52 protein-coding genes and 1 pseudogene (1 of these 53 running past the window's edge) are annotated in these 57,047 nt (G+C 73.3%); 34 read left to right on the forward strand and 19 right to left on the reverse strand.

From position 1 onward, the window contains the following. Positions 1–139 precede the first annotated feature (139 nt). The 4 genes from CHF16_RS33745 to CHF16_RS33760 form a co-directional block, all read right to left on the reverse strand. Complete coding sequence (locus CHF16_RS33745) at positions 140–1,795, reverse strand: acetolactate synthase large subunit (RefSeq protein ID WP_089330235.1); 1,656 nt, start codon at positions 1,793–1,795, stop codon at positions 140–142. A 149-nt stretch (positions 1,796–1,944) separates the two neighbouring features. Next, on the reverse strand, positions 1,945–2,964 hold the full coding sequence (locus tag CHF16_RS33750) for an LLM class F420-dependent oxidoreductase (protein WP_089330284.1): 1,020 nt from the start codon (positions 2,962–2,964) through the stop codon (positions 1,945–1,947). 166 nt (positions 2,965–3,130) lie between these two features. Continuing rightward, a complete protein-coding gene (locus CHF16_RS33755) occupies positions 3,131–3,331 on the reverse strand; it encodes a DUF397 domain-containing protein (RefSeq protein WP_089330236.1) in 201 nt (66 codons plus the stop codon). Then, on the reverse strand, positions 3,328–4,173 hold the full coding sequence (locus tag CHF16_RS33760; protein WP_089330237.1) for a helix-turn-helix domain-containing protein: 846 nt from the start codon (positions 4,171–4,173) through the stop codon (positions 3,328–3,330). The genes CHF16_RS33755 and CHF16_RS33760 overlap by 4 nt, the downstream gene beginning before the upstream one ends. A gap of 191 nt (positions 4,174–4,364) precedes the next feature. Between CHF16_RS33760 and CHF16_RS33765 the strand changes: the two genes are divergently transcribed. After that, positions 4,365–4,907, forward strand: a complete 543-nt coding sequence (locus CHF16_RS33765; protein ID WP_089330238.1) for an ATP-binding protein — start codon at positions 4,365–4,367, stop codon at positions 4,905–4,907. A gap of 70 nt (positions 4,908–4,977) precedes the next feature. Here the strand turns inward: CHF16_RS33765 and CHF16_RS33770 are convergent, their stop codons facing one another. Continuing rightward, positions 4,978–5,574: a TetR/AcrR family transcriptional regulator gene (locus CHF16_RS33770; protein ID WP_143228220.1), complete on the reverse strand. Its 597-nt coding sequence runs from the start codon at positions 5,572–5,574 to the stop codon at positions 4,978–4,980. A gap of 60 nt (positions 5,575–5,634) precedes the next feature. Here CHF16_RS33770 and CHF16_RS33775 point away from each other — a divergent pair, with 60 nt between their 5' ends. The 17 genes from CHF16_RS33775 (at position 5,635) to CHF16_RS33855 (ending at position 24,341) form a co-directional block, all read left to right on the forward strand. Next, positions 5,635–6,270 carry a GNAT family N-acetyltransferase gene (locus tag CHF16_RS33775; protein WP_089330240.1) on the forward strand — a complete coding sequence of 212 codons (636 nt, stop codon included), beginning with the start codon at positions 5,635–5,637 and terminating at the stop codon, positions 6,268–6,270. Beyond that, on the forward strand, positions 6,267–6,773 hold the full coding sequence (locus CHF16_RS33780; RefSeq protein WP_089330241.1) for a hypothetical protein: 507 nt from the start codon (positions 6,267–6,269) through the stop codon (positions 6,771–6,773). The genes CHF16_RS33775 and CHF16_RS33780 overlap by 4 nt, the downstream gene beginning before the upstream one ends. 119 nt (positions 6,774–6,892) lie before the next feature. Beyond that, complete coding sequence (gene cbiE / locus CHF16_RS33785) at positions 6,893–8,203, forward strand: precorrin-6y C5,15-methyltransferase (decarboxylating) subunit CbiE (protein WP_089330242.1); 1,311 nt, start codon at positions 6,893–6,895, stop codon at positions 8,201–8,203. A 53-nt stretch (positions 8,204–8,256) separates the two neighbouring features. Next, the gene (locus tag CHF16_RS33790) at positions 8,257–8,853 is read left to right on the forward strand and encodes a precorrin-8X methylmutase (protein ID WP_089330243.1); all 597 of its coding nucleotides are present in this window, start codon (positions 8,257–8,259) and stop codon (positions 8,851–8,853) included. Continuing rightward, entirely contained in the window at positions 8,850–9,875 is a 1,026-nt protein-coding gene (cobC, locus tag CHF16_RS33795; protein WP_089330244.1) for an Rv2231c family histidinol phosphate aminotransferase CobC, read from the forward strand. The genes CHF16_RS33790 and cobC overlap by 4 nt, the downstream gene beginning before the upstream one ends. Positions 9,876–9,955: 80 nt before the next feature. Further along, positions 9,956–11,065: a nicotinate-nucleotide--dimethylbenzimidazole phosphoribosyltransferase gene (gene cobT / locus CHF16_RS33800; RefSeq protein ID WP_089330245.1), complete on the forward strand. Its 1,110-nt coding sequence runs from the start codon at positions 9,956–9,958 to the stop codon at positions 11,063–11,065. A gap of 177 nt (positions 11,066–11,242) precedes the next feature. Then, positions 11,243–12,481: a uroporphyrinogen-III C-methyltransferase gene (gene cobA, locus CHF16_RS33805; protein ID WP_245869694.1), complete on the forward strand. Its 1,239-nt coding sequence runs from the start codon at positions 11,243–11,245 to the stop codon at positions 12,479–12,481. Beyond that, positions 12,478–14,439 (forward strand): dynamin family protein, encoded by a 1,962-nt coding sequence (locus CHF16_RS33810; protein ID WP_245869695.1) that lies wholly within the window; start codon positions 12,478–12,480, stop codon positions 14,437–14,439. The genes cobA and CHF16_RS33810 overlap by 4 nt, the downstream gene beginning before the upstream one ends. Further along, positions 14,436–16,148 (forward strand): GTPase family protein, encoded by a 1,713-nt coding sequence (locus CHF16_RS33815; protein ID WP_089330247.1) that lies wholly within the window; start codon positions 14,436–14,438, stop codon positions 16,146–16,148. The genes CHF16_RS33810 and CHF16_RS33815 overlap by 4 nt, the downstream gene beginning before the upstream one ends. Positions 16,149–16,232: 84 nt before the next feature. Then, entirely contained in the window at positions 16,233–16,703 is a 471-nt protein-coding gene (locus CHF16_RS33820; protein ID WP_089330248.1) for a single-stranded DNA-binding protein, read from the forward strand. 323 nt (positions 16,704–17,026) lie between these two features. Then, complete coding sequence (locus CHF16_RS33825; protein WP_089330249.1) at positions 17,027–18,316, forward strand: sensor domain-containing diguanylate cyclase; 1,290 nt, start codon at positions 17,027–17,029, stop codon at positions 18,314–18,316. A gap of 110 nt (positions 18,317–18,426) precedes the next feature. Next, positions 18,427–20,091: an energy-dependent translational throttle protein EttA gene (ettA, locus tag CHF16_RS33830; protein ID WP_089330250.1), complete on the forward strand. Its 1,665-nt coding sequence runs from the start codon at positions 18,427–18,429 to the stop codon at positions 20,089–20,091. A 346-nt stretch (positions 20,092–20,437) separates the two neighbouring features. After that, complete coding sequence (locus CHF16_RS33835; protein ID WP_179271830.1) at positions 20,438–20,974, forward strand: RNA polymerase sigma factor; 537 nt, start codon at positions 20,438–20,440, stop codon at positions 20,972–20,974. Beyond that, the gene (locus CHF16_RS33840; RefSeq protein WP_089330252.1) at positions 20,971–21,609 is read left to right on the forward strand and encodes a hypothetical protein; all 639 of its coding nucleotides are present in this window, start codon (positions 20,971–20,973) and stop codon (positions 21,607–21,609) included. Before CHF16_RS33835 ends, CHF16_RS33840 begins: the two co-directional genes overlap by 4 nt. Positions 21,610–21,705: 96 nt before the next feature. Continuing rightward, positions 21,706–22,137 (forward strand): acyl-CoA thioesterase, encoded by a 432-nt coding sequence (locus CHF16_RS33845; RefSeq protein WP_089330253.1) that lies wholly within the window; start codon positions 21,706–21,708, stop codon positions 22,135–22,137. Further along, the gene (locus tag CHF16_RS33850) at positions 22,134–22,727 is read left to right on the forward strand and encodes a GNAT family N-acetyltransferase (RefSeq protein ID WP_089330254.1); all 594 of its coding nucleotides are present in this window, start codon (positions 22,134–22,136) and stop codon (positions 22,725–22,727) included. Before CHF16_RS33845 ends, CHF16_RS33850 begins: the two co-directional genes overlap by 4 nt. Positions 22,728–22,898: 171 nt before the next feature. Continuing rightward, entirely contained in the window at positions 22,899–24,341 is a 1,443-nt protein-coding gene (locus tag CHF16_RS33855; RefSeq protein ID WP_089330255.1) for a S28 family serine protease, read from the forward strand. 108 nt (positions 24,342–24,449) lie between these two features. On the opposite strand, the gene CHF16_RS33860 is transcribed toward CHF16_RS33855, so the two are convergent. The 4 genes and pseudogenes from CHF16_RS33860 to CHF16_RS33875 form a co-directional block, all read right to left on the reverse strand. Continuing rightward, complete coding sequence (locus CHF16_RS33860) at positions 24,450–26,042, reverse strand: glycoside hydrolase family 13 protein (RefSeq protein ID WP_089330256.1); 1,593 nt, start codon at positions 26,040–26,042, stop codon at positions 24,450–24,452. 38 nt (positions 26,043–26,080) lie between these two features. Continuing rightward, positions 26,081–26,446: pseudogene (locus CHF16_RS33865) on the reverse strand (globin); the annotation flags it as partial. Between the two features lie 61 nt (positions 26,447–26,507). Further along, positions 26,508–27,578: a mechanosensitive ion channel family protein gene (locus CHF16_RS33870; RefSeq protein ID WP_089330258.1), complete on the reverse strand. Its 1,071-nt coding sequence runs from the start codon at positions 27,576–27,578 to the stop codon at positions 26,508–26,510. Positions 27,579–27,806: 228 nt separating this feature from the next. Further along, a complete protein-coding gene (locus CHF16_RS33875) occupies positions 27,807–28,112 on the reverse strand; it encodes a hypothetical protein (protein ID WP_245869696.1) in 306 nt (101 codons plus the stop codon). Between the two features lie 386 nt (positions 28,113–28,498). Here CHF16_RS33875 and CHF16_RS33880 point away from each other — a divergent pair, with 386 nt between their 5' ends. Both CHF16_RS33880 and CHF16_RS33885 read left to right on the forward strand, forming a co-directional pair. Then, positions 28,499–30,133, forward strand: a complete 1,635-nt coding sequence (locus CHF16_RS33880) for an NsdA family TPR-like regulatory protein (RefSeq protein ID WP_245869697.1) — start codon at positions 28,499–28,501, stop codon at positions 30,131–30,133. A gap of 7 nt (positions 30,134–30,140) precedes the next feature. Further along, on the forward strand, positions 30,141–30,731 hold the full coding sequence (locus CHF16_RS33885; RefSeq protein WP_089330259.1) for a GNAT family N-acetyltransferase: 591 nt from the start codon (positions 30,141–30,143) through the stop codon (positions 30,729–30,731). A gap of 78 nt (positions 30,732–30,809) precedes the next feature. Here CHF16_RS33885 and CHF16_RS33890 read toward each other — a convergent pair whose 3' ends face one another. Next, positions 30,810–31,580 carry a class I SAM-dependent methyltransferase gene (locus CHF16_RS33890; RefSeq protein WP_089330260.1) on the reverse strand — a complete coding sequence of 257 codons (771 nt, stop codon included), beginning with the start codon at positions 31,578–31,580 and terminating at the stop codon, positions 30,810–30,812. After that, positions 31,577–33,676 carry a prolyl oligopeptidase family serine peptidase gene (locus CHF16_RS33895; RefSeq protein ID WP_089330261.1) on the reverse strand — a complete coding sequence of 700 codons (2,100 nt, stop codon included), beginning with the start codon at positions 33,674–33,676 and terminating at the stop codon, positions 31,577–31,579. The genes CHF16_RS33890 and CHF16_RS33895 overlap by 4 nt, the downstream gene beginning before the upstream one ends. A gap of 327 nt (positions 33,677–34,003) precedes the next feature. Here CHF16_RS33895 and CHF16_RS33900 point away from each other — a divergent pair, with 327 nt between their 5' ends. Both CHF16_RS33900 and CHF16_RS33905 read left to right on the forward strand, forming a co-directional pair. Then, the gene (locus tag CHF16_RS33900; protein WP_089330262.1) at positions 34,004–34,513 is read left to right on the forward strand and encodes an HNH endonuclease; all 510 of its coding nucleotides are present in this window, start codon (positions 34,004–34,006) and stop codon (positions 34,511–34,513) included. 24 nt (positions 34,514–34,537) lie between these two features. Continuing rightward, a complete protein-coding gene (locus tag CHF16_RS33905) occupies positions 34,538–34,756 on the forward strand; it encodes an FmdB family zinc ribbon protein (protein WP_089330263.1) in 219 nt (72 codons plus the stop codon). On the opposite strand, the gene CHF16_RS33910 is transcribed toward CHF16_RS33905, so the two are convergent. From CHF16_RS33910 to CHF16_RS33920, 3 genes are all read right to left on the reverse strand, one after another. Continuing rightward, a complete protein-coding gene (locus CHF16_RS33910; protein ID WP_089330264.1) occupies positions 34,753–35,130 on the reverse strand; it encodes a DUF1330 domain-containing protein in 378 nt (125 codons plus the stop codon). The two genes, CHF16_RS33905 and CHF16_RS33910, sit on opposite strands and share 4 nt — an antisense overlap. Positions 35,131–35,242: 112 nt before the next feature. Beyond that, positions 35,243–37,108, reverse strand: a complete 1,866-nt coding sequence (ilvD, locus tag CHF16_RS33915; RefSeq protein WP_089330265.1) for a dihydroxy-acid dehydratase — start codon at positions 37,106–37,108, stop codon at positions 35,243–35,245. Between the two features lie 323 nt (positions 37,109–37,431). Then, on the reverse strand, positions 37,432–38,286 hold the full coding sequence (locus CHF16_RS33920) for a nuclease-related domain-containing protein (protein ID WP_089330266.1): 855 nt from the start codon (positions 38,284–38,286) through the stop codon (positions 37,432–37,434). A gap of 225 nt (positions 38,287–38,511) precedes the next feature. Between CHF16_RS33920 and CHF16_RS33925 the strand changes: the two genes are divergently transcribed. Together CHF16_RS33925 and malQ are read left to right on the forward strand one after the other, a co-directional pair. Beyond that, positions 38,512–39,936: an amidase gene (locus CHF16_RS33925; RefSeq protein WP_179271831.1), complete on the forward strand. Its 1,425-nt coding sequence runs from the start codon at positions 38,512–38,514 to the stop codon at positions 39,934–39,936. A gap of 28 nt (positions 39,937–39,964) precedes the next feature. Then, the gene (gene malQ, locus CHF16_RS33930; protein WP_089330268.1) at positions 39,965–41,965 is read left to right on the forward strand and encodes a 4-alpha-glucanotransferase; all 2,001 of its coding nucleotides are present in this window, start codon (positions 39,965–39,967) and stop codon (positions 41,963–41,965) included. On the opposite strand, the gene CHF16_RS33935 is transcribed toward malQ, so the two are convergent. Together CHF16_RS33935 and pepN are read right to left on the reverse strand one after the other, a co-directional pair. After that, entirely contained in the window at positions 41,926–42,924 is a 999-nt protein-coding gene (locus CHF16_RS33935; protein ID WP_089330269.1) for a hypothetical protein, read from the reverse strand. The genes malQ and CHF16_RS33935 overlap by 40 nt on opposite strands. Before the next feature lie 103 nt (positions 42,925–43,027). Next, on the reverse strand, positions 43,028–45,607 hold the full coding sequence (pepN, locus tag CHF16_RS33940) for an aminopeptidase N (protein WP_089330270.1): 2,580 nt from the start codon (positions 45,605–45,607) through the stop codon (positions 43,028–43,030). Positions 45,608–45,846: 239 nt separating this feature from the next. Here pepN and CHF16_RS33945 point away from each other — a divergent pair, with 239 nt between their 5' ends. From CHF16_RS33945 to CHF16_RS33975, 8 genes are all read left to right on the forward strand, one after another. After that, positions 45,847–46,437 (forward strand): mycothiol-dependent nitroreductase Rv2466c family protein, encoded by a 591-nt coding sequence (locus tag CHF16_RS33945; protein WP_089330271.1) that lies wholly within the window; start codon positions 45,847–45,849, stop codon positions 46,435–46,437. A gap of 127 nt (positions 46,438–46,564) precedes the next feature. Beyond that, positions 46,565–47,281 (forward strand): energy-coupling factor ABC transporter permease, encoded by a 717-nt coding sequence (locus CHF16_RS33950; RefSeq protein WP_218826974.1) that lies wholly within the window; start codon positions 46,565–46,567, stop codon positions 47,279–47,281. Positions 47,282–47,295: 14 nt separating this feature from the next. Then, on the forward strand, positions 47,296–47,646 hold the full coding sequence (locus CHF16_RS41055; protein ID WP_218826975.1) for a PDGLE domain-containing protein: 351 nt from the start codon (positions 47,296–47,298) through the stop codon (positions 47,644–47,646). After that, on the forward strand, positions 47,646–48,410 hold the full coding sequence (cbiQ, locus tag CHF16_RS33955; protein WP_089330272.1) for a cobalt ECF transporter T component CbiQ: 765 nt from the start codon (positions 47,646–47,648) through the stop codon (positions 48,408–48,410). The genes CHF16_RS41055 and cbiQ overlap by 1 nt, the downstream gene beginning before the upstream one ends. Beyond that, positions 48,407–49,168: an energy-coupling factor ABC transporter ATP-binding protein gene (locus tag CHF16_RS33960; RefSeq protein ID WP_089330273.1), complete on the forward strand. Its 762-nt coding sequence runs from the start codon at positions 48,407–48,409 to the stop codon at positions 49,166–49,168. The genes cbiQ and CHF16_RS33960 overlap by 4 nt, the downstream gene beginning before the upstream one ends. 104 nt (positions 49,169–49,272) lie before the next feature. Beyond that, positions 49,273–50,232: an ATP-binding protein gene (locus CHF16_RS33965; protein WP_089330274.1), complete on the forward strand. Its 960-nt coding sequence runs from the start codon at positions 49,273–49,275 to the stop codon at positions 50,230–50,232. A gap of 46 nt (positions 50,233–50,278) precedes the next feature. Next, positions 50,279–51,358 (forward strand): hypothetical protein, encoded by a 1,080-nt coding sequence (locus tag CHF16_RS33970; RefSeq protein ID WP_089330275.1) that lies wholly within the window; start codon positions 50,279–50,281, stop codon positions 51,356–51,358. A gap of 56 nt (positions 51,359–51,414) precedes the next feature. Further along, positions 51,415–51,891 (forward strand): ribose-5-phosphate isomerase, encoded by a 477-nt coding sequence (locus CHF16_RS33975; protein WP_089330276.1) that lies wholly within the window; start codon positions 51,415–51,417, stop codon positions 51,889–51,891. Positions 51,892–51,921: 30 nt separating this feature from the next. On the opposite strand, the gene CHF16_RS33980 is transcribed toward CHF16_RS33975, so the two are convergent. Beyond that, positions 51,922–52,143, reverse strand: coding sequence for a hypothetical protein (locus CHF16_RS33980; protein WP_089330277.1), 222 nt, complete (start codon positions 52,141–52,143; stop codon positions 51,922–51,924). A gap of 156 nt (positions 52,144–52,299) precedes the next feature. Between CHF16_RS33980 and CHF16_RS33985 the strand changes: the two genes are divergently transcribed. Continuing rightward, entirely contained in the window at positions 52,300–53,418 is a 1,119-nt protein-coding gene (locus tag CHF16_RS33985; protein WP_089330278.1) for a PP2C family protein-serine/threonine phosphatase, read from the forward strand. Between the two features lie 4 nt (positions 53,419–53,422). Here the strand turns inward: CHF16_RS33985 and CHF16_RS33990 are convergent, their stop codons facing one another. After that, entirely contained in the window at positions 53,423–54,646 is a 1,224-nt protein-coding gene (locus CHF16_RS33990) for a serine/threonine-protein kinase (RefSeq protein WP_089330279.1), read from the reverse strand. A gap of 460 nt (positions 54,647–55,106) precedes the next feature. On the opposite strand from CHF16_RS33990, the gene CHF16_RS33995 reads away from it, so the two are divergent. After that, positions 55,107–56,471, forward strand: a complete 1,365-nt coding sequence (locus CHF16_RS33995; RefSeq protein ID WP_089330280.1) for a sensor histidine kinase — start codon at positions 55,107–55,109, stop codon at positions 56,469–56,471. Between the two features lie 3 nt (positions 56,472–56,474). Here CHF16_RS33995 and CHF16_RS34000 read toward each other — a convergent pair whose 3' ends face one another. Then, positions 56,475–57,047: the end of an amidase gene (locus CHF16_RS34000; protein ID WP_245869698.1), read on the reverse strand. 852 nt of this gene lie beyond the right edge of the window; the window shows 573 of its 1,425 coding nt (coding positions 853–1,425); the start codon falls outside the window, past its right edge; the stop codon is at positions 56,475–56,477.

Consider the following 57,047-nt stretch of genomic DNA (forward strand, 5'->3'; position numbering starts at 1 on the left):
TCAAAACCCACACCACCTACGACCAGACCACCGCATGGTCACACCACCACCACGACCTCGCCGCTTGACATTCAACCTCCAGGGATGTCTGACGCGCTCGCATCAGGCGCGGGCAGGTTCAGAAGGGACGCGGGCAGGTTCAGAAGGGATCGGTGAGGTCTCCCAGCTTGTCGGTCAGCCGCAGGTTGTGGGAGTAGTCGACCGGGACGGTGACGACGGAGACGGTGTCCTCGGCCAGGGCCTTGCGGAGGGTGGGGAGCAGTTCGGCGGCCGACTCCACCCGGTGGCCGGTGGCGCCGAAGCTCTCCGCGTACTTCACGAAGTCGGGGTTGCCGAACGCGATGTGCGAGCTGGCGCCGAGTTCGAGGTCCATCTTCCAGCCGATCAGGCCGTAGGCGGAGTCGTCCCAGATGAGCACGGTGATCGGGATGTTCTCGCGGACGGCCGTCTCCAGCTCCTGGGAGTTCATCAGGAACGCGCCGTCGCCGGTCGCGGCGAGCACCCGCCGGTCGGGGCGGGCGAGCTTGGCGGCGATCGCGCCCGGCACCGCGAAGCCCATCGACGACAGGCCGTTGGAGACCAGCAGCGTGTTCGGCTCGTAGGTCGGGTACATGCGCGCCATCCACATCTTCACCGCCCCGGTGTCGGCGAGGACGATGTCCTCGCGGCCCATGGCGGCGCGGATGTCGGCGACGACGCGGCGCGGCGACAGCGGGTGGCCGTCCTCGGTGGCGCCCTCGGCGAGCTCCTCGCGCAGCATCTCGCGGATCCGCCGGCCGGTCGAGGGCAGGTCGAAGCGCCGGTGGACGGAGTCGGCGAGCGCGTGCAGCGACCGGGAGATGTCGCCCTGCACGCCGACCTCGACCGGGTAGTGGTCGTCGACCTCGGCGGGGAACTGGTGGATGTGGATGATCTTCTTGTCCGCGGCCGGGTTGACCTTGACCGGGTCGAACTCCTGGAGCTCGTAGCCGACCGCGATCAGGACGTCCGCCTCGTCGAAGCCGAAGTTGACGTAGTCGTGCCGCATGAAGCCGACGGCGCCGAGGGCGTTGCGGTGGTCGTCGGGGAAGATGCCCTTGCCGTTGAACGTCGTCGCGACCGGCAGGCCGAGGCGCTCGGAGAAGTAGACCAGGGCGCCGCTCGCCCCGGCGCGGGTGGCGCCGTGCCCGGCGAGGACGATCGGCCGCCGGGCGAGCGCGAGCACGTCGGCGGCGCGCGCGATCTGGGACGGCGACGGCTCCTGCGGCCGGACGGTGTTCACCGGCAGCGGCGCGAGGCCGGGGTCGACCTTCGCCGACTCGACGTCCTCGGGGATGGCGAGGTACACGGCGCCGGGCCGCTCGGTCTGCGCGGTCTTGAACGCCTTGCGCACCATCTCCGGCAGCGCTTGGGCGCGCGGCGCCAGCTCCGCCCACTTGGTGATCGGCCGGAACAGCGACACCAGGTCGATGATCTGGTGCGACTCCTTGTAGATGCGGTCCAGGCCGACCTGGGCGGAGATCGCGACGACCGGGGTGCTGTTGGTGGTGGCGTCGGCGACGCCGAGCTGAAGGTTGATCGCGCCGGGGCCGAGGGTCGCGGACGCCACCCCGGCGCGGCCCGTGAGGCGCCCGTAGATCTCCGCCATGAACGCCGCGCCCTGCTCGTGCCGGACGAGGATGTAGCGGATCGACGAGTCGTTCAGGGCGTTGACGAAGTGGATGTTCTCCTCGCCCGGGATGCCGAAGACGTACTCGACGCCCTCCGCCTCCAGGGTCCTGACGAGCAGCCTGGCGGCCGCCTCCTGCGTGGACATCGTGTGTCCCATCTCCAGTCCGCGAATGGTGTGCGTGTCTCTGGGTGCATCCGGTGCAGCACCCGGAGACATGCCTCCATTCCGCCCGGTGATGTGCAGTCGATCTCGTCAGATGCCGACGAACCCGGCAGCGGCGCCGGGATCCCCGGTCAGGAGTCGGCCATGTCCTTGATGGCGCGCAGGGTCGGCTCGTCCCGCACCCCGGCGATCAGCAGGGTGGTGACGGGGCTGTCGCGCCAGAGCTGGAGCCGCTCCTTGATGCGGCCGAGCGGGCCGAGCAGCGAGATGGCGTCGGCCAGCTCGGCCGGCACCGCCTTGATCGCCTCGTCGCGGCGGCCGGCCAGGAACAGCTCCTGGACGCGCTCGGCCTGCTCCGCGTAGCCGAGCCGGCCGATCAGGTCGAGGTGGAAGTTGCGCTCCTTGGCGCCCATCCCGCCGATGTAGAAGGCGAGCGGGACCTTGGCGAACTCCAGCGCGGCGGCGACGTCGTCGGTGACGATCGTGGTGACGGTCGCGGCGATCTCGAACCCGTCCGGCCGGTCCGCCAGCGAGGCGCCGAAGAGGGCGTCGATCTGCCGCGGGTCGACGAACAGCGGCAGCCAGCCCTGCGCGACCTCGGCGGACAGCGCGACGTTCTTCGGGCCCTCCGCGCCCAGGTAGACGGGGATCTCCGGGCGGACGGGATGCACGATCGACTTCAGCGGCTTGCCGAGCCCGGCGCCGCCCGGGTACGGCAGCGGGTAGTGCGGGCCCTCGCTGGTCACCGGGCTTTCGCGGCGCCACACCTGGCGGACGATGTCGAGGTACTCGCGGGTGCGGGCGAGCGGCTTGGGGAACGGCTGCCCGTACCAGCCCTCCACGACCTGCGGGCCGGACGCGCCGAGGCCGAGGATCACCCGCCCGCCGGACAGCGCGTCCAGCGTGAGCGCGTGCATCGCGGTGGCCGCCGGGGTGCGCGCCGACATCTGCACGACGGCGGTGCCGAGCTTGATCCGGGAGGTGCGGGCGGCGTACCAGGCCAGCGGGGTGAACGCGTCCGAGCCGTACGCCTCGGCGGTGAACACCGAGTCGTAGCCGCAGCGCTCGGCGGCCAGCACCGTCTCGGTCTGGTCGTCGGGGTCCCTCTGCCAGTAGCCGACGTTGATGCCGAGCTTGAGTTCCGCGGTCACGTTCACCCTCCGGTTGTCGACGCACCGCGATACTAGAACACGTTCTAGTTTCGGGGAAGGGGCCGTTCCGCGGGCGCGGGCCTTGGACGCCGGCCCTGAGCACGGGCCGTGGACACGGGCGGGGGCCGCGGCGAGCGCGTCGCCCGCCGCGGCCCCCGGCCGCTCGCTAGCTCTCCTTGATCGCGTCCAGCAGGCCCCGCCAGGCGGACGGCGTCAGCACCAGGGCCGGTCCGGCGGGGTCCTTGGAGTCGCGCACCGCACGCAGGTCGCGGGCCAGTGGCGCCACCTCGACGCACTGGTCGCCGCTCCCGCTGCGGGACGACTTGCGCCAGACGGCGCCGGTGAGTTCGCGCTGCAGGTTGGTCACGTGCTGCTCCTTGCTGCCTCGACGATGAGGTGCGCGGATTCCTCGGGGGACAGGGCTTCCGCTTCGATCCGATCGAAGCGGTACCTATGCTTCGCTATTTCCTCGGCACTCTCAAGGTAAACGTCGCCCATAGTGCCCTCGACGTAGGCGATATCGGGGTCTGCGGGGTCAGGAAACGACAATATGGTGAAACGTCCGTCGAGGCCCGCATGCTCCTGCGCTGTATATGGAAGAACCTGAATCGTCACGGTTGGGTGGGTTTGCATGACGGCGGCGAGCGCCTCCAGCTGGGCCCGCATCACCTTCGTGCCGCCGATCGGGCGGTGCAGCACCGACTCGTCGAAGATGACCTGCAGGCGAGGCGCCTCCGCGCGGTCCAGCAGTGCCTGGCGGATCTTGCGGGCCGCGATGCGGCGCTCGATGTCCTCCTGGGCGGGCAGCAGCCGGCCCGCCGTGATCACGGCGCGGGAGTACGGCTCGGTCTGCAGCAGCCCGTGCACGAGCTGCGGGTCCCAGGTGCGGATGTGGGAGGCCTCGTCCTCCAGCGCGACGTAGCTGCCGGCGAAGACGTCCTGGTAGGCGGTCCACCAGCCGCGCTGGCCCGCCTGCCGGGCGAGGGTGATGAGCGCGTCGCGGTCCGGGCTCGGGACCCCGTAGAGGTCGAGGATGTCGGCGATGTCGCCGGGCTTCGGGCGGGTCTGGCTCGTCTCGAGCCGGGAGACGGTGGCGCGCGACCAGTCGAGCCGGTCCGCCACCTCCTGCAGGGTGAGGCCCTGCTCCTCGCGCAGCTTACGGAGCTCCCGCGCGAGGCGGCGGCCACGGACGGTGGGGCGGTAGGTCATGGGAGTGGAGTCTTGCGACTCTCGCCGCCCGTCACAATGCGATTGGGAAACCCCGCGCTGCGTGCCGGGCAATTCCGGGAAGGCGCTTGCGATCGTGAGATTCTCACGAGAGTCTTGAATCCGTGACCGCCCGAAGACCCACAGTGACGGCGGCGGTCACGTGCCCGGGCACGTTGACCACGGGAGGACCCGTGAAGAGCACGCCGGCCGAGCCTACGGCGGACGCCACGAACGACCCCTTCATCCTCACCGGGGCGGAGGGCCTGCTGCCCGCCGCGCGCGACGGCGACGACGCGACCGGCGACGGCATGCCCGGCTGGGTCTGGGCCCTGCCGGGCGGCCCCGGCTGCGCCGGGCACGCCCGCCGCGTCCTGCGCGACGCCCTCGGTTCGCTCGGCGTGCCGCCGGACCCCGCCGCCGACGCGCTGCTCATGGCCAGCGAGCTGGCGACCAACGCCTACCAGCATGCGGGCGGGCACGGCCCCCACGAACTGTGGCTGTACCGGGGCGGCGGCCGGGCGCGGGAGATCCGCTGCGCGGTCTTCGACGCGTTCGCCGACGCCGCGCTGCCCGGCTACTCGTGGACGTCCGGCGACTGCGGCCGCGGGCTCAGCATCGTCCGGGACCTGTCCGGCGGGCTCTGGGGGCTGCGGCGCACCTTCTCCCGGCTGGGGCCGCCCGTGCGCGGCAAGGCCGTCTGGTTCGCCGTCCCGGGCGCCGCGTTCTCGTCCTGACGGCCGGGCCCCTGGCGGGCGGCCGGGCCTCCCGCGGGCGGCGGTCCCGCCGCGGTCGGTCCCGCCGGGGTCAGTCCTTCTCCAGGGCGGGGCCGATGTCGCTGACCATCGTCATCAGCGACCGGGAGAGCAGCGTGTGCACCTGCTCGCGGTCGAGCGTCTTCTCCTGCAGCCACTGCCGCGTCGCCGCGTCCACCAGCCCGGAGTAGACGCGCAGGACGGCCCGCAGCGTCTCCGTCGGCTCCGGCACCCGCAGGACGGCGAGCATGTGCTCGACCGCCTGGTCCTTGAACCGGTTGACGATCCGCAGGAGCTCGGGGTCCTGGCCGAAGCCCTCGGCGTCCAGCGCCGCGAACCAGGTCGTCGCGTTCTGCTCGGCGGTGTCCAGGAACAGGTTCACCAGCAGCTCGACGGACTCGGGCAGCGTCAGCCGGTCGTCCGGCGGCGGGGCCTGCATCGCGGCGGACGCCGTCAGGCCCTGGACGACCTTCAGGAACAGCTCGCGCTTCGTCCCGAAGTAGTAGTGGATCAGGCCGCGCTGCACGCCGGTCTCCCGGGCGATCGCGGCCGTGGACACCTCCGCGTACGGAAGCTCGGTGAACATCCGCCGAGCGACGGCCAGGATCTGGGCACGCCGTTCGTCCGGGGACAGGCGCTGGTAGCTCACCGTCGCAGCCTATTCTGTGCGGGCGGCCCGCGCCGTGCGGGCGGGGTGAGGGGAGCGTGCGTGAACGGCTTCGAGGGGGACGTGCGCCTGACCGGTGAGCGGCTCGTCCTCCGCCCGTTCGGCCTGGAGGACGCCGCGACGCTGATCGAGGTGATCCGCGCCGGGGAGGACTTCCTGCCGCCCAACTTCCCGACCGTCCTGGAGGCCGAGCCCCTCGCCTGGTTCCTCCGGACGGGCGTCCACAACATTCAGAACCTGGGTCTCGGCATCCATCTCGCGGTGACAGAGCGGTGCACCGGCGACCTTGTCGGCACGATCGGGCTGTTCAAGGTGGACTGGGCCCAGCTGACGTGCGAGGTCGGGTACGGGATGCGGCCGGGCGCGCGCGGGCGCGGCCACGCGACCGAGGCGCTCGGCCTGATCACCGAGTGGGCGCTGCGCGACCGCGGGCTGTTCCGCGTGGAGCTGCGGGCGATGGTCACCAACCACGCCTCGATCCGGGTCGCGGAGAAGGGCGGCTACGTGCGCGAGGGCATCGCGCGCGGCGCCGAGCGCGACGCGGACGGCGTCAACCGGGACATGATCGTGTTCAGCCGGATCGCGACCGATCCGCCGCCGCGCGGCGCGCCGCCGTCGCGTCCGGGCGGCGCCTCCGCGAGGCTCGGCGCCGACGACGAGGAGGGACGGCAGCAGTGACCGCGACGGAACGGACGCTCGTGATGTACGGGGAGGGCGCGCGCGAGGCGGCCCATCGGATGCTTCCGAAGCTGCCGGAGGAGCGCTTCGTCCCGGCCGGCGCGGGCGCGGCCGGGGTCCGCGACGCGGTCGCGACGGCGGTCGAGGAGGGGGTCGCGCAGGTCGTGCTGGTCGCTGGCCTGGGCGAGCAGATCGCCGTGCTGGGCGGCATGGCGGGCCTGCTGGAGTCGGTCACGCTCGACATGGACTGCGGGGTCGCTCTGGCCGGGGAGGTCTCCCGGGCGGCGAGTCCGCGCGACGTGTACGCGCTGTGGGAGGCGGCGGGCAAGCTCGGGCCCTGCGGGCGGGAGCTGTGCCGCCGGACGGCCGGTGAGCTGGAGCGCGTCGCCGCCGAGGCGGCCGGGGCGCCGGACGCGCAGGACGCGCCGGTCGCGGCGCAGGTCGTCCTGGTGGACGCGGCGGGGGAGCGCATGGTCGGCGTGTACGGGCGGATGGCCCGGTGACCGTCCGCCCGCCGGGGGAGCGGCTCCGCTTCGGGAGCCGCCGCTGGGTCGGCGATCGGCTCGGTCTTCGAGTGGGTCGGTAGGCGAGTGGTTCGGTAGGCGATTGGCAGGGCAGGGCGATGCTTACGGTCGTCGGCCGCGATGGTTCGCCGCTTTCCGGCGCGGCCGTGGCGGCTTTGGAGAGTGCCGCGCTGGTGGTGGGTGAAGCTCGCCTGCTCGACGGTCTGCCATTGCCGCCGGGCGCGCGCACGGTGGCCGCCGACGACGTGGCCGGGGCCTTGCGGGAGCTCCTGGAGGAGGCCGACGCCGCCGACCAGGACGTCGTGCTGGTCGTGGACGGGGATCCGGGGTACTTCGGCATTGTCCGCGAACTCCTCGAACAGGGGTACGCGCCTGAGGCCATCCCCGCGACGCCGCTGGTGGCGCGGGCTTTCGCTCAGGCGGGGCTGCCGTGGGAGGACGCCGTCGTGGTCTCCGCCAGGGACGGGCACCTCAGGCAGGCGGTGAACGCGTGCCGCGCCCACCCGAAGGTGGCCGTGCTGACCGGGCCCGGTGCGGGGCCTGCGGAACTGGCGCGCGCGCTCTTCCCGGTGACGCCTCGTTCGTTCGTAGTCTGCGAGGACCTGGGCGGGCCCGGGGAGCGGGTCGTGTACGTCCGTCCGGCGGAGGCCACCACTCGTCCCTGGAACAGCCCTGACGTGGTGCTCGTCCTGGACAACCGGCATGCCCTGGGGGAGACGACCTGGATCACCGGACCTCCGCGCACCCCCGCCGGGTGGGCGCTGCCCGCTGACGCCTTCGGTGGTGGGGTTGGTGAAGGGGCCGGTGATAAGGCCGGCCTGAGCCCGGAGGTACGGGCGTTCGTCCTGGCGAAGCTCGGTCCTGGCATCGGCGACATGGTGTGGGACGTGGAGTCGGGAGACGGCTCGGTGGGCATCGAGTGCGCGCGCTTCGGCGCCGCCGTGGTCGCGCTTGACCGCGACTACGCGGCGAGCGACCGCGTCCGGCGGAACGTGCGCCTGCACGGGGTCAAGGTGGCGATGGCGTCCGGGGACGTCCGGTCCGCCGCCGGCCACCTGCCCCGGCCCGACGCCGTGTTCCTCGGGCCGGGCGTGCTCTCCGGGCAGGCCGTGGCGGAGGCCGTCCGGGTGTGCGCCGAGCTCAGGCCGTCCCGCCTCGTCGCCGTTCCCGCGCTCGGCGACGTTCAGGTCATACTGGACACCCTGGGCGAGCACGGCTTCACCTCCGGCGCCGTCCAGCTCCAGGCGGCCCGGCTGACCCCACCCGAGCGGCCGGGAGAACCGGTGGCCGTCGTCTGGGGGGAGCGGGACGCCCCGGCCCCGGCGCGGCGGGCGCCCCGGACGGACCGTCCCATCGAGACGATCCCCGCTCCGCCCGACGAGCCGGACATACCGCCCGGCGTGCCGTGACACCCTGGTAGCCCCGTCCGGAAGCAGGCATCCGGAGCACTGGAGGAGCGCAGTTGACCGTCCGTCAGCCCCACCCGATCGAGGTCCGGTCGTACGAGATCCTGCGGTCCCGGGTCGACCTGTCCCCGATGCCGCCGCTGTGGCGCGCCGTCGCCGAGCGGGTGATCCACGCCACCGCCGACCTGGAGTACGCGGTGGACCTGCTGACCAGCGAGGAGCACCTCGCCCGCGGGTGGGCGGCGCTGCGCGGCGGGGCGCCGATCGTCACCGACGAGGGCATGGTGGCCGCCGGGATCACCGCGCGCGAGACGGTCTGCCACGCCGCCGACCAGGCCGCCCTCCGGATGGCCCGCGCCGCCGGCATCCCGCGCTCGGCCGCGGCCGTCCGGCTGTCCTACTCCGAGGTCGGCCCGGGCGCGGTCTGGGTGGTCGGCTCCGCCCCCGAGGCGATCTTCGAGATCATCGCCCGGCGGGTCGATCCGGCGCTGGTCATCGGCATGCCGGTCGGGTTCGTCGGCGCCTGCGAGGCCAAGGAGGCGCTGCGCGCCAGCGGGCTGCCGCAGCTCAGCAACGTCTCGGAGAAGGGCGGCTCCGCGGTCGCGGCGGCCGCCGTCAACGCCCTGCTCTACCACGAGGCGGCGCGCGCATGAGCGCCGCGTACGAGGTCGATCTGCGCCACCACGGCGACGCGGAGATCGGCGGCGGGCTCGCCGACTTCGCCGTCAACGTCCGCACGGGCATGCCCCCCGAATGGCTGGCCGAGCGCATCCGCGCGTCCGTCGCGGACCTCGCCGCCTACCCCGACCCGCGCCCGGCCCGCCGGGCCGTCGCGCGGCGGCACGGCAGGTCCGTCGAGGAGGTGCTGCTCACCGCCGGTGCCGCGGAGGCGTTCGTGCTGCTCGCGCGGGTCCTCGCGCCCCGCCGGGCGGTGGTGGTGCACCCGCAGTTCACCGAGCCCGAGGCCGCGCTGCGGGCCGCCGGGCACGAGGTGGAGCGGGTCATCCTCAGCAAGGACTTCGTCCTCGACCCCGGGCTCGTCCCCGAGGACGCCGACCTCGTGGTGGTCGGCAACCCCACCAACCCCACGTCGGTCCTGCACCCGGCGGACGCCGTCGCCGCGCTCGCCAGGCCCGGCCGGACGGTCGTCGTCGACGAGGCGTTCATGGACGTCGTCCCGGGCGAACCCGAGTCCCTCGCAAGCCGGCTCCCCACCGGGGTCGTGGTCATCCGGTCCCTGACCAAGACGTGGGGGCTCGCCGGGCTCCGCGCGGGCTACGTCCTGGCCGACCCCCACCTGGTGGGACGGCTCGCAGAAGCGCAGCCGCTCTGGGCCGTGTCCACCCCCGCACTCGTCGCCGTCGAAGCCTGCTCGTCGCCGGAGGCCGTCGCCGAGGCCGAGGCATGGGCCGTCCAGCTCGGTGCGGAACGCGACAGGCTGGCCGCTGAGCTGACCGGACGCGGCCTGTACGTCGTCCCCGAAGCGCGCGCGTCGTTCCTGTGCCTGTGCGTGCCGGACGCCCTCGGCATCAGAGCGCTCCTCAGGCAGCGCGGCTACGCGGTGAGGCGCGGTGACACCTTCCCTGGGCTCGGCTCCGACTGGCTGCGCATCGCCGTCCGCGACCGTCCGGCCAACGACCGGCTGCTCGGCGTGCTCGGCGAGCTCGGCATATGACCGCCGGACACCGCCAAGAGCACGGAGAGCACAGAGAGCACAGAGAGCACGGAAAGCACGAAGAACGCAGAGAGGACGCCGTGGATCTGATCGACGAGACCGTCGCCGCCATCGCCCCGCTGGACGAGGCGGCCATCCGGGACGCCCGCGACCACCAGGCGCGGCTGACCAAGCCGCCCGGGTCGCTCGGCGTCCTGGAGGAGGTGTCGGTCAGGCTCGCCGGGCTGGCGGGGCGGTGCCCGCCGCCGCTGCCCGAGCCCGCCGCCGTCGCGGTGTTCGCCGCCGACCACGGCGTCCACGCGCAGGGCGTCACCCCGTGGCCGCAGGAGGTCACCGCGCAGATGGTGGCCAACTTCCTGGCCGGCGGCGCCGTCGTCAACGCGTTCGCCGCCCAGGTCGGCGCCGGCGTCAGCGTGGTCGACGTGGGCGTCGCCGCCGAGCTGGACGCCGCCCCCGGCCTGCTCCGCCGCAAGATCGCCCCCGGCACCGCCGACATGACGGCCGGGCCCGCGATGACCCCCGAGCAGACCCGCCGCGCCGTCGAGACCGGCATCACCGTGGCCCGCGAGCTGGCCGCCGGGGGCGCGAGGTGCCTGATCACCGGGGACATGGGGATCGCCAACACCACCGCGTCCGCCGCGCTGATCGCCGCGTTCACCGGCCTCCCGCCGGAGGACGTCACCGGCCGCGGCACCGGCATCGACGACGCCACCCACGCGCGCAAGGTCGCGGTCGTCCGCGCCGCCCTCGACCGCCACGGCCTCGCGCCCGGCCACGGCACGGCGCCGCTGGACGTCCTCGCGGCCGTCGGCGGGCTGGAGCACGCCGCGCTCGCCGGATTCGTCCTCGGCGCGGCCGCGCTGCGCGTCCCGGTCGTCCTGGACGGGGTGATCGCGGGCGCCGCCGCGCTGGCCGCCGCCGCGCTGTGCCCGGACGCCCTCGGCGGGTGCGTCGCCGGGCACCGCTCGGCCGAGCCCGGCCACGCCGCCGCCGTCGCCGCCCTCGGCCTGCGGCCGCTGGTCGACCTGGAGCTGAGGCTCGGCGAGGGAACCGGCGCCCTGCTGGCGTTGCCGCTGGTCCAGGGCGCGGTGCGGGTCCTGCACGAGGTCGCCACGTTCGACTCGGCGGGCGTCAGCGAGAAGCCCGGCGCGGCCGGGGACGGCGCCCCCGGCGGGCCCGCCCCGGCGTGATCAACGGTTGAGTCACGCTCGGCTATCGACTGGGCGGAGCCCCTCTGCATGGACTCCATATCCCGAGTACCTTTGTTCCACAAAGAAACTTGCCGGTCACCGTCGTCCGCAAGCGTCCCGTACGTCGAACGAACCGCACGTCAGCCGACCACCGAACCCGACCGAGAGAACCATCCCGTGCCCCCGTACCTGCTAGGCCTGCGACTCGGCGGGCGACGCGTCCTCGTCGTCGGCGGGGGCCGGGTCGCCCAGCGCCGCGTGCCCGCGCTGCTGGACGCGGGCGCCGAGGTCGTCCTCGTGTCGCCGCACGTCACCGCCACCCTCGAAGGGCTCGCCGAACGCGGCCGGATCACCTGGCACCGGCGGCCCTACAAGCGCGGCGACTGCGCGGGCGCCTGGCTGGTGCAGGCCGTCACCGACGACGCGGCGGTCAACGGGGACGTGGTCGCCGAGGCCGAGGCCAAGCGGATCTGGGCGGTCCGGGCCGACGACGCCGAGTCGTCCCCCGCCTGGACGCCCGCCAGCGGCCACGCGGGCGACGCGACCGTGGGCGTGCTGCTCGGCGGCGACCCCCGGCGCGCGGCGGGCATCCGCGACGCCGTGGTGGAGGGGCTCCGCGACGGCGCCCTGGAGTCCCGGCGGTCCCGCCGCAAGCCCGCCGGCGTCGCGCTCGTCGGCGGCGGGCCCGGCGACCCCGGCCTGATCACCGTGCGCGGCCGGCAGCTGCTCGCGATGGCCGACGTCGTCGTCACCGACCGGCTCGCCCCGGGCGGCCTGCTCGACGAGCTGGCCGCCGACGTCGAGGTGATCGACGCCGCGAAGATCCCCTACGGCCGGACCGTCACCCAGGACCGCATCAACGAGTACCTGGTCGAGCACGCCAGAGCGGGGCGCTTCGTCGTCCGGCTCAAGGGCGGCGACCCGTTCGTGTTCGGCCGCGGCGGCGAGGAGGCCCTGTACTGCGCCCGGCACGGCGTGCCCGTCACGGTCGTCCCGGGCATCACCAGCGCGGTCGCCGTGCCGTCCGCCGCGGGCATCCCGGTCACCCACCGGGGCGTCTCGCAGGAGTTCCACGTCGTCTCCGCCCACGTCCCCCCGGACCACCCCGACTCCACCGTCGACTGGGCCGGGCTGGGGCGCGCGCAGGGCACGATCGTCCTGCTCATGGCGGTGGAGCGGATGGCGCTCATCGCATCCGCCCTCATGCGCTATGGTCGATCGTCCGACACGCCGGTGGCCGTGGTACAGGACGGCACGCTCCCCGGCCAGCGGACGCTGACGGCGACGCTGGGCACGGTGGCCGACGAGATGGCCGCCGCCGAGGTCAGGCCCCCGGCGATCGCGGTGGTCGGCGACGTGGTCACCGTGGCACGAGAGATCGACATGATTCGAGCGGACATGGGACGGGATCCGTGACACCCCCCGCAGAGCGAAGCGCGGTCCACGACGAGAAGGCCGCCGGCCGGGGACGCGGAATCGAGGACTCCGCGCCCGACGGCGCCGTGCCCGAGAAGGACGCCGTGCCCGACGAGAACGCCCCCGAGACCCCCGCCTCCGAGACCCCCGCAGCCGAGCCCGCCGCAGCCGAAGCCGCCGAGCCCGCCGCCGAGCCGGAGCGGGCGGCCCCGCCCGCCCGGCCGAGGGGCGCCGGCCGCCGCCGCGCCGCCCGCACCGGCGGCGGGACGGTCCGGCAGGGCGAGCTGATCCGCGCCCTGACCGCGCTCCGCGACCAGCTCGGCGCGTTCGACCTGCTGCTGGACGTCCCCGGCGTCGAGGAGGCCCGCGAGGCCCGCGACGAGCTGCGCGGCCAGCTGGAGGACTACGTCCTCCCGCGCATCCAGGCCGCCGGCGCGCCGATGCTCGTGGTCCTCGGCGGATCGACGGGCGCCGGCAAGTCCACCCTGGTCAACACGCTCGTCGGTGCCCGCGTGAGCGCCACCGGCGTGCTCCGCCCGACCACCAGCAGCCCCATCCTCGTCTGCCACCCCGACCACACCGAGTGGTTCATGGAGGGGCCGATGCTGCCCGGCATGGGACGCGTCCGCGGCCCCGCGCCCGACGCCATCGCCGGCGACCAGCTCGTCGTCATCGGCAGCGACGTCCTGCCGCCCGGCCTCGCCCTCCTCGACAGCCCCGACTTCGACTCCGTCTTCGAGGACCACTACGAGTTCGCCACCAAGCTGATGGCCGCCGCCGACCTGTGGCTGTGCGTCACCACCGCCGCCCGGTACGCCGACGCCCAGGTGTGGCAGATGCTCCAGCGCGCCAAGGAGAACGGCGCGACCATCGGCGTCGTCCTGTCCCGGGTCCCCGACGGCGCCGGCGCCGAGGTCGTCGAGCACTTCGGCGAGATGCTGGACGAGCACGAGGTCGGCGACGCGCAGCGCTTCACCATCCCCGAGACCCGCGTCGAGAACAGCCGGCTCCCCGAGGAGACCGTCGAGGACATCCGCGCCTGGCTGACCGGCGTCGCCGAGGACGCCGAGGACCGCGAGATCGTCATCAGCGACACCCTCGCCGCCGTCCTGGACAGCCTCCGCACCCGCGTCCCCGAGGTCGCCCGGCAGGTCGAGGCGCAGGTCGAGCAGCGCGCCGAGCTGGCCCGCGAGGTCGAGGCCGGCTACGGCACCGCCCTCGCCGAGCTGGACGAGGCCACCCGCAACGGCTCCCTGCTGCGCGGTGAGGTCCTCGCCCGCTGGCAGGACTTCGCCGGCACCGGCGACCTGCTGAAGGCCCTGCACGTCCAGCGGTCCCGGCGCGGCCGGGGCGCGGGCCGCCGGGCGGGGCGGCGCAGCCCGGCCCGGGTCCGCGCGCTCAAGGCCGCGCTGCGCGGCGGGCTCGAATCGCTGATCATGGCGTCCGCCGAGCACGGCGCGGAGCAGGTCCTCGCCCGCTGGCGCGACCACCCCGCGGGACGGCAGGTCCTCGCCGGGACCGACGCCGACCTCGCGCACGTCTCCCCGGAGCTGTCGCGGCGCGTCACCCGGGCCGTCAGCTCCTGGCAGGACCATGTCCAGGAGCTGATCCGCACCGAGGGCGTCACCAAGCGCTCGGTCGCCAAGCTGGTCTCGTTCGACACCGAGGCCGTCTCGCTCGTCCTGATGATCGGCCTGCTCGGCTACGGCACGTCCGACGTCGCCGTCGAGGGCGGCAACAGCGCCGTCCCGCAGCGGCTGCTGAAGGCGCTGTTCGGCGCCGAGTCGCTGCGCGGCATGGGCGCCAAGGCCCGCGCCGACCTGCGCAGCCGCATCGGGATGCTGTTCGACGAGGAGGCCATCAGGTTCGGGCAGGTGCTCGACTCCGCGGGCATCCCCGACGAGACCGTCCCCGTCCAGCTGTACCAGGCCACCTACAACCTCGAGGTTGCCCGATGACCACCTCGGCCATCCCCGCGAACTCGCCGGCCGGCACCGGCGGGATCCCGCTCGCCGGCGCGACCGGGCCGGCCCCCGACGCCCCCGCCCCCGCCGGGCCGCCCGCGCTGGTGGACCGGCTCAACGCCCTCGACCGGCTCGTCGAGGCCGGGTACGGGCGGCTCGAGCAGCCCGTCCTGGACGACGCGGGCGCGCTGCTCGACCGGGCCGGGCAGCGGCTGCGGCTGTCCGGCGACCACACCGTCGTCACCCTCGCCGGCGGCACCGGCAGCGGCAAGTCGTCCCTGTTCAACGCGATCTGCGGGCTCGAGCTGTCGCCCACCGGCATGCGCCGCCCGATGACGTCCAAGGCCCACTCCTGCGTCTGGGGGCTGGACGGCGCCGGGCCGCTGCTCGACTGGCTCGACGTCGACAAGCGGCACCGCTACGCCCGCGCCAGCGCCCTCGACCTGGAGCGCGCCGACGCCGGGCTGCAGGGCCTCGTGCTGATCGACCTGCCCGACCACGACTCCATCCAGGCCGTCCACCGCGCCGAGGTCGACCGGTTCGTCACCATCGCCGACCTGCTGGTCTGGGTCGTCGACCCGCAGAAGTACGCCGACGCCGCCCTGCACCGCAACTACATCGTCCCGTTCGCCCGGCACACCGGCGTCACCCTGATCGTGCTCAACCAGGTCGACCGGCTCGCCCCGCACGAGATCGACGACTGCGTCGCCGACCTGCGCCGCCTGCTGGAGGCCGAGGGCCTCGCCGACCCGCGCATCGTGACCACGTCGGCGGTCGCGCCCGACGGCGTGCACGGGTTCCGGGACGTCCTGATCGACACCGTCGCCGCCCGCCGCGCCCGCACCGAACGGCTGTCCGCCGACGTCGACCGGGTCGCCGAGCGGTTCACCGCCTACCGCTTCGACGCCGAGCCGCCGACCACCGTCGACGAGGGCCGCCGCAACGAGCTGATCCAGGCCTTCACCGACGCCGCCGGCGCGCCCGCCGTCGCCGAGGCCATGGAGAGCGCTTACGAGCTGCGCGCCGCCGACTTCGTCGGCTGGCCCGTCAGCGCCATGATCGCCCGGCTGCGGTCCGACCCGCTGCGCCGGATGCGGCTCACCGAGCTGCGCGAGGAGCTCCGCAACGCCTTCACCGGCCCGGTCGGCGCCCAGCAGGGCGACGTCGATAACGCGCTGCAGGGCGTCACCGAGGGCATCACCCCCCAGCTCCCCACCCACTGGGGGCGCTCCGTCCGGGCCGCGGCCCGCGCCCGCGCCACCGAGATCCCCGAGGCGCTCGGCGAGTCGCTGAAGGCGGCCCTGCCCACCTTCAACACGGTGCCGCGCTGGTGGTGGCTGGTGAAGACCTGGCAGTACTTCCTGATCCTGGTCGCCGTCCTCAGCGTCGTCTGGATCGGCTTCCTCGTCGCCTACGGCCTGCTCGGCGCGGGCGGGGACGACCCGTCCGGCCTGATCGGCCAGGCGGGCCTGATCCCCTACGTGGCCGTCCTGGTCGTGTGCACGCTCGGCATGGGCTGGCTCACGGCGTCCGCCTGCCGCAACCTGGTCGCGCTGTCGTCCGCCAAACACGGCGAGAAGATGGAGCACCACATGCGCCAGGGCATCGAGGCCGTCGCGTTCGAGAAGGTCATCGAGCCCATCGAGGACGACCTGGAGGTCTACGCCCGCTTCCGCAAGGACGTGGACGTCGCGCTCGGCTGAGTTATCCACAATTCCGGGACGCCCCGCCCGGCCCGGGGCCCGCGCGGCACCGTTGACTCGTCACCGAGAACAACGGAGGTCGCAGTGAACGAGGCTCACGTCACCATCACCGGCTGGGTCGCCGCCGAACCGCACTACGCCGTCACCGCGAACGGCACCCCGTACCTCTCCCTGCGCGTCGGCTGCACGCCCCGCCGCTTCGATCGCCAGACCAACCAGTGGCAGGACGACGACTCCCTGTTCGTCACCGTCAACTGCTGGCGCGGCCTCGCGGAGAACGTCAACGCGTCCGAACTGCGGCGCGGCACGCCCGTCCTGCTCACCGGCCGGCTGCGCATCCGCCAGTACGAACGCGATGACCAGTGGCGCTTCTCCGCCGAGGTGGAGGCCCTCACCCTGGGCCCCGACCTGAACCGCGGCACCGTGGACTTCCGCCCCGCCCAGCGCAGCGGCCCCCTGACCGACGAGGACCGCCGGCTCGCCCGCGAGACCGCCGACCAGTGGGCCCTGACGGCCCCCACCGGGGAAGAGGAAGAGGAGACCGAAGCCGCCTGACGCCACCCGGCGGGTGGCCGCGGGGGGCCGGCCGGTCCAGTCGGCTGGGCCGGGCGGAGAGGGGCAGGGGGCGTGGCCCGGCGCGGTTCGCCGGTCTTCGCCCCCGAGCCGTCGGGGTCCCGCGGCCTGGTCAGATCCAGGAAATGCCGCGCATGACGATTTCCCCCTCAGGATGAGCCGGGCCCCGCGCGATTCCGCGGGCCCTGATGCGGGTGCCTGGAACGGTCACCCGCATGTGCCTTCCCGAACGTACCTGTTTCACGCCCGTTCCGCACACGTTGCAACTATCGTGTTACACAACGTGATGCGCGTAAGGGGGAAGGATGACGGCAGTGCAGTCGTCCGCCGAGGACCATGGTGGGGAGCTGGCCGGCAAGCCCGGGCGCCGGGTACGACCGGGGCGTCCGTCCCTGCTGGTGGTCTATGTGCCGGTGGTCGTCGCCGTCCACCTCGGGCTCGTCGTCGCCGGGCTGGCGGAGACCCCGTACCGGAGCGGCGAGCTGGTGACGTTCGCGGCCCTGCTGGCGTGCGGGGCCATGTGCATCGAGGCGACCCGGCGGCTCGGCATGCCCGCCGGCGTCGCCCGCGACCTGCTGTCGGCCTGGTGGCTGCCGGTGGCGCTGCTGCTGCCGCCGGTGTACGCGCTGCTGCTCCCCGTTCCGCTGCAGGCCCTGCTGCAGTTCCGGGTGCGCCGCACGCTGGTCTACCGGCGGGCGATCGTCGCCGGTGCGCTCGGCATCGCCGGGGCGTGCGCGTCCCAGGTGTTCCACCTGGTGGTGCCCGCGCCGCTGGAGGGCGTCCCGCAGTGGGTCGTCGATCCGTACCCGGGCATCCCGGCCGCCGTCGGCTGCGCGGCGCTGTTCACCGTGGTCAACACGGCGATCGTCGCGGTCGCGGCGCACGCGGCGAACCCCGAGAGCCGCTGGCGGGACGTCCTGTGGAACCGCGAGAGCCTGCTGCTGGACGTGGTCGAGCTCTGCGTGGGCGTCATCGTGGCGATCACCAGCGCGCTGTCGCTGGGCCTGCTCCTGCTGGCGCTGCCGCCGGTGATGCTGCTGCAGCGCAGCCTGATGCACCAGCAGCTCCAGGCCGCCGCGCGCACGGACGCGAAGACGGGCCTGCTGAACGCGTCCGCCTGGCAGCGGGAGGCCGACACCGAGCTGTCCCGGGCGCAGCGCACCCATGACGCCGTCGCCCTGCTCCTGATCGACATCGACCACTTCAAACGGGTCAACGACACCCACGGCCATCTGATCGGCGACCAGGTGCTGGTGGGGGTGGCCAGCACCCTCTGCCACCAGCTGCGCGACTACGACGTGGTGGGGCGGTTCGGCGGCGAGGAGTTCGTGGTGCTGCTGCCGGGCGCCGACACCGTCGAGGCGTGCCGGGTCGCCGAGCGGCTCCGCGGCCGGGTCCGCAGGCTCGCGGTACCGGCCGAGGAGGGAACCGTCACGGTCACGGTCTCCGTGGGCGTCGCCCTCTTCCGCACCCACGGCCAGGACCTGCTGGAGCTGCTCGCCGCCGCCGACCTGGCCCTGTACCGGGCCAAGTCGTCCGGCCGCGACCGCGTCTGCCTCCCCGCGCTGGACGGCCCCAAGGCCGCGGGCGGCTGAGGCCGCTCACCGCGCGGGCGCCCAGGGATCGGGGTGCGCGGGTGCGCTCGGCGGGCGGGCGGGCGCCAAGGGGCGACGAAGCGGTCCCAGGACCCTCTAGGCTTGACGATATGGCCGAGTACATCTACACGATGCAGCGTGTGCGCAAGGCACATGGCGACAAGGTCGTCCTCGACGACGTCACCCTGCATTTCCTCCCGGGCGCGAAGATCGGCGTCCTCGGGCCGAACGGCACCGGTAAGTCGACGCTGCTGCGGATGATGGCCGGTCTGGAACAGCCCTCGAACGGCGACGCGCGCCTGATGCCGGGCTACACGGTCGGCATGCTCCAGCAGGAGCCGCCGCTGAACGAGGAGAAGGACGTCCTCGGGAACGTGCAGGAGGGCGTCGCCGAGACCAAGGCGATGGTCGACCGGTTCAACGAGATCGCCGAGAAGATGGCGACGGACTACTCCGACGAGCTGATGGAGGAGATGGGCAAGCTCCAGGAGCAGCTCGACCACCGCAACGCGTGGGACCTCGACAGCCAGCTCGAGCAGGCGATGGACGCGCTGCGCTGCCCGCCCGGCGACGCCGACGTCACGAAGCTGTCGGGTGGTGAGCGCCGGCGCGTCGCGCTGTGCAAGCTCCTGCTCGAAGCCCCCGACCTGCTGCTGCTGGACGAGCCCACCAACCACCTGGACGCCGAGAGCGTGCAGTGGCTGGAGCAGTTCCTCGCCAAGTACGAGGGCACCGTCCTGGCCGTCACGCACGACCGGTACTTCCTCGACAACGTCGCCACCTGGATCCTCGAGCTCGACCGGGGCCGCTGCTACCCCTACGAGGGCAACTACTCCACGTACCTGGAGAAGAAGGCCGACCGGCTGAAGGTCGAGGGCAACAAGGACGCCAAGCGCAAGAAGCGCCTCCAGGACGAGCTGGAGTGGGTCCGCTCCAACCCGAAGGCGCGGCAGACCAAGAGCAAGGCCCGCCTGGAGCGCTACGAGGAGATGGCGGCGGAGGCCGCCAAGACCCGCAAGCTGGACTTCGAGGAGATCCAGATCCCGCCGGGCCCGCGCCTCGGCAACACGGTCATCGTCGCCGACAAGCTCACCAAGGGCTTCGGTGACCGGCTGCTGATGGACGACCTGTCGTTCAACCTGCCGCCGAACGGCATCGTCGGCGTCATCGGCCCGAACGGCGTCGGCAAGACCACGCTCTTCCGCATGATCGTCGGTGAGGAGCAGCCGGACGGCGGGACGCTGCGGCTCGGCGAGACCGTCAAGGTGTCCTACGTCGACCAGGGCCGCGGCGGCATCGACCCCAAGAAGACGGTGTGGGAGGTCGTCTCGGACGGTCTCGACCACATCAACGTCGGCCAGGTCGAGATGCCGTCCCGCGCCTACGTCGCGGCGTTCGGGTTCAAGGGCCCCGACCAGCAGAAGCCGGCGGGCGTCCTGTCCGGCGGCGAGCGCAACCGCCTCAACCTGGCGCTGACCCTGAAGATGGGCGGCAACGTCCTCCTGCTGGACGAGCCGACCAACGACCTGGACACCGAGACCCTGTCCAGCCTGGAGAACGCGCTCCTGGAGTTCCCCGGCTGCGCCGTGATCACCTCGCACGACCGGTGGTTCCTGGACCGCATCGCCACCCACATCCTCGCGTGGGAAGAGGGCTCGAACTGGTTCTGGTTCGAGGGCAACTTCGCCGACTACGAGAAGAACAAGATCGAGCGCCTGGGCGCGGACGCCGCCCGCCCGCACCGGGTGACGCACCGCAAGCTCACCCGCGACTGACCGCGCGCACCGCTTCGTCCGGCGGCCCCGTGAAGCACGTCTTCACGGGGCCGTTCCCATGGGTGCCCTTCCGCGTGCGGCCGGCCGGTCGTGATCGCGGAGGCGTTTCCCGGCGCCGAGAAGAACTCGAATTTGATTCGTGGCAGTGTTGGGTGAATGTCTGATTCGGCGGCGGCGCGCCATTCTTATTGATCTTTCTCGGTGGTGTCACCGCAGGTGGAGCCCATGATGTAGTGACCTGGCGGTCATTAGTGTTTTCGATCACCGGTCGCGTGATCTCGGCGGGCGATGTTGGGGATTGTGAGCCCTGGTGGCCCTTTTATGCGTAAGACTGGGGTGAAAGCAGTTGCCGTGTGCCGCAGAGGAGTTTCGTGGACGGGTCGACGATGACGGGGCGGGCGGCGCGGTGAACGCGGAGCGGGAGTCGCTGACGTCGTTCCCCGCGTTCCACCGGCACTGGACGCCGCTGCTCACCGGCTACCTGCGGGCGCAGACGGCCGACGGGCGCTGGGTCGAGGACGTCGCGCGGGAGAGCATGCTCGCCGCGCGCTGCGCGTGGGGCGAGCTGGTCACCTGCGAGAAGCCGGGCGTGTGGCTGTTCCGCATCGCGACGACCCTGCTGCGCCGCTGGCAGGCGAAGGCGCGCGAGCAGTGCACCTCGCTGGACGAGATGGCCGCCGCCGGGCCGGACGGCCTGCTCGCGGCGGTGCGGACCCTGCCGCGCCGGCAGCGGGAGGCGGTCGCGCTGCGCTGCCTGCTGGGGTTCCCGATGCCGGACGTCGCGGAGATCCTGGACGAGAGCGAGGCCGCCGCCGCGGTGCACGTGGAGCGGGCGCGGGGGCGGCTGGCGGAGCTGGTGCGGCCGGCGGGGGTCGACGCGTGACCCTGGACGGTGCGCTCGCCGCCGCGGCGTCCGCGATCGCGGGCATGCCGGAGGCCGAGTTCGCCGTCGGCCTCGCCGAGGTGGAGGAGGAGTACCGGCGGCGCGACGACATCGCGCGGGCGCGGCACGCGGCGTTCGTGGAGTCGCTGCGGCTCGACCGGGCCGCGTACGAGCTCGGCTGCCGCCACGAGGCGGACGGCGACCTCGCGGAGGCCGCCCGCTGGTTCCGGGTCGCGGCCGGCGGCGACCACGCCGACGCCGCGCTGCGCCTCGGCCGGACGCTCGACCGGCTCGCCGGGGCCTGCGGCCGCGCGGAGCTGCACCTGGTGACCGAGGCGGCGCGGGCGTACGCGGAGGCGTACGCCGCGGGCTATCCCGAGGCCGCCGACCGGATCGACGAGATGCTGGCCGGGTTCGCGGGCCGCCGGGAGCCGCCGCCCGAACCCCCGGGGCGCTGTACCCATGTCCGGGCGCTGGCGTCGGCGAACGCGGTGCTCAGCGACGAGCGGATCCGGGAGCTGAGCCGCCACGCGGCCCGGTGCATCCCCTGCCTGGCCGATTTCGTCGCGCTGCTGAAGAACGCCTCGGCCGCGCTCCCGACCGGCGCGGTGACCGATCCCTTCGCGCGGGATTGATTCTCCGCGCGCATCGACCCCTGCCTCGCCAGGGACCGGACCCGCTCCGGGTAACATCGGGCCGACCCCCGATTCCCCGATTCCCCAGGCGAGGACATGCAGCGGACGCCTCCGGCCGAGTACCGGCACGTCTACGAGTTCAACATCCGGTTCGGCGACATCGACTCGCAGGGCCACGTGAACAACGTCAAGTTCCTCGGCTACCTGGAGGACGCCCGGCTGGAGATGTTCCACGGCGACCCGGTGCGCAAGGGCGAGGAGCCCGTCCGCGGCATGGTGATCTCGCGGCACGAGATCGACTACCGGCTGCCGCTGCTGCCGACCGTCTACCCGATCCGGGTGGAGACGTGGGTGACCGAGGCCCGCGCGGCCTCGTTCAAGCTGGCCTACGAGGTGCGCGACGACGAGAACGTGTACGCGGAGGCGACCTCGACGCTCGTCGCGTTCGACGTGGAGGCGAACCGGCTGCGGCGCTTCACGCCACAGGAGCGCGAGTTCATCGGACGTTACGTGGCGCCGGACGCATGACCGCGCTGGCCGGGCCGCCGCCCGCGATCGACCGGAGCCAGCCGGGTGTGCGGCTGCGCGTCGTCCAGATGGCGGACGCCGAGCCGCTCGCCGCGCTGTACCGGGAGAACCGCGAGTACCTGCGCCCATGGGAGCCGGAACGGGACGACGCGTACTTCACGGCCGACGGCCAGCGCGACAACCTGCACGACCTCATCGAGGCGTACGCGGTGGGGGAGATGTGGCCGGGCCTCATCCTGGTCGACGGTGAGATCGCCGGACGGATCACGCTCAACAACGTCCTGCGCGGCCCTCTCCAGAGTTGCTTCGTCGGCTACTGGGTGGCGCGCGCGCACGCCGGCCACGGTGTGGCCACAGAGGCGCTCGGGCAGGCCCTGGACGTGGCGTTCGGCGCGCTGCGCCTGCATCGCGTCGAAGCCTTCACGAGGGTCGACAACCACGCGTCCCAGCGCGTCCTGCGCAATAACGGCTTCACGCCCGTCGGGACGTCCCGCCGCCACATCCACCTGGACGGGCGCTGGCACGACGAGCACCTCTTCGAACGGCTGGCCCCGTGGGACGACGGAGTGTCCCTGACCCCGCCCGTGTGACCTCCTGAGCACCCCTTCGCGTGCCCGCGTGCGTGGGGTTCTGTACGCGCGTGCCCGGTGACAACCGGGCCGTCACGGATAGGTAACAAGCGCCACAGCAATCCGTTTCAGGGTCTCTTCTCCCTCTAGTGTCGCGACGCGAATGTGGAGAACCCACCTGAAAGGGGCACAATGCGGCGCGTCTCACGAGGAGCGACGGCACTGCTGCTCGCCGCCGGAATGACCGGGGCGGGCGCCACGGCGGCGCATGCGGCGATCACCACGCAGGCCGGTGCGGTGCGGGCGGGTACCGGGCAGGTGGCCCAGACCGGCGACATTCTGGACCAGCTTCAGGCCATTCAGGGAATGTCCGTCACGGAGAAGGACTCCACGATTCCCGGGGTCCGCTGGTTCTGGCTCGAGTACCGGCAGCCCGTCGACCACCGCAACCCCCGGGGGCAGTGGTTCGAGCAGCGCATCATGCTGCAGCACAAGTCGGCCGACAAGCCCATGGTGCTCTACACCAGCGGCTACGACACCCCCGAGGTGATGTTCACGGCCGAGCCGACGGCCCTGGTGGACGGCAACCAGATCTCGGTCGAGTACCGCTACTTCACCCCGTCCCGCCCCGAACCGACCGACTGGACCAAGGACACCATCTGGCAGGCCGCCACCGACGAGCACCGGCTCATCGGCGCCCTCAAGACCATCTACAAGGGCAAGTGGATCTCGACCGGCGCCAGCAAGGGCGGCATGACGGCCGTCTACCACAAGCGCTTCTACCCCGGTGACGTCGACGGCAGCGTCGTGTACGTCGCGCCCAACGACGTGAACAACAACGACGACCGCGCCTACGACGCGTTCTTCAAGACCGTCGGGGACGACCCCCAGTGCCGCGCCCACGTCAAGGCGCTCGCGCGCGAGTTCCTCAAGCGCCGCCCCGCCATGCTCCAGCGCTTCAAGGCCGCCGCCGACGAGCAGGGCCTGACCTTCACCATCCTGCGCACGATGGACCGCGCCTTCGAGAACTCCGTGATGGACTTCGAGTGGGCGTTCTGGCAGTACAGCCTGCAGTCGGACTGCCCGTCGCTGCCCGCGGCGGACGCCTCCGACGACGAGATCTACCAGATCCTCGACACGGTCTCCGGGCTGTCGTTCTACAGCGACCAGGGGCTCTCGCCGTACATCCCGTACTACTACCAGGCGGGAACCCAGCTCGGCTGGCCGTCGCCCAAGTTCAAGCACCTGCGGCCGCTGCTGCGCTACGAGGAGAGCTACCAGCCCCGCACCTACGTGCCGCGCGACATCCCGATGCGGTTCGACCGGGGCCGCGCCATGCGCGACATCGACCGCTGGGTGCGGCAGAACGCGAACCACATGCTGTTCCTGTACGGCTCCAACGACCCGTGGGGCGCGGAGCCGTTCACCCTGGGACGGGGCAGCCGCGACTCCGCCGTCTACGTCGCGCCCGGCATGAACCACAGCGCCCGCCTCATCGCCAAGCTGCCCGCCGAGCAGCAGGCCGCGGCGGTCGGGGACGTCAAGCGCTGGGCCGGCGTCGAGTCGCAGGCGCGGACCCTGCAGGGGGTGCCGCCCGCCGACGACCCGCTGCAGATCCAGCGCCCGCCGATGTAGCAGGCCGCCTCCGCAGGTGAAGGCCCGCGGTGTGCCGGTCCGTGCTCCGATCCCTGGTACGGCCCGGCACACCGCGTTCTCACGTCGTTCTCGTGTCCGGGGCGCTTCTCAGGGCGTCCGGAGCCAGGCGGCGGTGTTGCCGGGCAGCAGGTCGCCGTAGAGCGGGATGCTCGTCAGGAGCGGCGTGCCGGACGGCAGGCGCACCGGGTTGTCGCCGCAGTTGAGCGCGCACGTGAGCGGCCCGCGCCGGAAGTACAGCGTGCCGCCGGGGGAGTCGAGCCACTCCAGGTCCTCCGGCAGGTCGTCCGCCAGGCGGCGGCGCAGCGCCAGCGCCTCCCGGTACCACGACAGCATGGAGGACGGGTCCGACGCCTGTGCCTCCACCGTCATCGGCGCCCACTCCGGCGGCATCGGCAGCCACGGCCGGACGCCGCCGGGGGAGAACCCGAACGGCTCGGCCTCCCCCGACCAGGGCAGCGGGACCCGGCAGCCGTCCCGTCCGGCGAGTTCCCCGCCCGTGCGCTCGAAGATCGGGTCCTGCCGGGCCTCGTCGGGCAGGTCCGTCACCTCCGGGAGCCCCAGTTCCTCGCCTTGGTAGAGGTAGGCCGACCCCGGTAGCGACAGGAGCAGCAGCAGCGCCGCCTTGGCCCGCGCGCGCTCGGTGCCGGGGATGCCCGCCGGGTGCTCGTACCGCGTCAGGTGGCGGATCGAGTCATGGCTGGACAGCACCCACGTGGGAGCGGCACCGGTGGGCGCGACGGCCTTCATGGCGGCGTCGATCACGTCGCGGAAGGCGGACGCCGACCACGGAGCCAGTTGCAGGTCGAACTGGAACACCTGGTGCAGTTCGTCTGGACGCAGATAGAGCGCGAGGTCTTCGGGGCCGTCCGTCCACACCTCGCCTATGGCCATGCGGTCGCCGTCGTACCCGTCCAGGATCTGCCGCCACCTGCGGTACACCTCGTGCACCTCGGGACGGCTGTAGATCGGGCCGTTGGAGACGCGGCGGTCCCGTCCGGCGAGGTCGCAGAAGGACTCGTCCTTGAACAGGCCCGCGGCGACGTCGATGCGGAAGCCGTCCACACCGCGGTCGAGCCAGAAGCGCAGGATGTCCTCGAACTCGCGATGCACTTCCGGGTTGCGCCAGTTGAAGTCCGGCTGCTCGCGGGCGTACAGGTGCAGGTACCACTCGCCGCCGCCGGCCCCGTCGGCCCCGTCGTCCACCCGGGTCCAGGCCGGGCCGCCGAACGCGGACGGCCAGTCGTTGGGCGGCTCCTCCTCGCCGGGACGCTCCCCGGGCCGTCCGGGACGGAAGATGTAGCGCGCGCGCTCGGGCGACCCCGGCGGCGCGGCGAGCGCCTCCTGGAACCAGGGGTGCCGGTCGGACGAGTGGTTCGGGACGATGTCGACGATCAGCCGCAGCCCGTGCGCGTGCACGTCCGCGACCAGCGCGTCGAAGTCGTCCAGCGTGCCGAACCGGGGATCGACGTCGCGGTAGTCGGCCACGTCGTACCCGCCGTCCGCCAGCGGCGAGCGGTAGAACGGGGTGAGCCACAGCGCGTCCACACCGAGGTCGCGCAGGTGGCCGAGCCGGGACCGGATCCCCTGGAGGTCGCCTTCACCGTCGCCGTCGGCGTCGGCGAAGCTGCGGACGTAGATCTCGTACACGACGGCGTTGCGCCACCACGGGATTCGCGTCATACACCGCGATCTACCCGATTACCACCGGCCGGTCACGTGGGCGCGTTCACCAGGCTCCGCGCCGCCATCGTGAAGTAGTCCCAGAGCTGCTTCTCCAGCGGCTCGGGAAGGCCGAGCTCCTCCACCGCGACCCGCATGTGCTTCAGCCACCGGTCGCGCTGGGCCTCGTCGATGACGAACGGCACGTGCCGCATCCGCAGCCGCGGATGCCCCCGCCGCTGGCTGTAGGTGCCGGGACCGCCCCAGTACTGGATCAGGAACAGCCGCAGCCGCTCCTCGGCGGGGCCGAGATCCTCCTCCGGGTACATGGGCCGGAGGTCGGGGTCCTCGGCGACGCCCTGGTAGAAGCGGTGCACCAGCCGGTGGAAGGTCGCCTCACCGCCGACCGCCTCGTAGAAAGTCACCTGTTCAGCCATAGCGCCCCCCACCCTATGCGAGACGCGTCCCGGTCCTCACCTTGATCGCCTACGCCGGGGGAGCGGCCACCGTGACGCCCGCCTCGTCGAACGAGCGCTTGACCCGCTCGCGCAGCTCGCGGGCGACGTCGCCCTGCTTGCCGGGCGCGGTCTTCAGCACCACGCGGATCACGATCGCGTCCCCCGCGAGGGCCTGCACGCCCCATACCGAGGGCTGCTCCAGGACGAGGTCCTTCCAGGCGGTCTCGGCGGCCATCTCGTCGGCCGTGGCCTGCAGGATCTCCTTGACCTTCTCGGTGTCCTCGTGGATGTCGACCGGGATGTCGAGGACGGCCCGCCCCCAGTTCTGCGACTCGTTCCCGACCTTCTTGATCTCGCCGTTCGGGACGTACCAGACGACGCCGTCGACGTCCCGCATCCGGGTGACCCGCAGCGTCACGGCCTCGACCGTCCCCTTCGCGCCGCCCACGTCGATGTAGTCGCCGACGCCGTACTGGTCCTCCAGCAGCATGAACAGCCCGGCGAGCAGGTCCTTGACGATGTTCTGCGCGCCGAACCCGACCGCGACGCCGATGACGCTGGCGCTGGCCAGGACGGGCGCCAGGTTGAGGCCGAGCGAGCCGAGGATGCTGAACAGCGCCGTCCCCATGATCAGGACGGACGCGATCGAGCGCAGCACCGAGCCGAGCGTCTGCGCGCGCTGGGCGCGCCGCTTGTTCAGCAGGGCGGGGCTGCCCTCGAAGACCGTCCGGGCCCGCTCGCGGGCCCGCTCCGACATCGTCCCCTCGGCCATCCGCAGCGTCACCTTGGTGATCATGCGGTGCGCGATGTTCTTCACGATCAGCGCGACCACGAAGGTGACGATGATCAGCAGCAGCGTGGTGAGCGGCTTGTCCAGCCAGGTCGCGAAGAACCTGGTGAAGTCGGTGTTGTGCGAGACGTTCCAGACCAGCCGGCACGCGTTCGTCGGATCGGGGTCGCCGCAGGCCTGCTCCGGGGACCCCTTGTCGGCCCAGGGGAGCAGCGGCTCCCCGCCGGGCGCCGCCGCGGAGGCGGCCGGCGGTACGGCGAGCAGGCCGGCGAGCGGCGGCACGGCGATGGACGACACGGCGAATGACATGGTGCAGACCCTCCCCGGCCAATTGTGGTGCCTCGGCACCTCACTGTGGACCCGCGGCGGGCACGAGCCGATCGTAGGGGACGTTTCGGACCGGTTCGTACGCCGCCGGACGGGGCCCGACCGGCCGGAACCGGGCGGGCGCGGCCGGGGAGGGGCTGTCGGGCGAACGTGTCCCGCGGCCGCGGCTGCCGCGCCGTTCCGGCCGCGGACCGCGGGACACGCCCGGTCTCAGGGGCGGGAGCCGACCTCCCGCGAGAGCGGCTGCAGGACGTGCGCCAGCTTCATCGCGGCGCCGCCGACGTCGTCCACCCGGTGCATGCGCTCGCCCCACGACCACCAGAAGTAGTGGTCCTTGCCCTCGGGGGCGGGCGCGCAGGTCACGTCCTCGGCGAGGCTCGCGGCCTCCGGGTTCACCACCCGCAGGAAGGCCGGCCCCGAGCGGGTGCGGACGACACGGGCGACGAGGCCCTGCGTGTCGAGTTCCTGCTCCAGTTCCTCGAGGTAGCCGACGCGTCTGTCGCTGACCACCTTCACACCCCCTCCATGGGCGAGCGCCGGGCGCTGACCGGACCGGGGCGGATGATCGACTCTCTGGATCCGTCCGGTCACTCGCGGCGAGAATTGCAACTCTCACACTGGCGGGTCAAGGGGGCGGGCGTCCGGCGAAGTACCGGATTACCCCACCTCAGGGGAAGGGTGGCCGCCTGCGGAGGAAGATTCTCTACCCACGGGGGGTGAGGCATCCTCCGCGCGCTGCTTCTTCTGTGAAACCGCTTGGCGACCCATGTGACGAGGGTTACGCTGCGTGCGCGAAAGATTATCTGTCGTGGCCATCATCTAGTGACCGGTCGCCGTGGCAGGGACGATCGCCCTCCCCCCGGGGGAGTCGTCCCGGCCCGACGGTGAGGAGGCCGGAGTCGATGTCGGATCCCCCCCGGAAAGAGACGGAGGTCGCCCGCCGGATCCGCGCGCACGCCCTGGCCCGAGGCCAGGGCCCGGTCCAGATCGCGCAGGAGATCCACGAGCAGTGCGGGCCGCTGTTCGGCACCAGCCGGATCAAGGCGCACCGCCTTGCCCACGGTGTCGCGCTGTCCGACATCGTGGCGCAGGTCAGAGCGCTGTACGAGATCGACGGCAAGCCGCCGCCCCGGCTCGGGGAGACGCTGCTGTCGGCCTACGAGAGCGGGTACAAGCGGCCCGGTCCCGAGTACCTGCACTACCTGTGCGCCGTCTACCGGGTGGAGCCCGACGCGCTCGACTACCAGAGCCCCTGCATCTGCGGCCGCGGCCACGCGGCCCGCACGGGGCCGCCGAGCGTCCCCCCGCCGCGCGTCCCGGAGCGGCGCGCGGCATCCGACCCCGACACGCTCATCGGGGCGATCGTCTCCAGGGGCGAGGAGCGCCCCTGGATCACCGTCAACGACGTACGGGGCCTCGACCGCGCCGAAGGCCCCCAGACCATTGATGTGGGAGAGGAGGACATCGTGCTTCGTAGGACCCTTCTGCAGTTGCTGGCCGGAGCGGGCGTGGCGCTCGACGGTCAGTTCCTTGGGGCCGTCGACAACCTGCGCCGCAAGATGGACGACACGCTGGTCGGCACGACCGTCTCGCCGACGATGCTCGACCAGTGGGAGGAGACGACCTACGGCTACGGCCGTCAGTACCAGGCGACCCCCTCGCTGCGGATGCTCTGCGACGTCCTGCTGGACTTCAGCGAGGTGCGGCGCATGTGCGACAAGCGGCAGCCGGTGGAGCTGCAGGAGCGGCTCTGCCGGATCGCGGCGCAGCTGTCCGGGCTGTCCGGGCTGATCATGATCAATCTGGGCGACCACCGGCTGTCCCGCTCGTTCTTCCGCACCGCGCGCACCGCCGCCGACGAGACCGGCGACCGGCAGCTGCGCGCCTGGGTGACCGTCCGCGAGTCGCTCGTGCCGATGTACTACGGCGATCCGCGCGAGGCGCTGCACCTGGCCCGCAAGGCCCAGGACCTCGCCGGCCGGACGCCCGGCGTCGCCGCCGCCATGGCCCCCGCCGTGGAGGCCCGCGCCCTCGGCATGCTCGCGCTGCGCGGGCGCGGCGACGCCGCGCCGAGCGCCCGGCGCGCCCTGGTCCGCGGGCGCTCGGTGTTCGACCAGCTGTCCAAGACCGACACCGGCGACCTGGTGTTCGGCTTCACCGACCGGCAGATGGCCTTCTACGAGGGCGACACTTTCACCAACCTCGGCGACCACAAGCACGGCGACGAGGTGCTGAGCCACGCCCTGACCCTCTACTCGCCCACCGACCGCGTCGACCTGACCCTGGTGCGCCTCGACCGCGCGATGTGCAAGCTCCACGCCGGCCATCCCGACGCCGCGCTCACGGCCGGGCGGGAGGCCATCCTCGCCCTGCCCCCCGACCACCGCAGCGACATCCTGGTGCACCGCGCCCGCCAGATCGGCGCGGCCGTGTCGGCCAAGCACGGCGAGATAGCCGAGCTGAAGGACTTCTACGAGGCCCTCTCCGGCCCCTCGATCAAGAGTCCCGTCACCGTGCCGCCGGCCGAGCAGGCCTGAGCCGCGCATGGACAGCACCTTCTCGCAGGGCCACCTCGTCCGGCTGGCGGACGAACCGCCCCGCTGGCGGTTCGGCGACCTGCGCATCCGCCGCTACCACGCGGCCGACCACGGCACCGTGCTGGCCCTGCACCGCGAGGGCCTCGCCCAGGTCGGCCTGCGGCCCGGCGACGGCGTCTACTACGACCACGACTTCTTCCGGATGGAGGACATCTACCTCCGCAACGACGGCGAGTTCCTCGTCGGCGAGCTCGGCGGCCGGATCGTCGCGATGGGCGGCCTGCGCCGCGCCGACCTCATCCCCGGCGGCCACGCCCGCGCGTTCGGCGGCTACGCCCCCGGCGCCCGCGACCTGGACGCCGTCGAGATGGTGCGCCTGCGCGTCCGGCCGGCCGTCCAGCGCCGCGGGTACGGCGCCGCGGTCGTCCGGGCCCTGGAGGAACGCGCCGCCGAGTACGGCTACCGCGTCCTGCGCGCCGACACGACCGAGCTCCAGGCCCCCGCGCTGGCCCTGTACCGCAAGTCGGGCTGGCGCGAGACCCGCCGCGAGACGATCGGCGGCATCGTCAACGTCTACCTCGAGAAACTCCTCCGCTGACGCCGTGCCGCGCCCGCGCGCCCGAAGGCGCCGGGCGCGGGATCGGTTACCGGCCCGGGTCGGGCCGCCGGGCGCGGGTCAGGGGCGCCGGGCGCCGAGCATCTGCATCAGCGGGTAGCGGTGCCGGCGGATGCCGGTGAAGCCGCGGGCGGTGAGCGCGCGGGTCATCTCGCGGTCGCCGAAGACCGTGAAGCCGGTGGTGCGGCGGATCAGTGCGCCCGCGATGCGGGCGCTCGGAAGCGGGACGGGACGGCGGGAGGTGAGGATGACCAGCCGGCCGCCGGGCTTGAGCACGCGGGCCATCCCGTCCAGCGCCCGCCACGGGTCGTCGAACAGGTAGAGGGCCCCGAAGCAGCAGACGGCGTCGAACACGCCGTCGCGGAACGGGAGGTCGACGGCGTCGCCGCGCACGTACGCGATGCGCGGGTCGTCGAGGTGCGGTTCGGGGGTGTCGCGTACGGCGCGCGCCAGCATGGTCTCCGACGCGTCCAGGCCGATGACCATGCCGCCTTCCGCGACGCCCGCGGCGAGGGCCCGGGTCACGTTGCCGGGGCCGCACGCCACGTCCAGGACGGTCGCGGGCGTGCGGCCGCTGAGCCCGAGCCACTCGCGGGCCTGCGCGTGCTCGGTGGCGGTGTCGGGGCCGAGCGGCCAGCCCTTGGCGAGGTTGAAGCCGATCGGCCGCCACACCTTCTCGTAGATCCGCGGCAGGAACGCCGACTCCATCGCGGACTGGGCCAGTGACGGCTTCGCCGGCGGGCCGAGCAGGTCCAGGTAGCCGGCCGAGGTGTCGGGCTCGGCGGGCGGCTCGCGGAGCAGGTCGAGGACCGGGCGGGTCTGCACCGTCATCCCGCTATTAGACCACGCGTCAAATCGTCGAAGGACAGCCCGGTCTGCGCGGCCAGGAACGACAGCGTGTCGGTCATCAGGTCGGCCGAGCGGCTCACCGAGCGGGCGGAGTGCCCCACCTCGGCCTCGTCGCGCAGCAGGACCGGCGCGTCCGACGCGGTGGCGTACTGGAGCGCCGCGCACAGCTTGCGGGCGTGCAGCGGGTCCACGCGAGTGTCGCTGCCGAACGTCGTGAACAGGACGGCCGGGTACGCGGTGCCCGGATGGACGTGGTGGTACGGGGAGTAGCCGATCAGCCAGCCGAACTCCTCGGGGTCGTCCGCCGTCCCGTACTCGTCGTTCCAGGTCTGGCCGAGGCCGAACCGCTCGTAGCGCACCATGTCGAGCAGCGGCGCCGAGCACACCACCGCCCGGTACAGCTCGGGGCGCTGGGTGAGGGCCGCCCCGACGAGCAGGCCGCCGTTGGAGCCGCCCGAGATCGCCAGCCGGTCGGGGGTGGTCAGCCCGTCCGCGATCAGCTTCTCGGCGGCGGCGTGGAAGTCGTCGAACACGTTCTGCTTGCGCTCCCGCATGCCCGCGCGGTGCCACTCCTCGCCCTCCTCGGACCCGCCGCGCAGGTTGGCGACCGCGTAGACGCCGCCCGCCTCCACCCAGGCCAGGATGCTCGCCGAGTAGGACGGGGTGAGGGAGATGTTGAAGCCGCCGTACCCGTAGAGGATCGCCGGGCGCGGGCCGGAGAGGCCGGGGCGGGACGCGACCAGCATCCGCACCTCGGTGCCGTCCCGCGAGGTGTAGGTCACCTGGCGCGTCTCGATCTCGGGGACCTCGACCGCTCCCGGCGCGGACGCCCAGAGCGTGGTCTCGCCGGTGCGGGCGTCGTAGCGCATGACCGAGGACGGGGTGGTGTTGTCGGTGTAGCCGAACCACGCCTCGTGCCCGCCCTCGGGCCGCTCGATGAGCCCGCCGATCGAGCCGAGGCCCGGCGTCGGGACGGCGCCGATCCGCTCGCCGGTCGCCAGGTCGTGCACGGTGATCTCGCTGATCGCGTGCCGCGTCCATCCGGCCAGCAGGACGGGCTGGTCCAGGTCGTCGAGGATCGCGAAGTCGGTGAGGACGGCCTCCGGGTCCTCCGGGAGGAGGTCGCGCCAGTTCTCGTAGGACGGGTCGGACGGGTCGGCGACGCAGAGCCGGGAGCGGGGCGCGTCCCGGTCGGTGAAGATGTACGCGCGGCCGTCGCGCCCGACGTGCAGGCCGGTGCCGGCGTCGACGCCCTCCTGCACGGGGCGCAGCGCCGGGGCCTCGGGCGGCGACGCCGACAGGTCGGCGATCCACAGGTCGTTGCGCGGCGCCGTGCCCTGCGACGACGAGACCGTCAGCCAGCGCCCGTCCCGGCTGACGCCGGCCCCGTAGTAGTTGGTCTTGTCCAGGCCCTCGCCGAAGATCAGCACGTCGTCGGCGTCGGGGTCGGTGCCGACCCGGTGGAAGTACAGGCGCCGGTGGTACTGCTCCTCGCCGTCCGGGACCTCGTGCGGGGGCAGCCGGCGCGCGTAGTAGTACGCCTCGCCGCCCGGCAGCCACGCGACGCCGGAGTACCGCGCCCGCTCGATCGGCCCCTCGACCCGCTCGCCGGTCGCGACGTCGATGACGTACAGCAGGGACTCCTCGTCGCCGCCGGTGGAGACCTTGTAGGCGAGGCGGCGGCCCTCCTTGTCCGGCTGCCAGGCGTCGAGCGTCGTCGTGCCGTCCGGGTCGAGCGCCATCGGGTCGACGAGGACGCGCTCGGCGCCGTCCGGGCCGGCCGTGTAGAGGACGGGGTGCTCCTGGTCGGCGGCGCGGCGGGTGAAGAACCGCCGCTCGCCCCGCCACACCGGGGAGCCGACGCTGCCCGCGCCGAGCAGCTCGCCGAGGCGCGCGCGCAGCGCCTCCCGGCCCGGCAGCGCGTCCACGACCTTGTGGAACAGCCGGTCCTGCGCGGCGAGCCACTCCGCGGTCTCGGAGCTGCCGGCGTCTTCGAGCCACCGGTACGGGTCCTCGACACGGTGGCCGTGGATGTCCTCGACGATGTCCTGGCGCTTCGCGGGCGGGTACGGCGTCATGGATGCACTTTATTGGGCCTCCGGGGCTGCCCGTCCGGCCACTCCCCACTGGCCTGGACGCGGGTCCGCGTTCGTTCCGGCGCACGCTGGGGGATTATTGGGGTAGCGGACGGGCTCCCTCAGACGCCACACTGATGAAGGTCGGTTCGCCCCTGGGGAGGTTCTCATGGCGAGGGCGCAGGAACCGGAGACGATAATCGGGCCTCGGTCCGAGGCGCGGTCCGCCGCGCCCGCCGAGGCTCTTCACCCGGCGAATCCGCCGAACCCGCCGAATCCACTGATCTTGCTGAATCGGGCGTTTCCGCCGCACCCGGCGGAGGGCGTCTGATGCGACAGGTCCTGCTCCTGAACGCGACGTACGAACCACTCACCACGCTGCCGCTGCGGCGGGCCGTCTGCCTCGTGCTCCGGGAGAAGGCCGAGATCGTCCATCACGACACCACCGGCGCGGTGCTGCACTCGGCCACGATGGAGGTCGAGGTGCCGTCGGTGATCCGGCTGCGCCGCTACGTCCGCATCCCGTTCCGCACCCGCGTCCCGCTGACCCGGGCCGCGCTGATGCGGCGCGACAACTTCCGCTGCGTCTACTGCGGGCGCCGGGCCGAGACGATCGACCACGTCCATCCGCGCAGCCGCGGCGGCAAGCACGTCTGGGAGAACTGCGTCGCCTCCTGCATGACGTGCAACCACCGCAAGGCCGACCGGCTGCTGTCGGAGCTCGGCTGGACGCTGCCCGTCCCGCCCGCCGTGCCGCGCGGCGCGCACTGGCGGCTCATCGGCCTCGTCCAGGACGGCGACCCCCAGTGGGCCGCCTACGTCTCCGAACCGGCGGCCTGACCGGCGAGCACGTATCCTGGGGGCGTGCCTCGTTATGACTACCGCTGCCGCGCGTGCGGATCGACCTTCGAGGTCTCCCGCCCGATGATCAACGCGTCCGACCCGGCCCCGTGCCCGGACGGCCACGACGACACGGTCAAGCTGCTGTCCACGGTCGCCGTCACCGGCACCTCCCGGGGCCCGGCGGCCCCGCCGGCGCCCGCCGGCGGAGGGGGCTGCTGCGGCGGAGGCTGCTGCTCCTAACCGTTCCGGCCGGCGCCGTTCCGCACGGCCTCGTTCTGGGCGGCGCGCATGGCCCGCCCGGTCGCCGCGGCGTCGTAGCCCGGCGGAACGCCGTGCAGCAGGACGGCCGTGCCCGGGATGTTGTCGGTGCGCATGGGCAGGATCTCCCGGTAGGCGTCCGACTCGTACCAGGCGCGGGCCCGCTCCATGTCGGGGAACTCGATCAGGACGTAGCCGCCCTCGACCGGTCCCTCCATCACCTCGGGGTTCGTGCCGTGCACGAGGAAGCGGCCGCCGAACGGGTCCATGGTGTCCTGGATGCGCTCGATGTAGGTGAAGACGTCGTCGTGCAGCGGCGGCTGCGGGCGCAGGTGCGCGAGGGCGTAGGCGGTCATCACCGGCTCCTTCGGTCGTGGGTGCCGGGCTGGTCTCGCCCGGCACCCCTCACTCTGCCGGAGCCGGGGAACGGCGGCGATTACCCGCCGGGTAAAGCGCGCCCCGCCTCGCTCAGTGCTGCGGCAGCCGGTCGAGCTGCGACACGTCGCGGGCCGCGCCGGTCGAGGCGGACGTGGCCATCGCCGCGTAGGCGCGCAGCGCGGCGCTGACCGGGCGGTTCCGGTCGCGGGGGCGGTAGCCGCCGAGGTCGGCGAGCAGCTTCTCGCGGCGGATCTCCAGCTCGTCCTCCGGGACGTCCAGCTCCAGGACCCGGTTCGGGATGTCGATGACGACGCGGTCGCCGTCCTCGACGAGCGCGATGACGCCGCCGGCGGCCGCCTCCGGGGAGGCGTGCCCGATGGACAGCCCGGACGTCCCGCCGGAGAACCGGCCGTCGGTGATCAGCGCGCACGCCTTGCCGAGCCCGCGGCCCTTGAGGAAGCTCGTCGGGTACAGCATCTCCTGCATGCCGGGGCCGCCCTTCGGGCCCTCGTAGCGGATCACGACGACGTCACCGGGCGTGACCCGGCCGGCGAGGATGCCCTCGACGGCGTCGTCCTGCGACTCGAAGACGACGGCGGGGCCGGAGAAGGTCCACAGCTCCTCCTCGACGCCGGCGGTCTTCACGATCGCGCCGTCGGGGGCGATGTTGCCGCGCAGCACGGCGAGGCCGCCGTCGGCGGTGTAGGCGTGCTCGACGGAGCGGATGCAGCCGTTCTCGCGGTCGAGGTCGAGGGTCTCCCAGCGGGCGCTCTGCGAGAAGGCCGAGGTGCTGCGGACGCCGCCGGGCGCCGCGTGGTACATCTCGACGGCCTCGGGCAGCACGTCGGGGGAGCGGACGTCCCACTTGGCGACGAACTCCGCCAGGGACGCGGAGTGGATCGAGCCCGCGGACGCGTTCAGCAGCCCGGCCCGGTGCAGCTCGCCGAGCAGCGCGGGGATGCCGCCGGCGCGGTGGCAGTCCTCGACGTGGTACTTCGCGGTCGCCGGGGCCAGCTTGCAGATGCAGGGGACGCGCCGCGACACCGCGTCGATCTCGTCCAGGCCGAAGCCGGCGCGGGCCTCGGTCGCGGCGGCGAGCAGGTGCAGGATCGTGTTGGTCGAGCCGCCCATCGCGACGTCCAGCACCATCGCGTTCTCGAACGCCTCGGGGGTCGCGATGTTCAGCGGCAGGACGGACTCGTCGTCGCCGTCGTAGTACCGCTTGGCGATCTCGACGACGGTGCGGCCGGCGTCCTCGTAGAGGCGGCGGCGGGCGGTGTGGGTGGCGAGGACGGTGCCGTTGCCGGGCAGCGCCAGCCCGATCGCCTCGGTGAGGCAGTTCATCGAGTTCGCGGTGAACATGCCGGAGCAGGAGCCGCAGGTCGGGCAGGCGGACTCCTCCATCTCCAGGAGCTTGTCGTCGGCGACCGAGACGTCCGCGGAGGCGATCATCGGGTCGATCAGGTCGAGCTTGTTGCCGCCCATGACGCCCTCGACCGGCTTGCCGGCCTCCATCGGGCCGCCGGAGACGAACACGGTCGGGATGTTCAGCCGCAGCGCGGCCAGCAGCATGCCCGGGGTGATCTTGTCGCAGTTGGAGACGCAGATCAGGGCGTCGGCGCAGTGCGCGTTGACCATGTACTCGACGGCGTCGGCGATCAGTTCGCGGGACGGCAGCGAGTACAGCATGCCGCCGTGGCCCATCGCGATGCCGTCGTCCACGGCGATGGTGTTGAACTCGCGGGGCACGCCGCCGGCCTCGCGGACCGCGCCCGCGACGACCTTGCCGACCTCGTCCAGGTGGACGTGGCCCGGCACGAACTGGGTGAAGCTGTTGGCCACCGCGACGATCGGCTTGCCGAAGTCCTCGCGTTCCACGCCGCTGGCGCGCATGAGGGCGCGGGCGCCCGCCATGTTCCTGCCGTGCGTGACCGTGCGTGACCTGAGCGGTGGCATAGTGACCTCTCCAACTGTGGCGTGCGGGACGGCGGGCCGCGCGTGGTTCGGCGTGGCGTGGCGTATCGCCTTCTGAGAAGCATGGTCGCAGCGGCGGATCGCGGCGCTGCGGCCGGCTCAGCGGAGGTCGCGCGCGGGCCGGCCCGTGACCACCGATGCTACCAACCGGGAAGCGGGCATGAGAAAAGCCGGGACGCGGGCGTCCCGGCGGGCGCGGTGCCCGGCCGCGGCGCGGCATCCCGGCGGATCGGCCGGCGGGGGCCGGCGGGCTCGCCGTTGAGCCTGCGGGGCGGGCGGCCCGGGGAAGCAGGCCGCCCTCGGCCTCAGTCGGGGTACTTCGGCGGCAGGGACTGCTCCGCCGCCTGGAAGATGCGCTGCACGTCGCCGTCGGTGAGGATCTTCGGGCGGCGGCGCAGGTAGGCGCGGGCCCGGTTGCCGGCGTAGACGTCCACGTCGCGCACCCGCATGACCTTCCACGGGATGGACGGGCCGTAGATCGCCACGGAGGCCTGGACCGGGACCTCGAAGCCGACCCGCTCGCCGAGGATCTCGCTGGCCATCTGGGCCTCCCAGCGCGCCTCGTCGAGCCGGTCCTTCTTGTTGAAGGGGCCGTGGAAGAGCTTGAGGTGGGACATGGTGCGCACGGGGAGACGCTTGTCCCACTTCTCGGAGTCGATGGCGTAGACGCCGCTCGGCCCGATCACCAGGTGGTCGATCCGCCCGTCGCTGACGCCCTCGTCGTCGCGGGGGACGGCCCGCGCGTGCAGCACGAGGTACCCGTTGCGCTGCAGGGACCTCAGCTGCTTCTCGGTGCGCCGTTCGGCGGCGGAGGACTTCTGCCAGGCCGGGACGGAGGAGCTCTTGCGGGACGTCCGGACGACATCGCCGACCACCACCAGGACCGCGACGGCGACGCCCAGCCGCCAGCCGAACAGGACCATGACGGCGACGCCCGCGACGACGGCCGCGCCGGCCCGCCACGCCCAGCGGCGGACCCGGGGGTCGTCGAGCGGCGTCGCGGCGGCGCGCTCGCCCTCCTCCGGGCGCTCGGTCACCGGCGCCGGGTGACGGTGCTCGCGCGCTTCCTCCGACCGTGCCTCCACCGGCCGCGACTCCTCGGACTCGGCCCGGGGCTGGCCCCGGGCTCCCTGCGTGTTGCCCCGCTCCGTGATCGCCATGAGTGACGCTCCGTATTCCTTTCCCATCGGGGGCATGATCCTCCGTGCGCAGAGTAATCATCCGGCCGGTCGGCGACTAGTCATGCGGGGTTAATAGTTTTGTCGCCCCAGGGACAGTGAGTAACTTACGCGACGGACGGGTAGGCCGATACTCTTCTCCTTCCTCCGCCTTTACCTCCCTGCCCTCTTTGATGCCCGCGCACACGGCGTCTAGCGTTCCGATTTGTGACACAAACTCATGACTTGAGCGCCACCCAGATGGCCTCCGCCGTCCGCACGAGGGAAGTATCCCCGGTCGAGCTCGCCGACCACTATCTGGCCCGTATCGACCGGCTGAACGAGCAGGTGGGCGCCTATGTGACCGTCACCGCGGACCGCGCCCGCGAGGAGGCCCGCCGCGCCGAGAAGGCGGTGCTGGAGGCGGCCGACCCCGCGGATCTCCCCCCGCTGCACGGCGTCCCGGTCCCGATCAAGGACCTGAACATGGTGAACGGGGTGCGGATGACGGCCGGCTCGGCGGTGTACGCCGACCTGACCGGGTTCGCCGACGACCATGTGGTCACCAAGCTGGCGCAAGCGGGTTCCGTGCTGCTGGGCAAGACGACGACGCCGGAGTTCGGCCTGCCCTGCTATACGGAGGGTGACGTCGCGCCCCCGGCCCGCACCCCCTGGGACCTCACCCGCTCGGCGGGCGGGTCGTCGGGCGGCGCGGCGGCGGCGGTCGCCTCCGGGCTGGCGCCGATCGCGCAGGGCAGCGACGGGGGCGGGTCCATCCGGATCCCGAGCAGCGTCTGCGGCCTGTTCGGGATCAAGCCGACCCGCGGCCGGGTGTCGGGCGGGCCGATCGTCGCCGACCTGTTCGGGCTGGCGACCAACGGGCCCATCGCCCGGACCGTCCGCGACGCGGCCCTCATGCTGGACGTGCTGGCCGGTCACATGCCGGGCGACCTGTACCGGGCGCCGCAGGCGGACGGGCCGTTCCTCGCGCACGCCGACCGGGCGCCGGGCCGCCTGCGCATCGCGCGCAGCAAGCAGCCGCCGGTGCCGGGCGTCGAGGTCCACCCCGACTGCGTCGCCGCCTACGAGGAGGCTTCGGCGCTGCTGGAGGAGCTGGGCCACGAGATCGTGGACCTGCCGGAGGTGCTCGGCGCCGACCTGCTCCCGCACTTCGCGACGCTGTGGGGCGCGATGGCGACGATGACGCCCGTCCCGGAGGGCGGCGAGGAGAAGCTGCAACCGCTGACCCGCTGGCTGCGCGGGCTGGGGGAGGCCACCAGCGCGACGCGGCTGATGCAGTCGCTCGCCGCGCTGCAGGGCGCGCTGCGCGCCGCGTTCCCGATCACGGACGGGTTCGACGCCATCCTGCACCCGACGCTCGCGTCGCCGCCCGTCCCCGTCGGGTACTTCCACGGGGAGGAGCCCGAGGAGAACTTCCGGCGCCAGACCCACTTCACCCCGTTCGCGGCCGTCTACAACGTCTCGGGGCAGCCGGCGGTGAACGTCCCGCTGCACTGGAACGCCGACGGGCTGCCCATCGGCGTCATGCTGGCCGGGCGGCTCGGCGGCGAGGGCACGCTGATCTCGCTGTCCGCGCAGCTGGAGGAGGCGCGGCCCTGGATCGGCCGCAAGCCGGAGATCTGGACTGCGTGACCCCGCCCGCACCGGGCATGGTGCAGGCGTGGGCGACGAGGAACTGATCAGGCTGGCCGGGCTCCACGGCGTCGCGACGCGGTACACCGACTGGCGGGGCCGGGAGGCGGCGGTCGCGCCGGACACGCTCGTCGCCGTCCTCGCGGCCCTCGGGGTGGACGCCTCCACCCCGAGCGCCGCCAGGGCGGAGCTGGAGCGCGCGCGGGCCCCCGCGCGCACGCTGCCGCCGGTGGTGGTCGTCCGCCACGGCGACCCCCCGCCGGACTTCCCGGGCGCGAGTGTCGAGCTGGCGACCGGGGAGGCCGTGCCGCCGACGGAACCGCTGCCGCTCGGCTGGCACCGGCTGCACGCCGGCGGCGAGAGCGCGCCCCTGCTGGTCGCGCCGCGCCGGCTGCGCACCCCGGACCGGGTGTGGGGGCTCGCCGTCCAGCTGTACTCGGTGCGCTCCCGCGCGTCCTGGGGGATCGGCGACCTGCGCGACCTGGCCGACCTCGCCGCGTGGAGCGGCCGCGCGGGCGGCGCCGGGTTCACGCTGATCAACCCGCTGCACGCGGCCGAGCCCGTCCCGCCGGTCAGCGCGTCCCCGTATTCGCCGATGAGCCGCCGCTTCACCGCCCCCCTCTACCTGCGCGTCGAAGACCTCCCCGAGTACGCGGCGCTGACGCCAGGAGACCGCGAGGGCCTGCGCGCGCTCGCCGAACCGCTGCGCATCCCCGGTGGCGCGATCGACCGCGACGCCGTCTGGTCGGCCAAGCTCCAGGCGCTCGAACTGCTGCACCGCGTCCCTCGCGGCACCGCGGCCCAGCGCGACTACGACGCGTTCCGCGCGCGCGAGGGCGGGGCCCTCACCGCGTTCGCGACTTGGTGCGCGCTCACCGAGAAGCACGGCCCGGACTGGCGCCGCTGGCCCGCGGAGCTCCACGACGCCGGCGGCGTCGCCGTCGCCGGCGAGGCCGCCCGGCTCGCCGCGCGGGTCGACTTCCACGCCTGGCTGCAGTGGCGCCTGGACGGGCAGCTTGAGGCCGCCCAGCGGGCCGCCTCCGACGCCGGGATGCCGGTCGGGATCGTCCACGACCTGGCGGTGGGGGTCGCGCACGGCAGCGCCGACACCTGGATCTACCGCGACCTGTTCGCGCCCGGCATGAGCGTCGGGGCGCCGCCGGACGAGTTCAACCAGCGCGGCCAGGACTGGGGCCAGCCGCCGTGGCATCCGCACCGCCTCGCGGGCGCCGCCTACGCCCCGTTCCGGGAGATGCTCGCCGCCGCGTTCCGGCACGGCGGCGGGCTGCGCCTCGACCACGCGATGCAGGTGTCGCGCCTGTGGTGGGTCCCCGAGGGCGGGTCACCGGCCGACGGCACGTACGTCCGCTACGACCGGGACGCGCTCCTCGGCTGCCTGGCCTGGGAGGCCGAGCGGGCGGGCGCCGTCGTGGTCGGGGAGGACCTCGGCACCGTCGAGCCCGACTTCCGGGACGGCCTGGCCGACCGCGGCATGCTCGGCACGTCCCTCCTCTGGTTCGAGCGCGACGCGGCGGGACGTCCCAAGCGACCGGCCGCATGGCGGGAGCTGTCCCTGGCCACGGTCGGCTCCCACGACATGCCGCCCATCACGGGCTTCGTGCACGGCGACCACATCGCGCTCCGCGACCGGCTCGGCCTGCTGACGCGGCCCCGCGCCGAGGAGGAGGCCGACCACCGCCGCCAGCTCGGCGACTGGCTGGCGCTCCTGCACGAGGAGGGCCTGCTGGACGCGCCGCCCGCCGAGGTCCTGCGGGCGCTCGCGGAAGGCGCGACCACCTACGACCGGCCGATCGTGGACGCCCTGCACGCCTTCCTTGCCCGCACCCCGGCCCGTCTACGGGGCATCTCCCTGGCGGACGCCGTCGGCGAGCGCCGCACCCAGAATCAGCCGGGCACCACCGACGAGTACCCCAACTGGCGCGTCCCGCTTGCGGACGCCGACGGCATGCCCGTCCTCCTGGACGACCTTCAGGAGAGCGCCGACGTGATGCGCTTCGTCACGTCGTAGAGGAGCGTGTCGGGGCGCAGATCGGTGGCGGCGATGGCGGAGAACAGCTCGGGAAGGCCGCGCAGGGGATAGGAGCCGTCGGCGTCCGCCAGCGCCTTGTGCCCCAGCGGATGGCGGGACAGCGACTTGCGCGCGCGCCCCCACGCCGCCTGGACCTCCTCCGGGGACGGGACACCGAACCCGTGGCCTACCGGCGCGGCATGGCGGAGCTTGACCAGCGCGCCGTCGGTGAACTCGACGGCGAGCGTGCACCGCTCGGTGAGGCCGGCGCGGACGGTGCCCTCCAGGCGCGTCATGACCGAACAGGGCGTCCGGCAGCGGGCGGCGCAGTCGCCCAGCGCGGACGCCACCTGGCTGTGCTGCCGGTCGAGGTAGGCGCGCCAGCCGGGCCCCGGCTCCTTCGCGACGCGGAGCGTCCGCTCGCAGGCGGAGCGCTCCGGCCGGGTGTGGTCGCACATCCGCGGCGAACCGGGCTCCACCGGCACCCCGAAGCGGCTGCCCGCGCCGCCGACCGACGCGCCGATGAGGGCCGGGTCGCCGGCGTGCCCGAGGACGGGCTCCCACGCCAGCAGCGGCAGGTACTCGGCGGCGATGTGGACGGCGGCGACCAGCGCCGCCATGTCGCGGCGGCGCCAGCGGATCTCGATGACCTCCAGCAGGAGGCGGTACGCGGGGCGCAGGCTGGCGAGCGCGCCGCGCGGGCGCTCCTTGGCCGCCTGCGGCATCCGGCTGGCGCGGGCCCGGTCCAGCAGGTCGGCCGGGACCTCGCCGGCCGCCTCCGGCATGCCGAAGTCCTCGGCGTCCAGGTCGAGGACGCGCTGCCCGAACGCGCACAGCGCCGCGACCGCGGCCGCTCGGCCGCCGCCCGCCGCCGGTCCGCCCTGCGCGACCAGTGCCTCAAGGTCGCCGAACGCATAGCGCCGCGCGAGCGCCGCCAGTACGTCCCCAGCCGTCTCCATCGCGTCCTCCCCGTCGCCACTCGCCCCGTGACCGTGCAACGATCCCACGGTCACGGGGCGGGTGGACAGGCTCAGCCGGACGCCGGCCGGGACTGACGCCGACTCAGGCGGACGCGGCGTCCTTCGCACGGGCGCGCAGCGCGCGCGCGACGCCGTCGCGGCCCTCCGACAGCAGCCGGCGCAGGGCCGCGGGCGGGTCCTGCTCGGCGATGTACGCATCGGTCCGGTCGATGGTGGACTGGTCGATCACCAGGAACGGGTAGGCGACCTCGGCGAACGTCTGCGACATGTCGCTCGTCCACTCCTTCCACACCCGGCCGACCTCGGCGAAGTACCGGTCGACGTAGGGGACGAGCAGCTCGGCCTGGTCGGGCTCGACGAACCCGCCGAGCGTCGACCGGTATACGGCGTTGGGCAGCTCGCCGGACACGATCCGCTCCCACGCCGCCTCCTTCGCCTCCGCGGTCGGGATCGCGGCCTTGCAGGCGGCGGCGTGCCGCTCGCCCGCGGCGGTGCGGTCCCGCTCGTGCTCGGCGTCGATCTCGGCCTCGCCGGCCCGCCCGGTGACGACGAGGCGGCGCAGCAGCGTCCAGCGCAGGTCGGTGTCGACCGTGAGGCCGACGAGCGTCTGCGAGCCGTCCAGCAGGCCCTGGACGAACGCCAGGTGCTCGTCGGACACGGCCGACGCGGCGAACGCCTGCGTGTAGGCGAGCTGGAGGTCCGAGCCGGGCTCGGCCTCGCGCGCCAGGTCGGCGAGCGTGTCGGCGAGCAGGGCGAGGCCCTCCTTGCGCCACGCCGGGTCGGCGTACTGCTGGACGGCGGTGCGCGCCTGCCGCAGCAGCGTCTGCGTGACCGAGATGTCGGTGACGCCGCGGATGCCCTTGGTGACGAGCCGGACGTAGTCGCGGGTGGCCATCTCGGCGTCGCGGGTCATGTCCCACGCGGCCGACCAGCACAGCGCGCGCGGCAGGCTCTCCTTGATGTCGCCGATGTGCTCGATGAGCGTCTTCAGCGAGTGCTCGTCCAGCCGGATCTTGGCGAAGGTGAGGTCGTCGTCGTTGATCAGCACGAGGTCGGGCCGCTTGCGGCCCACGAGCTGCGGGACCTCGGTGCGGGCGCCGACCACGTCCAGCTCGACCCGCTCGCGCCGGACCAGGCCTTCCCCGGTCAGGTCGTACAGACCGATGGCGAGGCGGTGCGAACGCAGGGTCGGGTAGTCGGGCTTGGCCTCCTGCAGCACGGTGAACGACGTGAAGTTGCCGTCGCCGTCCACCTCGTACTCGGGCCGCATCGTGTTGACGCCGGCCGTCTCCAGCCATTCCTTCGACCAGGACGCCAGGTCGCGGCCGGAGGTCTCCTCCAGCGCGCCCAGCAGGTCCGTCAGGACGGTGTTGCCCCACGCGTGCCGGTCGAAGTACCGCCGGACGCCCTCCAGGAAGTTGTCGAGGCCGACATAGGCCACGAGCTGCTTCAGGACGGACGCGCCCTTGGCGTAGGTGATGCCGTCGAAGTTGACCTCGACCGCGCGGATGTCGGGGATGTCGGCGGAGATCGGGTGCGTGGACGGAAGCTGGTCCTGCCGGTAGGCCCACGCCTTCTCCAGGTTCGCGAACGTCGTCCACGAGCCCTTCCACTTGGTGGCCTCGGCCTGGCACAGGACGCTCATGTAGGTGGCGAACGACTCGTTCAGCCAGAGGTCGTCCCACCAGCGCATGGTGACGAGGTCGCCGAACCACATGTGCGCCATCTCGTGCAGGATCGTCTCGGCGCGGCGCTCGTAGGCGGCGTCGGTGACCCGCGACCGGAAGACGTAGTCCTCCAGGAACGTCACGGCGCCCGCGTTCTCCATCGCGCCCGCGTTGAACTCGGGGACGAACAGCTGGTCGTACTTGGTGAACGGGTACGGGCGGCCGAAGACCTTCTCGAAGTAGTCGAAGCCCTGGCGGGTCACGTCCACGATGGCGGGGGCGTCCAGGAACTCCGACAGCGACGCCCGGCAGTACACGCCGAGGGGGATGACGGTGCCGTCCTCGCGGCGGTACTCGTCGCGGACGACGTGGTACGGCCCGGCGATGAGCGCGGTGATGTAGGTGGAGATCTGCGGCGTCGGCAGGAAGTGCCACGTGCCGCCCTCCGCGGACTCGGCGTCATTCTGGGGGGACGACCCCCCAGACCCCCCGGTGGTCTTCGGAGGCTCGTTCGTGACGACCTGCCAGTCCTCAGGGGCCTTCACGGTCAACTCGAAGGTCGCCTTGAGGTCGGGCTGGTCGAAGCAGGTGAACATGCGGTGCGCGTCGGCCGTCTCGAACTGGCTGTAGAGGTAGACGCCGCCGTCCACGGGGTCGACGAACCGGTGCAGGCCCTCGCCCGACCGCGAGTACTCGCAGTCGGCCACGACGCGCAGCTCGTTCTGCGCGGCGAGGTCCGGCAACGGCACGCGCCCCTTCTCGGCGTCATAGGACGAGGGGTCGAGGGCCTTGCCGTTCAGCGTGACCTCCCGCACGACGGCGCCGTGCAGGTCGATGAACGTGGACGCGCCCGTCTCGGCGCTGTCGAACCGGACCACGGTGGTGGACGCGAACCGCTCCGCGCCCGTCGTGAGGTCCAGGTCCACCGTGTACGACTCGACGGTGAGCAGCCGGGCCCGTTCCCGCGCCTCGTCGCGCGTGAGGTTGCCTGCCACATGTACTCCTTGGTCGGCTTAATCGCTTCGTTGAAGTCATGTCTACCAACCGGACCCCGTCCCGGTCCGCCCGCCACGGCCGAAGGAAGTCCTCAGATGGCCTACCCCCGACGGGAATCGGGAAGCGGGCGGCCTGGTTGACGCGTAAACCAGCTGTATCCACTCTCTAGGAGACGACCTTGGCTGAGAACGCCCCGCAGGCTGAAAACGCCCCGCAGGCTGAGAACGCGCCAACACCGGTGGACTTCTGGTTCGACCCGCTGTGCCCCTGGGCATGGATCACGTCCCGCTGGATCCTGGAAGTGGAGAAGCTGCGCCCGATCGAGGTGCGCTGGCACGTGATGAGCCTGGCCGTCCTCAACGAGGACAAGGACATCCCGGACGCGTACCGGCAGATGCTCGCCGAGGCATGGGGCCCGGTGCGCGTGTGCATCGCCGCCGAGCAGAAGTACGGGCCGGAGGTGCTCGGCCGTCTCTACACCGAGATGGGCACGCGCCGCCACCACGACAAGCAGAAGCTCGACCGGGCCCTCATCGAGGCGGCGCTGACCGCGGCCGGCCTCGACCCCTCGCTCGCGGACGCCGCCGACTCCACCGCCTACGACGAGGCGCTGCGCGCGTCCCACAAGGACGGCATCGACCGCGTCGGCCAGGAGGTCGGAACCCCCGTCATCGAGGTCGAGGGCAGCGCGTTCTTCGGCCCCGTCGTCACTCCCATCCCGCGCGGCGAGGCCGCCGTGAAGCTCTGGGACGGCGTGCGGGCCGTCGCGTCGACCGACGGGTTCTTCGAGCTCAAGCGCACGCGGACCCGCGAGCCCAGCTTCGACTGAGCGGGCGGCTCCCCGGCGGGGTCGCCCGCGAGTGACGGCCTCCTTGCTATTGCGACCGTATTGCAACTACTAGGCGTGTGCCGTAAAACTGGTCCTATCGCTCGCAACAGGTAGGACGGTGGGAGACGTGCACGTACCGGACGGTTTCATCGATGCGCCGGTGTCCGTGGCGACCGGCGCGGTCGCGGTGGCCGGGGTCGCGGTGGCGCTGCGCGGCGCCCGGCGGGAGCTGGACGACCGGACGGCCCCGCTCGCCGGGCTGACCGCCGCGTTCGTGTTCGCGGCGCAGATGCTGAACTTCCCGGTCGCGTCCGGGACGAGCGGGCACCTGCTCGGCGGCACGCTCGCGGCGATCCTCGTCGGGCCGTACACGGGCGTGCTGTGCGTCTCGGTCGTCCTGCTCATGCAGGCGCTCCTGTTCGCGGACGGCGGCCTCACCGCGCTCGGCACCAACGTCACCACGATGGCGCTCGTCACGGTCGCGGTGGGGTACGGGCTGTTCCGGCTCCTGCTGCGGGTGCTGCCCAAGACGCGGGCGTCGGTCTCGGTGTCGGCGTTCGCCGCCGCGGTCGTGTCCGTGCCCGCCGCCGCGCTCGCCTTCACCGCCGTCTACGCCGTGGGCGGGACGGCGGACGTGTCCATCGGCAAGGTGGCCGCCGCGATGATCGGCGTCCACGTGCTCATCGGCATCGGCGAGGCGCTGATCACCGCGGTGACCGTGTCGAGCGTGCTCGCCGTCCGCCCCGACCTCGTGTACGGGGCGCGCGGGCTGCTGAAGCCGCTGGAGCTGCGCACCGGCGCCGGACAGGGAGCGGACGGCCGGGCCGAGCCGTCCCGCGCCTGAGAGGGGACCCCCACATGACCACCAAGCGCTTCTTCGCCGGATTCCTGCTCGTCTCGCTCGTGCTCGCGGGCATCGTCAGCTACTACGCCTCATCCCATCCGGACGGCCTGGAGAAGGTCGCCGAGGACAAGGGCATCAGCGCCAAGGAGAAGGACCACTCGCTCAAGGACTCCCCGTTCGGCGACTACGGGGTGAAGGGCATCGAGAACGCCCGGCTGTCCGGCGGGCTGTCCGGAGTGGTCGGCGTCGGCGCCGTCCTGCTCGTGGGCGGCGGGCTGTTCTGGGCCGTCCGGCGCCGCGGCCCGGCCGCCGGGCCGGACGGGGCGGCGGAGGCGGCGCCGGCCGAGGCCGCGCGGAAGGGCTGATGGGCGCGGGCCACGCGCACCGGCTGTACCTGCCGGGCGCGTCACCGGTGCACCGGCTGCCGCCGCAGTGCAAGCTCGTCGCCGTCCTGGCGTTCGTGCTGCTCGTCGTCGCGACGCCGCGCGAGCGGATCTGGGCGTTCGGCGTCTACGCGCTGCTGCTCGCCGCCGTGGCCGCCGCCGCCCGGGTGCCGTTCCGGACGGTGGCGCGGCGGGTCGTCATCGAGGTGCCGTTCGTCGCGTTCGCCTTCCTGATGCCGTTCGTCGCGGAGGGCGAGAAGATCGCCGTGCTGGGGCTGCGGCTCAGCGAGAGCGGGCTGTGGGGGGCCTGGAACATCCTCGCCAAGGGCACCCTCGGCGTCGTCGCGTCCATCCTGCTGGCCGCGACCACCGAGCCGAGGCTGCTGCTGCTCGGCATCGAGCGGCTCCGCATGCCGCAGCTCATCACCCAGATCGCCACGTTCATGCTGCGCTACGGCGACGTCGTCACCGCGGAGCTGGGCCGGATGAAGACGGCCCGCGCCGCGCGCGGCTTCGAGGCCCGCGACATCCGCGCCACGGGCGTGCTCGCCAAGTCGGTGGGCGCGCTGTTCCTGCGCTCCTACGAGCGGGGCGAGCGCGTCCACCTGGCCATGCTGAGCCGCGGCTACGACGGGCGGATGCCCGTCCTGCACGACGTCGGCGCGACCGCCGCGCAGTGGACGGCCGCCGCGGCGCTGCCGGTGGCCGCGGCCCTGGTCGCGCTGGCTGCTTGGATGGTGCCATGACCCCGTCCCTTGAGGTGAAGGGCCTGGCGTACGCCTACCCCGACGGCACGCAGGCCCTGTTCGGCGTCGACCTGACGATCGAGCGCGGCGAGCGCGTCGCGCTGCTCGGGCCGAACGGCGCCGGGAAGACCACGCTCGTCCTGCACCTGAACGGCATCCTGCACGGCGGCTTGGGCGAGGTCAGGGTCGGCGGCCTCGCGGTCGGCACGGGGGACAAGAAGGCGCTGCGGGAGATCCGCCGCCGCGTCGGCATCGTCTTCCAGGACCCCGACGACCAGCTGTTCATGCCGACCGTCCGGGAGGACGTCGCGTTCGGGCCCGCCAACCTCGGCATGCGCGGCGCCGAACTGGACCGCCGGGTCGCGGAGGCCCTGGAGCGCGTCGGCATGGCGCACGTCGCCGACCGGCCGCCGCAGCACCTCAGTTTCGGGCAGCGCCGCCGCGTCGCCGTCGCGACCGTGCTGGCGATGGAGCCGGAGATCCTGGTGCTGGACGAGCCGTCCTCCAACCTGGACCCGGCGAGCCGCCGGGAGCTGGCCGAGATCCTGCTGAGCCTGGACGTGACCGTCCTGATGGTCACGCACGACCTCCCGTACGCGGCGGAGCTGTGCCCGCGCTCGGTGATCCTCTCCGGCGGCGTCATCGCCGCGGACCGCCCCACCCGGGAGCTCCTCGCGGACGCGGACGTGCTCGCCGCGCACCGGCTCGAACTTCCCTTCGGCTTCCACCCCCGTCCGGACGCCGACCGGATCCGCTGATCGGCCCCGGCCTCTTCGGCCGTTCCGCTTGCCTCACCGCCCGCCCTTCGCGAGACTCGTGTCTCGACAGTGGTAACGGTTTTCATACCCGAAATGAGGCATTCGTGAAGGTTGCGTTCGTCGGCAAGGGCGGCAGCGGCAAGACCACCCTGTCCTCGCTGTTCGTCCGGCACCTGGCCGGGCGCGGGCTCCCGGTGGTGGCCATCGACGCCGACATCAACCAGCACCTCGGCGTCGCGCTCGGCCTGGACGAGGGCCGCGCCGCCAAGATCCCGGCGCTCGGCGACCGGCTCACCGAGATCAAGGAGCACCTGCGCGGCGCCAACCCGCGCATCTCCTCCGCCGCCGCGATGGCCAAGACGACCCCGCCCGGGGCCGGGTCGCGGCTGCTGCGGTTCCGCGGCGACGACCCGGTCCACGAGGCCGGGCAGGAGGTCGACGGCGTCACGCTGCTCGCCACCGGCCCGTTCAACGACGACGACCTCGGCGTGGCCTGCTACCACGCCAAGACCGGCGCGGTGGAGCTCTACCTCAACCACCTCGTGGACGGGCCGGGGGAGTACGTCGTCGTCGACATGACCGCGGGCGCCGACACGTTCGCGTCCGGGCTGTTCACCCGGTTCGACCTGATGTTCCTGGTCGCCGAGCCCACCCGCAAGGGCGTCGGCGTCTACCGGCAGTACACCGACTACGCCCGCGACTACGACGTCGCCATCCGCGTCGTCGGCAACAAGGTCCAGTCGGAGGAGGACGTCGCCTACCTGCGCGAGCACGCCGGCGACGACCTGCTGACGTGGCTCGGCCAGTCCGCGGCCGTCCGGGCGCTGGAGCAGGGCCGGCACGGCGTCGCGCTGGAGGAGGGCAACACCGCCGCCCTCGACCGCATGCGCGCCGAGGTCGACGCCCGCCCCAAGGACTGGGAGAAGTTCCGGCGCCAGGGCGTCGAGTTCCACGTCAAGAACGCGCGCCGCTGGGCCAGCCGCGCGGCCGGCGAGGACCTCGAGGCGCAGGTCGACCCGGAGTTCCGCTACCCGGCCGAGGCCCCGGGCGCCTACGCGGGGTGACACCGGGCCTACCGCCCGGCCCCGATCGGCACTAACCTTGCCCGCCATGACGATGCGGCGGATGCTGGTCATGGCGGGCGGCGCGGTGCTTCCCATCGCGCTCATCTCGATCCTCCTCGGCAACCAGTGGGTGGTCGACGCGGTCGACGATTCGGACCTGCAGTTCGACAAGGGTTTCGGCGCGTGGCTGTACTGGCTGTTCTTCCCGAACTGGCGGCTGACCGCGGGGCACGCCACCTGGAAGTACCTCGTCGCGATCGACCTCGGCACGATCCTGTTCTTCGTCCTGCTGATCGCGCTCGCCGCGGTGGGCGCCCGCTCCGTCGACCCGGAGCGCGGCACGTTCGGCGCGGTGGTGACCGGCTGGTGGGCCGCGTTCGTCGCGGGCGGGGTGGCCGGGCTGTTCGGCGGGCTCCTGCTCAAGTGGGCCCTGGACTTCCCGGACGGCGTCGGGCCGTCGGTGTTCAACTCGGTGATGCGCGGCGCCTCGTTCGGGTTCGGCTACGGCTGGCTCGCCGGCCTCGGGATGCTGGTGGGCCTCCTCATGGCGCGCGGGCGCGGCGCGGCGGCGCAGGGGCAGGCGCAGGGGCAGGGCGGTGGCCCGTACGCGCAGCAGCCCGGCCCGTACGGGGCGCAGCCCTTCGGTTCGCCGATGCCGCCCGCACAGCAGCAGCCGATGCAGCAGCAGCCGATGCAGCAGGCCGCCCCGTTCGTGCCGCCGCAGGGGCAGCCGCAGCAGCCGTGGGGCGGCGTCCCGCAGCAGCCGATGCAGTACCCGCCGCAGCCGGGCGCGCCCCAGCCGTACGGGGCGGCGCCGGTACCGGGGCAGCCGCCCGCCCAGCAGCCGTCCGTCCCGCAGCAGCCGTCGGCTCCGGCGGCCGAGCAGTCCCCGCCGGCCGAGCAGCCCACACCGGGCGAGCAGCAGCCCACACCGGGCGAGCAGCAGTCCGCCCCGGCCGCGCAGGCGCCTCCGGCGGCCGGCGGAGCACCGGCCGAGCCCGGCAAGGACACGCCCGAGCAGGACGCGCCCGGAAAGGACGCGCCCGGCGACGCGGACGACTCCGACGACCTCGACCTCGCCGACCGGACGATCGTCGACCGCAAGCGCGATCCCGGCGACTCCTGAGCCGGCGGCCCGCCCCCGGGCGCCGGCACGGCGCGGCGGCCTGCGAGAATTCCCGCATGCGCGTGTTTCTTGGATCCGACCATGCCGGCTTCGAGCTGAAGGAGCACCTGGTCTCCTGGCTGAAGCAGAACGGGCACGAGGCCGTCGACTGCGGCGCGTTCGTGTACGACGCCGTGGACGACTACCCGCCGTTCGTCCTGCGCGCCGCAGAGCGGACGGTCGCGGAGCCGGGGACGCTCGGCATCGTCATCGGCGGCTCCGGCAACGGCGAGGCGATCGCGGCCAACAAGGTCAAGGGCGTCCGCGCCGCGCTGGTGTGGAGCGAGGACACCGCGACCCTCGCCCGCGAGCACAACGACGCCAACGTCATCGCGCTGGGCGCCCGCCAGCACGACCTGGCCACCGCGACCCGGTTCGTCGAGCTGTTCCTCGGCACGGCCTACTCCAAGGAGCCGCGCCACACCCGCCGCATCAGGATGCTCAGCGCCTACGAGCACACGGGCGAGCTGCCGCCCCTCCCGCGCGAGAGCTGACCTCCGGAGCCCGGCGGGCCCCGGACGCGGTCAGCGGCCGTTCTCGGACGGCCGGCGGCCGGCGGCGCCGCGCTTGCCCTGGCGCCGCCGCTCGTTCTTCGCGGCCTTGGTGCGCCGGGCGGGCTCGGCCGGCCTGCCGGAGTCGGGCCCGGCCGCGGCGGGCGGCGGTTCCGCGCCCTCCGGGCGGGGGCGCGAGACGTCCCGCGCGCGCATCGCCGCGTCGACCGTGATCCGCATGCCGGGCTGGACCATGCCCGCTCCCTTCGCCGCAGCTCCGCCTTCACGGGGGCACGCTGTGTCCCCGCGGTGACACATACCCAGATAAACCCGTCCTGGACCGTTACAAGGAGTCACCGGTGCCCCGGATACCGACCGTCCGGGGTGATTGCTCGATACAGTGCCGGAGTCATGCTTCAACGTCTGGTGCAGCTGCTACCGCCGCGGGTGCGCGCCGTGCTGCGGCGCGTCCCTCTGCTCGTGGCGCTGTACCGGTGGGCCCGGCAGGGCAAGCTGACGCGCGAGCGGTACGTCTTCGCCGTGCTCGCGGCGGGCGCGATCGCGATCGGGCTGGCCACCACCAGTGACTCGCGCGGCCTGGCCCCGTCCGGCGCGCTGGTGCTGATCGTGCTCGGCGGCGGGCTGCTGCTGAAGGTGCGCAGCCTGGTCGCGCTGCTCGGCGTCGTCGTCGCCATGGTGACCTACAACGCCTGGCAGGACGTGGCCGCCATCGGCCCCGGCATGATCGCCACGCTGGCCATCACCGCGGTGCTCGCGCTCACCCTGGCCCGCACGCGCCAGCAGCTCGGCGTGCAGGGCCTGCGCGGCGACTCGATGCTGCTGGAGCTGCGCGACCGGCTCCGGCGGCAGGGCGAGATGCCCGAGCTGCCGGACGGCTGGTCCTCGCAGGTCGTGATGCTGCAGGCCGGCGGGTCGTCGTTCGGCGGCGACTTCGTCGTCTCGTCCTGCGACGACGGCCGGCTGGAGGTGGCCCTGGTCGACGTGTCCGGCAAGGGCACTGACGCGGGGACCAGGGCGCTGATGCTGTCGGGCGCGTTCGGCGGGCTCCTTGGATCGGTCCAGACCGACCGGTTCCTGCCCTCCTGCAACGCCTACCTCCAGCGCCAGCGCTGGGACGAGGGGTTCGTCACGGCCGTGCACGTCGTCGTCGACCTGAACTCGGGGGAGTACACGGTCGAGTCGGCGGGCCACCCGCCGGCGGTGCAGTTCGACGCGAGCCGCGGCGAGTGGCGGGTCAGTTCCGCCAAGGGCGTGGTGCTCGGTGTGGTGCCCGACCTGAACTGCGTCCCGGAGCGGGGCGTCCTGCGGCCGGGCGACGCGCTGCTCCTGTACACCGACGGGCTGGTGGAGTCGCCCGGCAGCGACCTCGACGCCGGCATCGACCGGCTGCTCGGGGAGGCGGAGCGGCTCGTCCCGCAGGGGTTCGGCAGCGGCGCGCGGGAACTCGTCGAGACGATGTCGGCGACCCGCGACGACGACTGCGCGCTCGTGCTGATCTGGCGCACCTGACGGCTCAGCCGCGCCTGCTCCGGCCCGTGTGCCGGCCCTTGTGCCCCGCGCTTCTCCCTTTGTGGCCGATCCCCTTGTGACCGGTGTGCCGCGCCTTGTGCTTCGCCCGGTACGCCTTCGCGGGCACGGCCGCCGGCGGTGACGGCCCGGCGTGGGCGGACGGTGCGCCCGGGGCGTCGCCCCGGCCCTGCGCCAGCCCCGCGATGATGGCGCCGACCAGGACGGTGCCCGCGGCGGCGGCGACGCCCGCCATCAGCCGGGTCCGGATGGACGGCGCGGTGCCCGCCATGCCGGGCGGCGTGAACGCCCTGGTGTCGGCCGCCTCCGTCTCGGCCGGGCGGGACCGGCCCGCCGGGGCGGGCGCACGGCGCGGGCGGGGCGGCGGGCCGGCGTCCTGCCAGCCGCCGACGAGGGGCTGCGCCTGCGGCTGCTCGACCAGGGCGAGCAGCAGGTCGGACGCGGTGGGACGGGCGGCGGGGTCGGGTGCGAGCGCCGCCCGGACGGCCGGGACGAGCGGCTCCGGCAGCCCGTCCAGGTCGGCCTCTCCGACGCGCAGCGTCGCGGGGTCGCCGCCGATCGGCATCTGGCCCGTCCCGGCGTGGGCGATGAGGCAGCCCCACGCGAAGATGTCGGCGGCCGGGGTCGCGGGGCCGCCGACCAGCACCTCCGGCGCCATCCAGCCGGGGGTGCCGAGGACCTGGCCGGACGGGCCGGCCGCGGTCGCCGAGTCGGGCTCGCTCGCGATGCCGAAGTCGATGACGCGGCAGCCCGACAGCGTCAGCATCACGTTGGCGGGCTTCAGGTCGCGGTGCACGAGCCCCGCGGCGTGGATCGCGGCGAGCGCGGACGCGACGCCGACGGCGACGCCGTGCAGGTCGGCGGGCGGCAGCGGCCCGCCGTGGACGAGCCGGTCGTGCAGCGACACGCCGCCGACGTAGTCGGTGACGAGGTAGGGGCGCCCGTCCTCCTCGCCGTGCGCGAGGACCCGCGCGGTGCAGAACGACGCGACCCGGCTCGCGAGGTGCGCCTCGTCCTTGAACCTGCGGCGGTAGACGGGGTCGACGGCGAGATGCGGATGGATCGTCTTCACCGCGACGCGTCCCCCGGACTCGGGGTCGGCGCCGAGGTAGACCGTCCCCATGCCGCCCGACCCGAGCCTGCCGAGCAGCGGGTGCCCGGCGACCTGCCGCGGGTCGGCGGGTTCGAGCGGTCTGATGTCTCCGTCCATGCGGTGTACCCGGCTCCCTCAGGTTTCCTCGCTCCCTCAGGTGTCTCGGGTCCGTCCATCCCCGTTCGGCGGCAGATTATGGCCCGTTCCAGCAGGAAGTGCGGAAACGTGATTGTCACCTCGATGTAGCACCGTGTGCACCGGGGACCTGCAGAGTAGAGGTCAGTCGGCGGCAGGGCCCGACCCCCCGCGATCCTCCTCGGCGGGGCGCGCGACGGGCGGCCGGCGGCACCGAGGCGGTGCCCGTGCGGGCGGCTCCCCAGGGGTGGGAGGCGCCGTCCGTACGGGCGCCGGTCCCGGTCCGCGGCGAGGTTTCGCCGCGGACCGGCAGGTAAGAACCCCTTCTGCGTCAACCCCCCGGCACCGGGACGCGGTGCGTGCGGTGGCCAGGCCGCGGTCCGGCGGAGGCCCGTCCGCGTTCCGGCACGGACCAGCAGCCGGAAGGGGGAGGGTCGCCGGAGTGCGGAGACTCGGGGGCTGGCTGTCGCCGTCGTGCTGGTCCGTGCGGACCCGCGTGACCGCCATGGCCACCACCGTCGTCGCGCTGCTCCTGGTCGTCGGCGTCGTGCTCTTCTACCAGGTCGTGCAGTACACGGTGTACCAGGGGCTGCGGGACCGGGCCGGGACCGTCGTCGCCGACCTCACCACGCTCGTCCGCACGACCGACCCGCGCGGCTTCCTGGTCGTCGACGACCCCGACTTCACGCTCCTCCAGGTCGTCAGCGAGGAGGGCGGTGTCCTCGCGGCGAGCGAGTCCATGCGCGGCCGCGGCCCGCTGGACCTGCCGGTCTCGCGGGTGCCCGGCCGCCCCGAGTTCACCACCGTCGACCTGGGCGACCGGGGCAGCGTCTACTTCGTCTCCGAGCGGGTGCGGACGCCCGCGGGCGACCGGATCGTCTACGCCGGTGCGCCGATCATCGAGCTCACCCGGTACCGGGGGCTGTTCATGGCGCTGCTCGCGCTGTCGGTGGTCGTCGCGACCGTCGCGGTCGGCTGGGTGGTGTCGCTGTCGGTCCGGCGGGCGCTGCGGCCGGTGCGGGTGATGAGCGCGGAACTGCGGGAGATCACCGGCGGCGAGCCCGACCGGCGGGTCAGCGTGCCGAGCCCGGACGACGAGGTGTCCGAACTCGCGGAGTCGGTGAACGTGACGCTGAACCGGCTGGCGGAGGTCATGGTCCGGCAGCGCGCCTTCGTCGCGGACGTCTCGCACGAGCTGCGCAGCCCGCTGACCGGGCTGCGGGCGCAGCTGGAGGTCGCGCTGGAGCATCCGGAGGGAGAGGACTGGCCCGCCGTTGCGCGGGCGGCGCTCCGGGACGCCGACCGGTTGCAGGGGATCGTCAGCGACCTGCTGATCATGGCGAAGCTCGGCTCCGGCGTGCAGATCGAGACGGAGCGGACCGACCTCGGCGAGCTGGTGCGGGACGAGGCGCGCTCGCGATCGCGCCGCGTCCCGGTGGAGCTGGACATCGCCGAGGGCGTGATGGTCCGGGCCGCCCCGCACCACCTGGTGCGGGTCCTGACGAACCTGCTCGACAACGCGGACCGGCACGCGCGGTCGCGGGTGCGGGTGACGGTGGCGGCGGACGGGCCGGACGCGGTGATGGAGGTCCGCGACGACGGCGCGGGCATCGCCCCGGAGGACCGCGAGCGCGTCTTCCGGCGGTTCCAGCGGCTGTCCGAGGGCCGGGCGCGGGACGCCGCCGGCACCGGGCTCGGCCTGACCATCTCCCGCGACATCGCCCGCGCGCACGGCGGCACCCTCGTCGCCGCCGACAGCGACGAGGGCGCCCGGTTCGTCCTGCGGATCCCGCTGGACCGGCCGTAGCCGCTACACCACCGGCGGGCGGCGCGCCGCGTGCCCGGTCGCCCGCTCGAACGCGTGCCCGAGCCGCAGGACGTCGAGGTCGGCGCGGTGCGGGCCGACGATCTGCAGCCCGACCGGCAGACCGCCGGGCCCGGCGGAGGTGAACCCGGCGGGCACCGACAGCGCGGGGCAGCCGGTCGCCGAGATCAGGAAGCAGGACCGCATCCACTCCAGGTAGTCGGGCATGGGCCGCCCGGCGACCTCCTCCGGGTACTCCAGGGCGGCGTCGAACGGCGGGACCTGGCTGACCGGCAGGAGCAGCGCGTCGTACCGCTCGAAGAACTCCCGGACGCGGTGGAACAGCGCGGTGTGCAGCGTCTCGGCGCGGCCGAGGTCGGCGCCCGTGAGGGACCGGCCGGCCTCGATGTTCGCCGCGAGGGACGGCTTGAAGTCGCCGGGCCGCTCGTCCAGCAGGGGGCGCAGGGCGATGTCCCAGTGCCAGGCCCGCAGCGTCCGGAACACCTCGTCGGCGCCGGACAGGTCGGGGCACGCCTCCTCGACCGCGCAGCCCAGCTCCTCGAACACCTTCACGGCCGG

The sequence above is a fragment of the Actinomadura meyerae genome, from assembly GCF_900188445.1.
GTDB lineage: Bacteria > Actinomycetota > Actinomycetes > Streptosporangiales > Streptosporangiaceae > Spirillospora > Spirillospora meyerae.

Bases quoted from the DNA above. Each gene is read 5' to 3' on its own strand.
- CHF16_RS33745 (WP_089330235.1), bottom strand. From the start codon at position 1,795: ATGTCCACGCAGGAGGCGGCCGCCAGGCTGCTCGTCAGGACCCTGGAG.
- CHF16_RS33760 (WP_089330237.1), bottom strand. From the start codon at position 4,173: ATGACCTACCGCCCCACCGTCCGTGGCCGCCGCCTCGCGCGGGAGCTC.
- cbiE (WP_089330242.1), top strand. From the start codon at position 6,893: ATGCTTACGGTCGTCGGCCGCGATGGTTCGCCGCTTTCCGGCGCGGCC.
- cobC (WP_089330244.1), top strand. From the start codon at position 8,850: ATGAGCGCCGCGTACGAGGTCGATCTGCGCCACCACGGCGACGCGGAG.
- CHF16_RS33815 (WP_089330247.1), top strand. From the start codon at position 14,436: ATGACCACCTCGGCCATCCCCGCGAACTCGCCGGCCGGCACCGGCGGG.
- CHF16_RS33825 (WP_089330249.1), top strand. From the start codon at position 17,027: ATGACGGCAGTGCAGTCGTCCGCCGAGGACCATGGTGGGGAGCTGGCC.
- ettA (WP_089330250.1), top strand. From the start codon at position 18,427: ATGGCCGAGTACATCTACACGATGCAGCGTGTGCGCAAGGCACATGGC.
- CHF16_RS33845 (WP_089330253.1), top strand. From the start codon at position 21,706: ATGCAGCGGACGCCTCCGGCCGAGTACCGGCACGTCTACGAGTTCAAC.
- CHF16_RS33850 (WP_089330254.1), top strand. From the start codon at position 22,134: ATGACCGCGCTGGCCGGGCCGCCGCCCGCGATCGACCGGAGCCAGCCG.
- CHF16_RS33855 (WP_089330255.1), top strand. From the start codon at position 22,899: ATGCGGCGCGTCTCACGAGGAGCGACGGCACTGCTGCTCGCCGCCGGA.
- CHF16_RS33860 (WP_089330256.1), bottom strand. From the start codon at position 26,042: ATGACGCGAATCCCGTGGTGGCGCAACGCCGTCGTGTACGAGATCTAC.
- CHF16_RS33870 (WP_089330258.1), bottom strand. From the start codon at position 27,578: ATGTCATTCGCCGTGTCGTCCATCGCCGTGCCGCCGCTCGCCGGCCTG.
- CHF16_RS33880 (WP_245869697.1), top strand. From the start codon at position 28,499: ATGTCGGATCCCCCCCGGAAAGAGACGGAGGTCGCCCGCCGGATCCGC.
- CHF16_RS33885 (WP_089330259.1), top strand. From the start codon at position 30,141: ATGGACAGCACCTTCTCGCAGGGCCACCTCGTCCGGCTGGCGGACGAA.
- CHF16_RS33890 (WP_089330260.1), bottom strand. From the start codon at position 31,580: ATGACGGTGCAGACCCGCCCGGTCCTCGACCTGCTCCGCGAGCCGCCC.
- CHF16_RS33895 (WP_089330261.1), bottom strand. From the start codon at position 33,676: ATGACGCCGTACCCGCCCGCGAAGCGCCAGGACATCGTCGAGGACATC.
- CHF16_RS33900 (WP_089330262.1), top strand. From the start codon at position 34,004: ATGCGACAGGTCCTGCTCCTGAACGCGACGTACGAACCACTCACCACG.
- CHF16_RS33910 (WP_089330264.1), bottom strand. From the start codon at position 35,130: ATGACCGCCTACGCCCTCGCGCACCTGCGCCCGCAGCCGCCGCTGCAC.
- ilvD (WP_089330265.1), bottom strand. From the start codon at position 37,108: ATGCCACCGCTCAGGTCACGCACGGTCACGCACGGCAGGAACATGGCG.
- CHF16_RS33920 (WP_089330266.1), bottom strand. From the start codon at position 38,286: ATGGCGATCACGGAGCGGGGCAACACGCAGGGAGCCCGGGGCCAGCCC.
- CHF16_RS33935 (WP_089330269.1), bottom strand. From the start codon at position 42,924: ATGGAGACGGCTGGGGACGTACTGGCGGCGCTCGCGCGGCGCTATGCG.
- CHF16_RS41055 (WP_218826975.1), top strand. From the start codon at position 47,296: ATGACCACCAAGCGCTTCTTCGCCGGATTCCTGCTCGTCTCGCTCGTG.
- cbiQ (WP_089330272.1), top strand. From the start codon at position 47,646: ATGGGCGCGGGCCACGCGCACCGGCTGTACCTGCCGGGCGCGTCACCG.
- CHF16_RS33960 (WP_089330273.1), top strand. From the start codon at position 48,407: ATGACCCCGTCCCTTGAGGTGAAGGGCCTGGCGTACGCCTACCCCGAC.
- CHF16_RS33970 (WP_089330275.1), top strand. From the start codon at position 50,279: ATGACGATGCGGCGGATGCTGGTCATGGCGGGCGGCGCGGTGCTTCCC.
- CHF16_RS33975 (WP_089330276.1), top strand. From the start codon at position 51,415: ATGCGCGTGTTTCTTGGATCCGACCATGCCGGCTTCGAGCTGAAGGAG.
- CHF16_RS33980 (WP_089330277.1), bottom strand. From the start codon at position 52,143: ATGGTCCAGCCCGGCATGCGGATCACGGTCGACGCGGCGATGCGCGCG.
- CHF16_RS33985 (WP_089330278.1), top strand. From the start codon at position 52,300: ATGCTTCAACGTCTGGTGCAGCTGCTACCGCCGCGGGTGCGCGCCGTG.
- CHF16_RS33990 (WP_089330279.1), bottom strand. From the start codon at position 54,646: ATGGACGGAGACATCAGACCGCTCGAACCCGCCGACCCGCGGCAGGTC.